The sequence below is a fragment of the Kitasatospora sp. NPDC086009 genome (assembly GCF_044540385.1).
Taxonomy (GTDB): domain Bacteria; phylum Actinomycetota; class Actinomycetes; order Streptomycetales; family Streptomycetaceae; genus Kitasatospora.
On record NZ_JBITSA010000006.1, the window covers coordinates 203,194 to 260,864 of the forward strand.

47 protein-coding genes, 1 tRNA gene and 1 riboswitch (2 of these 49 only partly in view) are annotated in these 57,671 nt (G+C 73.9%); of the genes, 32 read left to right on the plus strand and 16 right to left on the minus strand.

Annotation, left to right across the window (positions count from 1 at the left end):
- Both ACIF6L_RS17465 and ACIF6L_RS17470 read left to right on the plus strand, forming a co-directional pair.
- Positions 1-2,566, plus strand: the 3' portion of a protein-coding gene (locus ACIF6L_RS17465) for a UvrD-helicase domain-containing protein (protein WP_396488363.1). 662 nt of this gene lie to the left of the window's left edge; 2,566 of the gene's 3,228 nt are visible here — the last part of the coding sequence; its start codon lies off the left edge, out of view; its stop codon occupies positions 2,564-2,566.
- Between the two features lie 192 nt (positions 2,567-2,758).
- Positions 2,759-3,949 (plus strand): PP2C family protein-serine/threonine phosphatase, encoded by a 1,191-nt coding sequence (locus tag ACIF6L_RS17470; protein WP_329489497.1) that lies wholly within the window; start codon positions 2,759-2,761, stop codon positions 3,947-3,949.
- A 32-nt stretch (positions 3,950-3,981) separates the two neighbouring features.
- Here ACIF6L_RS17470 and ACIF6L_RS17475 read toward each other — a convergent pair whose 3' ends face one another.
- Positions 3,982-4,953, minus strand: a complete 972-nt coding sequence (locus ACIF6L_RS17475; RefSeq protein ID WP_396488364.1) for an endonuclease/exonuclease/phosphatase family protein — start codon at positions 4,951-4,953, stop codon at positions 3,982-3,984.
- A 76-nt stretch (positions 4,954-5,029) separates the two neighbouring features.
- On the opposite strand from ACIF6L_RS17475, the gene ACIF6L_RS17480 reads away from it, so the two are divergent.
- The 6 genes from ACIF6L_RS17480 (at position 5,030) to ACIF6L_RS17505 (ending at position 13,116) form a co-directional block, all read left to right on the plus strand.
- Entirely contained in the window at positions 5,030-5,668 is a 639-nt protein-coding gene (locus ACIF6L_RS17480; RefSeq protein ID WP_329489499.1) for a PadR family transcriptional regulator, read from the plus strand.
- A 73-nt stretch (positions 5,669-5,741) separates the two neighbouring features.
- Entirely contained in the window at positions 5,742-6,515 is a 774-nt protein-coding gene (locus ACIF6L_RS17485) for an ABC transporter ATP-binding protein (protein WP_329489500.1), read from the plus strand.
- On the plus strand, positions 6,512-9,400 hold the full coding sequence (locus ACIF6L_RS17490; RefSeq protein WP_396488367.1) for an FtsX-like permease family protein: 2,889 nt from the start codon (positions 6,512-6,514) through the stop codon (positions 9,398-9,400). Before ACIF6L_RS17485 ends, ACIF6L_RS17490 begins: the two co-directional genes overlap by 4 nt.
- A gap of 139 nt (positions 9,401-9,539) precedes the next feature.
- A complete protein-coding gene (locus ACIF6L_RS17495) occupies positions 9,540-10,952 on the plus strand; it encodes a dipeptidase (protein ID WP_396488369.1) in 1,413 nt (470 codons plus the stop codon).
- Between the two features lie 81 nt (positions 10,953-11,033).
- Entirely contained in the window at positions 11,034-11,975 is a 942-nt protein-coding gene (gene nudC, locus ACIF6L_RS17500) for an NAD(+) diphosphatase (RefSeq protein WP_329489503.1), read from the plus strand.
- Positions 11,976-12,252: 277 nt separating this feature from the next.
- A complete protein-coding gene (locus ACIF6L_RS17505) occupies positions 12,253-13,116 on the plus strand; it encodes a GntR family transcriptional regulator (protein ID WP_352295763.1) in 864 nt (287 codons plus the stop codon).
- Between the two features lie 35 nt (positions 13,117-13,151).
- On the opposite strand, the gene ACIF6L_RS17510 is transcribed toward ACIF6L_RS17505, so the two are convergent.
- Positions 13,152-13,409 (minus strand): mycoredoxin, encoded by a 258-nt coding sequence (locus ACIF6L_RS17510; protein ID WP_329489505.1) that lies wholly within the window; start codon positions 13,407-13,409, stop codon positions 13,152-13,154.
- Positions 13,410-13,599: 190 nt separating this feature from the next.
- Here ACIF6L_RS17510 and ACIF6L_RS17515 point away from each other — a divergent pair, with 190 nt between their 5' ends.
- The 4 genes from ACIF6L_RS17515 to ACIF6L_RS17530 all read left to right on the plus strand — a co-directional run bounded on the left by ACIF6L_RS17515 (position 13,600) and on the right by ACIF6L_RS17530 (position 17,542).
- Positions 13,600-15,831 (plus strand): ATP-dependent DNA helicase UvrD2, encoded by a 2,232-nt coding sequence (locus ACIF6L_RS17515; RefSeq protein WP_329489506.1) that lies wholly within the window; start codon positions 13,600-13,602, stop codon positions 15,829-15,831.
- Between the two features lie 296 nt (positions 15,832-16,127).
- Complete coding sequence (locus tag ACIF6L_RS17520) at positions 16,128-16,610, plus strand: hypothetical protein (RefSeq protein ID WP_329489507.1); 483 nt, start codon at positions 16,128-16,130, stop codon at positions 16,608-16,610.
- A 168-nt stretch (positions 16,611-16,778) separates the two neighbouring features.
- Positions 16,779-17,147 carry a WhiB family transcriptional regulator gene (locus ACIF6L_RS17525; RefSeq protein WP_380388088.1) on the plus strand — a complete coding sequence of 123 codons (369 nt, stop codon included), beginning with the start codon at positions 16,779-16,781 and terminating at the stop codon, positions 17,145-17,147.
- 149 nt (positions 17,148-17,296) lie between these two features.
- Entirely contained in the window at positions 17,297-17,542 is a 246-nt protein-coding gene (locus ACIF6L_RS17530) for a hypothetical protein (RefSeq protein ID WP_396488556.1), read from the plus strand.
- 90 nt (positions 17,543-17,632) lie between these two features.
- On the opposite strand, the gene ACIF6L_RS17535 is transcribed toward ACIF6L_RS17530, so the two are convergent.
- A complete protein-coding gene (locus tag ACIF6L_RS17535; protein ID WP_396488371.1) occupies positions 17,633-19,024 on the minus strand; it encodes an ABC1 kinase family protein in 1,392 nt (463 codons plus the stop codon).
- A gap of 140 nt (positions 19,025-19,164) precedes the next feature.
- A complete protein-coding gene (locus tag ACIF6L_RS17540) occupies positions 19,165-20,250 on the minus strand; it encodes a ThiF family adenylyltransferase (RefSeq protein ID WP_396488373.1) in 1,086 nt (361 codons plus the stop codon).
- A 414-nt stretch (positions 20,251-20,664) separates the two neighbouring features.
- Here ACIF6L_RS17540 and ACIF6L_RS17545 point away from each other — a divergent pair, with 414 nt between their 5' ends.
- Complete coding sequence (locus ACIF6L_RS17545) at positions 20,665-21,234, plus strand: M48 family metallopeptidase (protein WP_329492238.1); 570 nt, start codon at positions 20,665-20,667, stop codon at positions 21,232-21,234.
- Between the two features lie 135 nt (positions 21,235-21,369).
- On the opposite strand, the gene ACIF6L_RS17550 is transcribed toward ACIF6L_RS17545, so the two are convergent.
- Both ACIF6L_RS17550 and ACIF6L_RS17555 read right to left on the minus strand, forming a co-directional pair.
- Complete coding sequence (locus ACIF6L_RS17550) at positions 21,370-21,957, minus strand: NUDIX hydrolase (protein ID WP_352293057.1); 588 nt, start codon at positions 21,955-21,957, stop codon at positions 21,370-21,372.
- Entirely contained in the window at positions 21,954-23,546 is a 1,593-nt protein-coding gene (locus ACIF6L_RS17555; RefSeq protein WP_396488376.1) for a zinc-dependent metalloprotease, read from the minus strand. The genes ACIF6L_RS17550 and ACIF6L_RS17555 overlap by 4 nt, the downstream gene beginning before the upstream one ends.
- 209 nt (positions 23,547-23,755) lie before the next feature.
- Here ACIF6L_RS17555 and ACIF6L_RS17560 point away from each other — a divergent pair, with 209 nt between their 5' ends.
- The 4 genes from ACIF6L_RS17560 (at position 23,756) to ACIF6L_RS17575 (ending at position 26,989) form a co-directional block, all read left to right on the plus strand.
- The gene (locus ACIF6L_RS17560; RefSeq protein WP_396488378.1) at positions 23,756-24,904 is read left to right on the plus strand and encodes an NAD-dependent epimerase/dehydratase family protein; all 1,149 of its coding nucleotides are present in this window, start codon (positions 23,756-23,758) and stop codon (positions 24,902-24,904) included.
- A 144-nt stretch (positions 24,905-25,048) separates the two neighbouring features.
- On the plus strand, positions 25,049-25,489 hold the full coding sequence (locus ACIF6L_RS17565) for a molybdenum cofactor biosynthesis protein MoaE (RefSeq protein ID WP_329489513.1): 441 nt from the start codon (positions 25,049-25,051) through the stop codon (positions 25,487-25,489).
- A gap of 183 nt (positions 25,490-25,672) precedes the next feature.
- Complete coding sequence (locus ACIF6L_RS17570) at positions 25,673-25,861, plus strand: hypothetical protein (protein ID WP_329489514.1); 189 nt, start codon at positions 25,673-25,675, stop codon at positions 25,859-25,861.
- 42 nt (positions 25,862-25,903) lie between these two features.
- On the plus strand, positions 25,904-26,989 hold the full coding sequence (locus ACIF6L_RS17575) for a PDZ domain-containing protein (protein ID WP_329489515.1): 1,086 nt from the start codon (positions 25,904-25,906) through the stop codon (positions 26,987-26,989).
- Between the two features lie 62 nt (positions 26,990-27,051).
- On the opposite strand, the gene ACIF6L_RS17580 is transcribed toward ACIF6L_RS17575, so the two are convergent.
- Positions 27,052-27,615, minus strand: a complete 564-nt coding sequence (locus ACIF6L_RS17580; RefSeq protein ID WP_329489516.1) for a PPA1309 family protein — start codon at positions 27,613-27,615, stop codon at positions 27,052-27,054.
- A 278-nt stretch (positions 27,616-27,893) separates the two neighbouring features.
- Between ACIF6L_RS17580 and ACIF6L_RS17585 the strand changes: the two genes are divergently transcribed.
- From ACIF6L_RS17585 to ACIF6L_RS17595, 3 genes are all read left to right on the plus strand, one after another.
- On the plus strand, positions 27,894-30,884 hold the full coding sequence (locus ACIF6L_RS17585) for a UPF0182 family protein (protein ID WP_359803242.1): 2,991 nt from the start codon (positions 27,894-27,896) through the stop codon (positions 30,882-30,884).
- A gap of 56 nt (positions 30,885-30,940) precedes the next feature.
- Positions 30,941-31,014 (plus strand) — tRNA-Met (locus tag ACIF6L_RS17590).
- Positions 31,015-31,396: 382 nt separating this feature from the next.
- A complete protein-coding gene (locus tag ACIF6L_RS17595; RefSeq protein ID WP_359834980.1) occupies positions 31,397-33,379 on the plus strand; it encodes a tetratricopeptide repeat protein in 1,983 nt (660 codons plus the stop codon).
- 7 nt (positions 33,380-33,386) lie between these two features.
- Here ACIF6L_RS17595 and ACIF6L_RS17600 read toward each other — a convergent pair whose 3' ends face one another.
- The gene (locus ACIF6L_RS17600; RefSeq protein ID WP_359834982.1) at positions 33,387-33,806 is read right to left on the minus strand and encodes a Fur family transcriptional regulator; all 420 of its coding nucleotides are present in this window, start codon (positions 33,804-33,806) and stop codon (positions 33,387-33,389) included.
- A 107-nt stretch (positions 33,807-33,913) separates the two neighbouring features.
- Between ACIF6L_RS17600 and ACIF6L_RS17605 the strand changes: the two genes are divergently transcribed.
- Positions 33,914-35,392 (plus strand): catalase, encoded by a 1,479-nt coding sequence (locus tag ACIF6L_RS17605; RefSeq protein WP_352293074.1) that lies wholly within the window; start codon positions 33,914-33,916, stop codon positions 35,390-35,392.
- A gap of 73 nt (positions 35,393-35,465) precedes the next feature.
- On the opposite strand, the gene hisN is transcribed toward ACIF6L_RS17605, so the two are convergent.
- The 5 genes from hisN to ACIF6L_RS17630 all read right to left on the minus strand — a co-directional run bounded on the left by hisN (position 35,466) and on the right by ACIF6L_RS17630 (position 40,316).
- On the minus strand, positions 35,466-36,263 hold the full coding sequence (gene hisN / locus ACIF6L_RS17610) for a histidinol-phosphatase (protein ID WP_329489521.1): 798 nt from the start codon (positions 36,261-36,263) through the stop codon (positions 35,466-35,468).
- Between the two features lie 400 nt (positions 36,264-36,663).
- Positions 36,664-36,987 carry a multidrug efflux SMR transporter gene (locus ACIF6L_RS17615; protein WP_329489522.1) on the minus strand — a complete coding sequence of 108 codons (324 nt, stop codon included), beginning with the start codon at positions 36,985-36,987 and terminating at the stop codon, positions 36,664-36,666.
- 118 nt (positions 36,988-37,105) lie between these two features.
- Entirely contained in the window at positions 37,106-38,161 is a 1,056-nt protein-coding gene (gene rsgA / locus ACIF6L_RS17620) for a ribosome small subunit-dependent GTPase A (protein WP_396488381.1), read from the minus strand.
- A gap of 16 nt (positions 38,162-38,177) precedes the next feature.
- Complete coding sequence (gene aroA, locus ACIF6L_RS17625; RefSeq protein ID WP_352293076.1) at positions 38,178-39,509, minus strand: 3-phosphoshikimate 1-carboxyvinyltransferase; 1,332 nt, start codon at positions 39,507-39,509, stop codon at positions 38,178-38,180.
- 90 nt (positions 39,510-39,599) lie between these two features.
- Positions 39,600-40,316 carry a M50 family metallopeptidase gene (locus ACIF6L_RS17630; protein ID WP_352293079.1) on the minus strand — a complete coding sequence of 239 codons (717 nt, stop codon included), beginning with the start codon at positions 40,314-40,316 and terminating at the stop codon, positions 39,600-39,602.
- A gap of 154 nt (positions 40,317-40,470) precedes the next feature.
- On the opposite strand from ACIF6L_RS17630, the gene ACIF6L_RS17635 reads away from it, so the two are divergent.
- The 8 genes from ACIF6L_RS17635 (at position 40,471) to def (ending at position 48,340) form a co-directional block, all read left to right on the plus strand.
- A complete protein-coding gene (locus tag ACIF6L_RS17635; RefSeq protein ID WP_329489526.1) occupies positions 40,471-41,223 on the plus strand; it encodes an SOS response-associated peptidase in 753 nt (250 codons plus the stop codon).
- Between the two features lie 70 nt (positions 41,224-41,293).
- The gene (locus ACIF6L_RS17640; RefSeq protein WP_329489527.1) at positions 41,294-41,929 is read left to right on the plus strand and encodes an alpha/beta family hydrolase; all 636 of its coding nucleotides are present in this window, start codon (positions 41,294-41,296) and stop codon (positions 41,927-41,929) included.
- Between the two features lie 287 nt (positions 41,930-42,216).
- Complete coding sequence (locus ACIF6L_RS17645; protein ID WP_380391665.1) at positions 42,217-42,960, plus strand: sigma-70 family RNA polymerase sigma factor; 744 nt, start codon at positions 42,217-42,219, stop codon at positions 42,958-42,960.
- A complete protein-coding gene (gene rsrA, locus ACIF6L_RS17650) occupies positions 42,957-43,361 on the plus strand; it encodes a mycothiol system anti-sigma-R factor (RefSeq protein WP_329489529.1) in 405 nt (134 codons plus the stop codon). Before ACIF6L_RS17645 ends, rsrA begins: the two co-directional genes overlap by 4 nt.
- 306 nt (positions 43,362-43,667) lie before the next feature.
- Positions 43,668-45,101 carry an HD-GYP domain-containing protein gene (locus ACIF6L_RS17655; RefSeq protein WP_329489530.1) on the plus strand — a complete coding sequence of 478 codons (1,434 nt, stop codon included), beginning with the start codon at positions 43,668-43,670 and terminating at the stop codon, positions 45,099-45,101.
- A complete protein-coding gene (locus ACIF6L_RS17660; protein ID WP_352293086.1) occupies positions 45,098-46,399 on the plus strand; it encodes an HD domain-containing protein in 1,302 nt (433 codons plus the stop codon). Before ACIF6L_RS17655 ends, ACIF6L_RS17660 begins: the two co-directional genes overlap by 4 nt.
- 247 nt (positions 46,400-46,646) lie before the next feature.
- On the plus strand, positions 46,647-47,636 hold the full coding sequence (locus ACIF6L_RS17665; protein ID WP_396488385.1) for a tetratricopeptide repeat protein: 990 nt from the start codon (positions 46,647-46,649) through the stop codon (positions 47,634-47,636).
- 62 nt (positions 47,637-47,698) lie between these two features.
- On the plus strand, positions 47,699-48,340 hold the full coding sequence (def, locus tag ACIF6L_RS17670; protein WP_352293088.1) for a peptide deformylase: 642 nt from the start codon (positions 47,699-47,701) through the stop codon (positions 48,338-48,340).
- A 50-nt stretch (positions 48,341-48,390) separates the two neighbouring features.
- Here the strand turns inward: def and ACIF6L_RS17675 are convergent, their stop codons facing one another.
- The 3 genes from ACIF6L_RS17675 to ACIF6L_RS17685 all read right to left on the minus strand — a co-directional run bounded on the left by ACIF6L_RS17675 (position 48,391) and on the right by ACIF6L_RS17685 (position 53,075).
- A complete protein-coding gene (locus tag ACIF6L_RS17675; protein WP_329489534.1) occupies positions 48,391-49,452 on the minus strand; it encodes a ferritin-like protein in 1,062 nt (353 codons plus the stop codon).
- A gap of 186 nt (positions 49,453-49,638) precedes the next feature.
- Positions 49,639-50,634, minus strand: coding sequence for a ribonucleotide-diphosphate reductase subunit beta (locus tag ACIF6L_RS17680; protein WP_329492241.1), 996 nt, complete (start codon positions 50,632-50,634; stop codon positions 49,639-49,641).
- 35 nt (positions 50,635-50,669) lie between these two features.
- Entirely contained in the window at positions 50,670-53,075 is a 2,406-nt protein-coding gene (locus ACIF6L_RS17685; protein WP_352293134.1) for a ribonucleoside-diphosphate reductase subunit alpha, read from the minus strand.
- 188 nt (positions 53,076-53,263) lie between these two features.
- Positions 53,264-53,404: riboswitch (cobalamin riboswitch) on the minus strand.
- Between the two features lie 370 nt (positions 53,405-53,774).
- Here ACIF6L_RS17685 and ACIF6L_RS17690 point away from each other — a divergent pair.
- From ACIF6L_RS17690 to ACIF6L_RS17700, 3 genes are all read left to right on the plus strand, one after another.
- On the plus strand, positions 53,775-55,058 hold the full coding sequence (locus ACIF6L_RS17690) for a hypothetical protein (RefSeq protein ID WP_396488388.1): 1,284 nt from the start codon (positions 53,775-53,777) through the stop codon (positions 55,056-55,058).
- Positions 55,059-55,227: 169 nt separating this feature from the next.
- On the plus strand, positions 55,228-56,691 hold the full coding sequence (locus ACIF6L_RS17695) for a glycoside hydrolase family 26 protein (RefSeq protein ID WP_396488390.1): 1,464 nt from the start codon (positions 55,228-55,230) through the stop codon (positions 56,689-56,691).
- Between the two features lie 149 nt (positions 56,692-56,840).
- Positions 56,841-57,671, plus strand: partial view of a hypothetical protein gene (locus ACIF6L_RS17700; protein WP_396488392.1) — the 5' portion only. Its footprint extends 24 nt past the window's final position; 831 of the gene's 855 nt are visible here — the first part of the coding sequence; the start codon lies at positions 56,841-56,843; the stop codon falls past the right edge of the window.

Consider the following 57,671-nt stretch of genomic DNA (forward strand, 5'->3'; position numbering starts at 1 on the left):
CGAGGAGTACCGGCGGCGCAAGGCCGCGGCCGGGCTGATGGACTTCGGCGACCAGATAGCCGCCGCCGCCCGGCTCGCGCAGCAGCGCCCCGAGGTCGGCGAGCTGCTCCGGGCCCAGTACCGGGTGGTGCTGCTCGACGAGTACCAGGACACCTCGGTCGCGCAGCGGCTGATGCTGGCCGGCCTGTACGGCGCCGGCCCCGAGGGGCGGGGCACCGGCCACCCCGTCACCGCCGTCGGCGACCCCTGCCAGGCGATCTACGGCTGGCGCGGCGCCTCGGTCGCCAACCTGGACGACTTCCCCCGGCACTTCCCGAAGGCCGACGGCTCCGGGGCGGCCCGGTACTCGCTCAGCGAGAACCGCCGCAGCGGCGGGCGGCTGCTCGCCTTCGCCAACGAGCTGGCCGAACCGCTGCGCGCGATGCACGAGGGCGTCGAGGCGCTGCGCCCGGCTCCCGGCGCCGAGCAGGAGGGCTACGTCCGGGCCGCGCTGCTGCCCACCCACGCGCAGGAGATCGACTGGCTGGCCGACTCGATCGCCCACCTGGTCCGCACCGGTACCGCCCCGGGCCGGATCGCCGTGCTCTGCCGGGGCGGCGCGGCCTTCCCCGACATCCACGCGGCGCTGGTCGCCCGGGAGGTGCCGGTCGAGGTGGTCGGACTCGGCGGCCTGCTGCAACTGCCCGAGGTGGCCGACCTGGTGGCGACCTGCGAGGTGCTGCAGGACCCGACCGCCAACGCGGCGCTGGTCCGGTTGCTGATCGGCCCGCGCTGGCGGATCGGCCCGCGCGACCTCGCCCTGCTCGGCCGGCGCGCCGCCGAGCTGGTGCGCACCGCCCGGCCGGAGGGCGTCGAGGCGCTGGCCGCGGCCGTCGCCGAGGCCGATCCGACCGAGGTGGTCTCGCTGGCCGACGCGCTGGAGACCTTCCTGGACCCGGCGTCCGGCGGGGACGGCGACCGGTCCGACGAGCTGCCGTTCTCCGCGGAGGCCAGGCCGCGCTTCGCCCGGCTCGCCCGGGAGCTGCGCGAGCTGCGCCGCTCGCTCGCCGAGCCGCTGATGGACGTGTTGCACCGGGTGCTCGCGGTCACCGGCCTGGAGGTCGAACTCGCCGCCTCCCCCCAGGCACTGGCCGCCCGCCGCCGGGAGACCCTGCACGCCTTCCTGGACGTCGCGGCCGGCTTCGCGGACCTGGACGGCGACCCGGGCCTGTCGGCCTTCCTCGGCTTCCTGCGCGCCGCCCAGGAGTACGAGCGCGGGCTGGACAGCAGCCTGCCCGGCGGGGAGGACACCGTGAAGGTCCTCACCGCGCACAAGTCCAAGGGCCTGGAGTGGGACGTCGTGGCCGTTCCCGGGCTGGTCAGGGGCGCCTTCCCGTCCTCGACCACGCGTGAGCGCTGGACCAGCGTCAAGCGGGTGCTGCCGCACGCCCTGCGCGGCGACGCGGCCACCCTGCCCGATGTGCGCGGCGGGTGGAACAGCAAGTCCATGGCCGCCTTCAAGGCGGCGCTCGCCGAGCACTCGGGCACCGAGGAGCTGCGCCTCGGCTACGTCGCCTTCACCCGGCCGCGGTCGCTGCTGCTGGCCTCCGGGCACTGGTGGGGCCCCAGCCAGAAGACCGTGCGCGGCCCGTCCGCCTTCCTGGAGCGGCTGCGGACGCACTGCGAGCGGCCCGGCGCCGGCGAGCTCGAACACTGGGCCGAGCAGCCGCCCAAGGGCGCCGAGAACCCGGCGCTGGCCGCGCCCGTCGAGCGGCCCTGGCCGCTGCCGCTGGATCCGGCGGCCCAGCACGCCCGCCGCCGGGTCGCCGCGGTGGTGCACCGCCGCCTCGCCGGCCTGCCCGCCCCCGAACCGGAGCCGATGGCCGCCGAGGACCGCCGCCAGGTCGAGTCCTGGGACCGCGACCTCACCGCGCTGGTCGGCGAGTTGGAGCGGTCCCGGCGCAGCGTCCGGGAGGTGCCGCTGCCCGCCGCGCTGTCGGCCACCCAGCTCCAGCGGCTGGCCGCCGATCCGGACGGCTTCGCGCACGACCTGGCCCGCCCGATGCCCCGGCCGCCGCAGCCGGCCGCCCGCCGGGGCACCCGGTTCCACGCCTGGGTGCAGTCCCGGATCGAGCCGCTGCTGCTGATCGAGCCGGGCGCGCTGCCGGGCGCGGACGACGACGGCATCGAGGACGAGCAGGACCTGGAGCGGCTCAAGGAGGCGTTCCTGCGCACGCCCTACGCGAACCGGACGCCCTACCGGGTCGAGGCGCCGTTCCAGTTGGTGCTGGCGGGCCGGGTGGTGCGCGGCCGGATCGATGCGGTCTACCGGGAAGATGACGGCCGGTCGGAATTCGGCGGCGCGTCACGCTACGAAGTGGTGGACTGGAAGACGCACCGCGAGGAGACCGCCGATCCGCTCCAGCTCGCGGTCTACCGGGTCGCCTGGGCCGAACAGTTGGGAGTTCCGCCGGAGCAGGTCACGGCGTCCTTCCTGTACGTCCGCAGCGGTCGGGTCGAACAACCCGCAGGACTTCCCGACCGAAAAGAGTTGGAACGGCTCCTGATCGGGAACAGTGAAGAATGAGTCACGCAGAGCATTCAAGTCATCACGGCAGCGGGCGAAACCTGTGCGTAGTGCACGTTTCGTGCCTATTGTGGGGTCGGTAACCGGTCAACCCCTGTGCTCCGGCCGCCAGCGAGGCCCGCATTCCCCAACCCTCAGTCATCACCGCGGGTGCCCACGGGGCACCGGCGTCTTCTGCTGGAGAGACCGAAGTTGAGCGCGACCGGATGGATGAGAGAGCGGTTCGCCGGGCCGGCCCCGGGGACCGCTCCGGGCTCGACCGGCACCTGGCCGAGGACGGCGCTCGCGCTGCCGTTCATCGGCATGGCGCTGGTCGTGGCCCTCGACTACGTCAGCAACACCGAGGTGACGGTCGAGCCGGCCCTCACCGCCGTTCCCGCGCTGGCCGCCGTGGTCAGCCGGCGTACCTGGTACCCGCTCGCCATCGGCCTCTGCACCGAGGCCGTGGCCTTCCTGATGGCCGCCAGCAGCGACTCGCTCGGCGAGTCCGTGCACAGCGCCACCGTCTTCGCCGTCGTGCTGGTCGCCGCGATCGGCTGGGTCAGCGCCACCCTGCGGCTGCGCCAGGAGAAGGCGCTGGCCGACGCCCAGCTGGTCGCCTCGATCGCCCGCCGGGTGCTGCTGCGGCCGGTTCCCGAGCGGGTCGGCACCGTCCGGGCCGCCGTCCACTACGAGGCCGCCGCCGCGCACGCCAGGATCGGCGGCGACCTCTACGAGGTGGTCAACACCCGGCACGGGGTCCGGGCCGTGGTCGGCGACGTCCGGGGCAAGGGGCTCGGCGCGGTGGAGACCGCCGCCGCCGTGCTCGGCGCCTTCCGGGAGGCCGCCCACCAGGAGCCCGCGCTGGACCGGGTGGCGGGCTGGCTCGCGGTGAGCCTCGACCGGGCCCTGCACGAGAACGAGCACCCCGGCGTGGAGGAGGAGTTCGTCACCCTGGTGCTGATCGGGGTCCGGCCCGACGGCACCGCCGAGATCGTCAACTGCGGCCACCCGTCGCCGCTGCTGCTGCGGGGCACCGAGCCGGTCCGGCCGCTGGAGCTCGCCGAGACGGTGCCCCCGCTCGGCGTCCTCGACCCGGTCGACGTCCGGCCGCCGGTGCACGAGGTCCCGCTGCGGCAGGGGGACCGCGTCCTGCTGTTCACCGACGGAGTCATCGAGGCCCGGGACCGGGCGGGCGTCTTCTACCCGCTCGCCGAGCGGCTGCCGCACTGCGCGGACGGCCACCCGGTGGACGTCCTGCGACGCCTGCACCAGGACGTGGTCCGCCACGTCGGCCGCCAGCTCGGCGACGACGCGGCGATGCTGCTGCTCCAGTACGACCCGCTCGGGCCGGAGCCGCACCTGCCGCACCAGAACGGGCAGCTGACGCACCCCCGGAGCTGACCGCCCGGCACCGGGCGGCCCGGCCGGACCGCCTAGAGGCCGACCTCCACCACCAGCGGGCGGTGGTCCGACACCACCGTCCGCGGGGCGGCCGCCGGGCCGACCGCGGTGCGCGGCACGCCCACCGCGAGCACGTGGTCGAACTGCACGGTCGGCCGGTGCGAGGGGTAGGTGGGCGTGCGGGCCAGGTCGTACCAGCCCTGGAGTCGCGCCCGGGGCTCGCGCACCCGCCGCCGGCGCGGCTCGACCAGGGCCGGCCGGGCCCGCCGGGCCGCCCGCAGTTCGCGCACCCGTGCCCGGGGCGCCGTCCGGTCCAGCGCGGTGGCCCCGCCCAGCACCGTCCGGGGCACCGCGCCGATCAGGTTGAAGTCCCCCAGGACCAGGTAGGGCTGCGGCAGGTCGGCGATCCAGCGCCGGATCCCCGCCAGCTGCGCCATGTTCCAGCCCGGCACGAACGACAGGTGCGCCGCCACCACGGTGAACGGCCCGTGCTCGCCCTCCAGTACGGCCGCCAGCGCGGCCCGCGGCTCGTCCGGGACGGGCGTGAGCCCGCGCCGGCCGGCCACCCGCAGCGGCAGCCCGAACGGGGCCGGGGCGAACCGCCGGGCCCGCCAGTGCCGCACCGGCAGCCGGGTCAGCAGTGCGGTGCCGTACGACGGCGGCGCGTCGTCGCCGACCTCGTTCGGCCCGTACACCTGGAGTCCGGCGGGGACGGCGGGCTCCGGCACCCAGCCCGCGACCGGCGCCGGGCGCCCGTGCAGCGCGGCGGCGAACCGCCAGTCCGCGGCGCCCATCGCCTTGGCGGCGACGGCGGCCTGGTCGGTGCCGCCGGAGCGGGCCTGGTAGCGGTCCACCTCCTGGAGGGCGAGCACGTCGGCGTCCAGCGCGGCCACCGCCTCCGCCAACGGTCCACCGGCGTCGGCGGGGTAGGGCCGCGGAGCACCGTCCGGGGCGAGCGGCTGACCGTGCAACAGATTGAAGGTGGCGATGCGCAACTGGCTCACACCGCACGACGGTACCCGCTCGCCGGGAGGGGGCGCCGCTTGAGCCCGCCGGGCATACCGGGTATACATACTCGGTATGTCCATCCGTCACGGTCTGCTCGCCCTGCTCGACCAGGGCCCGCGCTACGGCTACCAGCTGCGTACCGAGTTCGAGGCGCGCACCGGTGCCACCTGGCCGCTCAACGTCGGCCAGGTCTACACCACCCTGTCCCGCCTGGAGCGCGACGGCCTGGTCGAGCCCGCGGGGGAGGACGAGGAGGGGCACCAGTTCTACGCGGTCACCGAAGCAGGACGCGCGGAGCTGCGCACCTGGTTCGACACCCCGGTGCCGCGGACCAGCCCGCCGCGCGACGAGCTGGCGATCAAGCTGGCCATGGCGGTCACCGTCCCCGGGGTGGACGTGCCCGCCGTCGTCCAGGGCCAGCGCCGGCACAGCATCAAGGCGCTCCAGGACTACACCCGGCTCAAGGCCCGCGCGCTGACCGGCGAGGCCCGCCCCGGCGGCGCCGGCCCGTCGGCCGCCCCCGGCGCCGACCTCGCCTGGCTGCTCGTCCTCGAACAGCTGATCTTCCAGACCGAGGCCGAGATCCGCTGGCTCGACCACTGCGAGACCCGCCTCGCCCAGCACGCCGAGATCGAACAGGCCCGGGCCGCCGAGGCCCGCGCCGCCGAGCCCGAGGTCGTCCGGCGCGGGCGGCGCCGCACCCGGGCCTGAACCCCGTACGGACTTCACGAACCACGGCCCGGCCGCGATCCGCGACCCCGGGCCCAGAACAGCAGGGGGAAGTGTGATCCACACCGATCCGAGCAGGCTCGGCACCGAACCGGTGCTGCACCTGGACAACGTCACCCGGGTGCACGGCCAGGGCGCGGCCGAGGTGCACGCGCTGCGCGGGGTGGACCTCCGGGTGCACCCCGGCGAGTTCGTCGCCGTGATGGGGCCCTCCGGCTCCGGCAAGTCGACCTTGCTGACGCTCGCCGGGGGGCTGGACACCCCGAGCAGCGGTCGGGTCCTGGTCGAGGGCACCGCCCTGGGCGGCCTCAACCGCAAGAAGCTGGCCGAGGTCCGTCGCCGTTCGGTCGGCTACGTGTTCCAGGACTACAACCTGATCCCGGCCCTCACCGCGGCCGAGAACGTCTCGCTGCCGCGCGAGCTCGACGGTCTCTCCGGCCGCGCCGCCCGCCGCGAGGCGATGACCGCGCTGGAGGAGCTCGGCATCCCCGAGCTCGCCGACCGCTTCCCCGACGACATGTCCGGCGGGCAGCAGCAGCGCGTCGCCATCGCCCGCGCGCTGATCGGCGACCGCCGGCTCGTCCTCGCCGACGAGCCCACCGGCGCCCTCGACTCCACCACCGGCGAGTCGGTCCTCGCCGTGCTGCGCGCCCGCTGCGACGCCGGCGCCGCCGCGATGATGGTCACCCACGAGGCCAGGCACGCCGCCTGGGCCGACCGCGTGGTCTTCCTCCGCGACGGCCGCATGGTCGACGAGAGCATCAGCCAGGACGCCGGCACCCTGCTGGTCTCCGCGGCCACCAACGCGAAGGGCCCGGTGGCGCAGTGAGGTTCAGCGCCTGGCGGGTCGCCCTGCGGATCGCCCGACGGGACGCCCTGCGCGCCAAGGGCCGCAGCGCGCTCGTGGTCGCCATGGTCGCGCTGCCCGTGCTCGGCGTCACCGGCGCCGACGTGTTCTTCCGCAGCGCCGAACTCGACCCCGTCGAGCGGATCGTCCGCACCATGGGCCAGTCCGACGCCGAGATCCACATGGTCGACCGCGGCTCGATCATCCTGCAGGCACCGGACCCGGACCAGCCCTTCGACCTCACCGGCGCCGACGAGGCCAAGGTGGAGAACGGCCGGCCCCAGTACACGCCCGAGCAGCGCCGCAGCCTCGACACCGAGCCGGCCGAACTGGTCAAGCAGCTGGTCCCGGCCGGCACCACGCTCGTCCCGCTGCGCGAGGGCCCGTACGTCCCCACCAGCACCGTGCAGGGCCTGCTCAGCGTGCGGACCGCCGAGGCCGACCTGAACGACCCGGTCTGGAAGGGCCGGATCGACGTGGTCGAGGGCCGCGCCCCGAGCGCCGGCCACGAGGTCGCCGTCACCCGGGACTTCCTCGACCGCTCCGGCCTCAGGATCGGCGACCGCACCTCCCCGCGCGGTCTGGAGGCCACCCCCTTCACCATCACGGCCGTCGCCGAGTACCCCGGCGACCTGCGGGCCACCGGGCTGATCGCCCGCCCCGGCGCGCTGGTCGACCCGCTGATGAAGCTGCCCGGCGCCGACAAGGGCCTCGGCCGCTCCGCGCTGGGGGAGAGCGCCCGCTGGCTGGTCAAGCTCCCGGCCGGGGCCGCGATCGACTGGCCCAAGGTGACCGAGTTCAACAAGTACGGCTTCACCGTCGCCTCCCGCAGCGTGCTGCTCGACCCGCCGGCCCGTTCCGAGGTGCCGCTCTACGCCCAGAAGGGCCAGAGCAGCGGCGGTACCCCCTACCTCGACCGGACCTCCGTCGTCATCCTCGCCACCGTGGTCGGCATGGCGCTGCTGGAGATCGTGCTCCTCGCGGGCCCCGCCTTCGCCGTCGGGGCCAGGCGCTCCCGCCGCCAGCTCGGTCTGCTCGCCGCCGGCGGCGGTAACCGGGCCGACGTCCGCGCGGTCGTCCTCGGCGGCGGGGTCGTGCTCGGAGTCACCGGCGCCGCCCTCGGTCTGGCCGTCGGCGTCGGCCTGGTCGCGGTGCTGCGCACCCAGGCCGAGAACTACGCCGGCGAGCGGTTCGGCCACTTCGACCTCCAGCCGCTCGACCTGCTCGGCGTCCTGGGCATCGGCCTGGTCACCGGTCTGCTCGCGGCCGTCGTCCCGGCCGTCCAGGCCTCCCGGCAGGACGTCGTCGCCGCGCTGACCGGCCGCGACTCGCTCAAGCCGCCGAGCCGCAAGCTCGCGCTGCTCGGCCTGCTGATGGTGGCCGGCGGTGCCGCGCTCGCCCTGCTCGGCGCGACCAGCGGCTTCGGCAACCGCAGTACGGCCGTGCTCGGCGGCTCGATGATCGCCGAACTCGGCATGGTCGCCCTGACGCCCTACCTGGTCGGCCTGTTCGGGCGGATCGGCCGCTGGCTGCCGCTCGGCCCCCGGCTCGCGCTGCGCGACTCGGTCCGCCACCGCGGACGCACCGCCCCCGCCGTCGCGGCGGTGATGGCCGCCGTCGCCGGCTCGGTCGCCGTCGGCATCTACACCGCCAGCAGCCATGAGGAGCACCGCCGGGAGTACGTCGCCGCCGCGCCGGCCGGCGCGGTCACGGTGAGCAGCGGCTGGGGCTCGGCCGCCGACGGGAAGCTGCTGCCCCAGCTGCGCGGCGCCGTCGAGAGCAACATCCCCGACCTCGGCCGGCGCGCCGACGTGCAGGAGGTCGGTCTCAAGGGCGACTGCGACCGGACGCACGGCAACTGCGGCTACGTCACCACCGAGCTGCCGAAGGAGCTGCGCTGCCCGCTGTTCGACAAGGGCAGCGAGGCCATCGCCCCGGCCGAGGCCGAGCGGCTCCGCAAGGAGGACGCGCGCTGCAGGGCGAACCACTCCTACCGGGTCAACCCGTTCAGCATGGTGGCCGCCGGGGACGCCACCCTGCTGCGCAACCTGTTCGGTGTGGACGACCCGGCCGCCGGCCAGGCGCTGGCCGCCGGCAAGGCCGTCGTGTTCGACGCCGACTACGTCAAGGACGGCAAGCTCGTCGTGAGCGTGACGGAGCCGGCCGAGGAGCAGTCGAACAAGCTGAACGCCTCGCCCGTGCACGACACGCCCAGCCATGAGATCGCCGTCGACGCGGTGCTGTTCCGCGCCGTCGTCCCGACCGGTGGCCAGGCGCTGGTGAGCCCGGAGACCGCCGGCCGGCTCGGGCTGGGCACCCATGACGCCGGTTCGGTCTGGCTGCCCGCCAAGGCGCCGTCCGACAGCGCCGAGCAGAAGGCGACGGCGGCGATCGACAAGCTCGCCGACGGCACCCAGTTCGGGGTCGAGCGCGGCTTCCGGTCCAACGACGACCTGGTCAGCCTCGGTCTGACGGGCTTCGCCGCCCTGGTCGCGCTCGGCGCCGCCGGCATCGCCACCGGGCTCGCCGCCGCCGACTCGCAGCGCGACCTGACCACCCTCGCGGCGGTCGGCGCCGCGCCGCGGATCCGCCGCAGCCTCTCCGGCTTCCAGTGCGGGGTGATCGCCGCGATGGGCACCCTGCTCGGCGTGGTCGCCGGGGTGGTGCCGGCGGTGGCCCTGCGCAAGGTGGAGGGCGTCTCCGTCTCCTACCCGGGGATGTCCCCCGAGGAGACGGCCGACCACAGCGTGATCGTCTTCCCGTGGCTCGACATCGGCGCCACCGTGATCGTCCTGCCGCTGCTCGCGGTGGGGCTGGCCACGCTGCTCACCCGCTCGCGGATCTCGCTGCTGCGCCGCTCCGGCTGACCGCGCGTTCCCCGTGTCCCCCGTCACCCCCGGCCGCCGCCCCCGTGCGGCCGGGGGTGACGGACGTTACAGGCCGTCCGGCGCCCGGTGGCCGGACGGCCGGGGCGGGCACCCGCACGGGCGAACTAAAGTCGTCCGTATGACGAGAACCCCGGACAGCGTCGTCCGCTCCTTCATCGACCGGCACCAGGCCGAGTTCCTGGCCGACCTCTCCGACTGGCTGGGCATCCCCTCCGTCTCGGCCGAGCCCGAGCGGGCCGGTGAGGTCCGCCGCTCCGCCGAGTGGCTGGCCGCGAAGCTGGGCGGGACCGGGTTCCCGGTGGTCGAGGTCTGGGAGACGGACGGCCTGCCGGCGGTGTTCGCCGAGTGGCCGTCGGGGGACGCGTCCGCGCCGACCGTCCTGGTCTACGGGCACCACGACGTGCAGCCCGCCGCCAAGGAGGACGGCTGGGCGACGGAGCCCTTCGAGCCGACCGTGGTCGGCCGGCAGCTGTTCGCGCGCGGGGCCGCCGACGACAAGGGGCAGGTGTTCTTCCACACGCTCGGGGTCCGCGCCCACCTGGCCGCCACCGGGCGCACCGCGCCGGCCGTCAACCTCAAGCTGCTGATCGAGGGCGAGGAGGAGTCCGGCTCGCCGCACTTCCCCGCGCTGGTCCGCCGGGAGGCCGGGCGGCTGGCCGCCGATGTGGTGATCATCTCGGACACCGGGATGTGGTCCGAGACCACGCCGACGGTCTGCACCGGCATGCGGGGCCTGGCCGACGCCCAGATCGACCTCTACGGCCCGGACAGCGACATCCACTCCGGTTCCTTCGGCGGCGCCGTCCCCAACCCGGCGGCGGTCGCGGCCGAACTGGCCGCGGCGCTGCACGACGAGGACCGCCGGGTGGCCGTCCCGGGCTTCTACGACGGCGTGGTCGAGCTGACCGCGCGCGAGCGCGAGCTCTTCGCCGAGCTGCCCTTCGACGAGGGGCAGTGGCTCAAGGTCGCCAAGTCGCACGGCACCCTCGGCGAGGCCGGCTACTCCACCCTGGAGCGCGTCTGGGCCCGGCCGACCGCCGAGGTGAACGGCATCTGGGGCGGCTACACCGGCCCCGGCGGCAAGACCATCGTGCCGTCCTCGGCGCACCTCAAGCTCTCCTTCCGGCTGGTGGCCGGCCAGGAGGTGGAGCGGGTCCAGGAGGCCGTCCGGTCCTGGGTGTCGCAGCGGGTGCCCGAGGGCATCCGGTACGCGCTGGAGTTCCCGGGCGCCACCCGGCCCTGCCTGACCCCGCTGGACCACCCGGCCCTGCGGTCCACCGTCCGGGCGATGGAGCGGGCCTTCGGGCAACGGATCCTGTTCACCCGGGAGGGTGGTTCCGGCCCGGCCGCCGAACTCCAGGACGTGCTCGGCGCGCCGGTGCTCTTCCTCGGCATCTCGGTGCCCTCGGACGGCTGGCACTCGGTCGACGAGAAGGTCGAGCTCGACCTGCTGGCCAAGGGCGTGGAGACGACCGCCTACCTCTGGGCCGACCTGGCCGAGAACTGGCGGCCGGGCGGCGAGGCGGCGTGAGGGCCGCGGGGCGCCCTCCGCGGCCCGTCCTGGCGAACAGACCACTCATCCGGATGATTCATCACGTGGGGATGGAACGAAGTGAGCACCGTGCCTGAGACCGAACGCCCGCTGCCCCCGGCACTGGCCCGGGCCGGGGTCGACCGGGCGGCCCAGCACCGGTTCGACGAGCCCTGGCTGGCGGCCGCCTGGAGCCACCCGACCACCAAGGTGCTGCCGATCGCCGGCGGCGAGGCGTTCGTGGTGGACACCGGGCAGGGCACCGAACTGGTGCTGATGCCCTCGTTCGAGGCGCCGCAGACCGGGGACCGCTACTTCCTCGGCACCGACGAGGACGGGGTGTCGTACTTCGCGCTGGCCGGCGAGAGCCTGCCGGGGCGCCTCGACGGCGACGCCCGCCCGGCCGGGCTGCGCGAGGTCGGGGGGATGCTCTCCGACCGGGACGCCGGGCTGCTGGTGCACGCCGTCGCGCTGGAGCACTGGCACCGGCTGCACAGCTTCTGCTCGCGCTGCGGGCACCCGACCGAGAAGGCCGGCGCCGGCCACGTCCGGCGCTGCACCTCCTGCGCGGCCGAGCACTACCCGCGCACCGACGCGGCGGTGATCATGATGATCACCGACGAGCAGGACCGCTGCCTGCTGGGCCGGCAGGCGCTCTGGCCGGAGGGCCGCTGGTCGACCCTGGCCGGGTTCGTCGAGCCGGGCGAGTCGATCGAGCAGGCCGTGGTCCGCGAGGTCTTCGAGGAGGCCGGGGTGCGGGTGGCCGAGGTCGCCTACGTGGCCAGCCAGCCGTGGCCGTTCCCGTCCAGTCTGATGCTGGGCTTCATGGGCAAGGCCGATCCGGACGGGACGGCCATCACCGTGGACGGCGAGGAGCTGGCCGAGGCGCGCTGGTTCTCCCGGGAGGAGCTGCGGGCCGGCATGGCGGCGGGCGAGATCTTGCCGCCGTCCGGGATTTCGATCGCCCGTCACCTGGTCGAACTCTGGTACGGGGAGCGGCTGCCTTCGGCGGCGCGCTGGTAATTCCGACAATCGGGGGCGTGCGGCTTATTGCCGCGCGCCCCCGATTTCGTTTCGTGCCCTCCGTCGCGCCGGTCATCCAGGGGCCCGGCACGGCCGAACGGGTGGTCCGGACGGATTTCGCGCCGGTCGGGCGCGCTGACGTTCGTATCCGGAGGGGCCGCCTCCTGCCGTGTTCCGGCGGGCCAGGGTGCCCACCGCGGGCCCGCCGTCGCCGATCCGGGTCGACATTGTCGGAATCGGCTGAAACCGGGTCACCGCCCTCGCTACATTCACTCGGGTGACAATCCCCCGAGGCACCACCCAATCCCCCAAATACCAGCGCCTCGCCGCCGATCTGCGCCGCCGGATCGCCGAGGGCGAATTCACCGCCCAGGCCGCCCTCCCGGTCGAGAGCGAACTGGAGCGCCAGTACGGGGTCGCCCGCAACACCGTCCGGCTGGCCGTCGACGTCCTGGTCAACGAGGGCCGGCTGGTCCGGCTCCAGGGCAAGGGCACCTACCTCCGGGAGCACCCCGTCCTGGACCACCGCGCCTACGGACCGGCCCCGGCGCCGCCGGGGCCGCGCGACCCGCTCGCCGGGCCGCGGGACTGCCTGGCCGTGCCCACCGCCGTCTACCTCGGCGAGGCCGCCGACGCCGGCCGGGAGCTCACCGTCGACTTCGAGATGATGATCGTCCGGGCCCGGGTCGACATCGCCGAGCGGCTCGGGCTCCGGCCCGGCGAGGCGATCGTGGTCCGCCGCCAGCTCCGGCTGCTGGACCGTGAGCCGTACTCGATCGAGGAGAGCCACTACCGGGCCGGCCTCGCCGCGGGCACCCCGCTGATGGAGCCCGACCAGATCGACGGCGGGGACGAGGCGGTGCTCGCCCTGCTCGGCCGGACCGAGATCGGGGCGGTGGACCACCTGGTGGCCCGGATGCCCGGCCCCGAGGAGGCGCAGTGGTTCCAGGGCGGCCCCGGGGTGCCGCTGATGGTCCAGACCCGGGTGACCTACGACCGGCGCGGCCCCGTCCGGGTCATCGAGACCCGCTACTCCGCCGACCGCAGCCGGCTGGTCTACGGCGTCGGCGACCTCGCCGCCCGGACCCAGCTGCCCGCACCCGCGGCGCCGGTGGACCCGGCCCGGGCCGACGCCCCCTGAGGCGCGCCGGCCCGGGCCCCGCGGGCCGTCGCGGGTCAGGCCGCCAGGGCCTTCTTGACCTGCATCAGGCTCGGGTTGGTCATCACGACCTGCTCGCCGCCGCCCGCCGGCGTCACCAGCACCGTCGGCACGATCTGGTTGCCGCCGTTCACGGACTCGACGAAGGACGCCGAGTTCGGGTCCTCCTCGATGTTGATCTCGGTGTAGCCGATGCCTTCACGGGTCAGCTGGCTCTTGAGTCGGTTGCAGTACCCACACCAGGTCGTGCTGTACATCGTCACGCTGCCGGACATCGAGGGGCTCCTTCGGGAAAGAGGGCGTGCGGTCTCTGGGAGGAACGTCCGTCACGCAACGGTCATTCCGCGTGCGCCCGGCGTGAGATCGACCTCGCACGCCCGAGCGCGCACCGTTCATCCTGCGATCGCACCGGGCCTGTGGACAAGCCCGCCCCGGTTGTCGCACCGGGCTGAGAGGATGGAACGCATGCAGGAAGACCTCTTGAGCGGCAGCCCGTTCGACGACTACCGCGCCGCGTCCGGCCCCGACGCGGTGCTCGCCGGGCTCGACCCCGAGCAGCGGGCCGTCGCCACCGCCCTGCAGGGGCCCGTCTGCGTGCTCGCCGGCGCCGGCACCGGCAAGACGCGCGCCATCACCCACCGGATCGCCTACGGGGTCCGCAGCGGGGTCTACCAGCCCGCCCAGGTGCTCGCCGTCACCTTCACCGCCCGCGCGGCGGGGGAGATGCGCGGGCGGCTGCGCCAGCTCGGCGCCGAGGGCGTCCAGGCCCGCACCTTCCACGCCGCCGCGCTGCGCCAGCTCCAGTACTTCTGGCCGCGCGCCGTGGGCGGCCCGGTGCCGCAGCTGGTGGAGCGCAAGGTCCAGCTGGTCGCGGAGTCCGCCGCGCGCTGCGGGCTGCGCGTCCAGCGCACCGAACTGCGCGACCTCACCGCCGAGATCGAGTGGGCCAAGGTCTCCCAGATCGGCCCGGACGACTATCCGGCCGCGGTGCAGAAGTCGGCCCGCGAGGCCCCGCGCGACCCGGCCGAGATCGCCCAGGTGTACCGGGTGTACGAGGAGACCAAGAGCCGCCGCGGCGTCATCGACTTCGAGGACGTCCTGCTGCTGACCGCCGCGATCCTGGAGGACCGCCCGGACATCGCCGACCAGGTCCGCGCCCAGTACCGGCACTTCACCGTCGACGAGTACCAGGACGTCTCGCCGCTCCAGCAGCGGCTGCTCGACCAGTGGACCGGCCCCGCCGCGGGCAGCCTCTGCGTGGTCGGCGACGCCAGCCAGACCATCTACTCGTTCACCGGCGCCACCCCCGACTACCTGCTGAACTTCCGCACCCGCCACCCCGAGGCGACGGTGGTCAAGCTGGTCCGGGACTACCGCTCCACCCCGCAGGTCGTCCACCTGGCCAACGGGCTGCTCGCGCAGGCCCGCGGTCAGGCGGCCCGGCACCGGCTGGAGCTGGTCTCGCAGCGCGAGGCCGGTCCCGAGCCCGTCTACACCGAGTACGAGGACGAGCCGACCGAGGCCGAGACCACCGCCCGCCGGATCAAGGAGCTGCTGGCGTCCGGGGTGCGGGCCAGCGAGGTCGCCGTGCTGTTCCGCACCAACGGCCAGTCCGAGGTCTACGAGCAGGCACTCGCCGACCTCGGCGTCTCCTACCAGCTCAAGGGCGCCGAGCGGTTCTTCGAGCGCCCCGAGGTGCGGGACGCCGGCGTGCTGCTGCGCGGCGCCGCCCGGGCCGCCTCCGACCCGCTCACCGACGGCACCCCCGGCCTCGCCGCGCAGGTCCGGGCGGTGCTCGCGACCCGGGGCTTCACCGCAGAGCCGCCGGCCGGCTCCGGCGCGGTGCGCGAGCGCTGGGAGTCGCTGGCCGCGCTGGTCCGGCTCGCCGAGGACTTCGAGCGCACCCGCACGGCGGCCGGGGAGCCGGCCGACCTGGCCGCGTACGTCGCCGAGCTGGACGGCCGGGCCGCGGCCCAGCACGCGCCCGCCGTCGAGGGCGTCACGCTGGCCTCGCTGCACGCCGCCAAGGGCCTGGAGTGGGACGCCGTCTTCCTGGTCGGCCTCACCGAGGGCACCATGCCGATCATCTACGCCAAGACGGACGAGCAGGTCGAGGAGGAGCGCCGGCTGCTCTACGTCGGCGTCACCCGGGCCCGCAAGCACCTCTCGCTCTCCTGGTCGCTCTCCCGCTCGCCGGGCGGCCGGGGCAACCGCAAGCCGACCCGCTTCCTGGACGGGCTGCGGCCGAACTCCGGCGCACCGGGCGCGCGCGCCGGGGGCCGGGGCGGGCGCGGTGGCGTCGAGGCCGGCGAGCGCTCCGCCGGGCGCCGGGTGCGCGGCCCGGTCCGCTGCCGGGTCTGCGAGCGGGTGCTCACCGAGGCGGTCGAGCGCAAGCTGCGCCGCTGCGAGAGCTGCCCCTCCACGATGGACGAGGCGCTGTACGAGCGGCTGCGCGAGTGGCGGGCCGGGCAGGCGAAGAAGCAGGGCGCCCCGGCCTACGTGGTGTTCACCGACGCGACGCTGATGGCGATCGCCGAGGACGTCCCGGCGACCACCCAGGAACTGGCGGTGATCTCGGGGGTCGGTGCGATGAAGCTGGACAAGTACGGGGCCGCCGTGCTCTCGTTGTGTGCGGGGGAAGAGCTCACGGAGGATCCGGTCGACGTCGAGGACGGCGATCCGGACGAACCGGCCTGAGCCGGTCCCGGGGAGGTCCCCGGGGCGGGCGGAGCCGATGCCCCGGGCTCCTTCGGAAGCCGCCGAGAAACTCGCCGGAAAAATAGTTTGCGCGCCGTACCGGGAGCGCAATAGCCTGCCGGAGCGGTCAAGGGGACGCGAACGCACGGGGTGACGCCTGTGCCATGTCCTCCTGGGCCCGACAGCTTCTCCGCACCACGCACCACCTGCATCACCTGCACCACCGAGACAGACATCCGAACAGTTCGGAGCCCGGGGAACCAGGCCCCGCGAGACGCCGAGAGGAGGCGAAGACAGTGGAAACCATCATGATCACCAAACTGACTGGCCAGACCGTCGTCGCCGCTGCCTCTCTGCGTGCCGCCCGCCTGCGGGCTCTCGCCGAGCTGGGTGGAACCGGTCTGGGTCTCGAAGCCGTGGGTGCCTCCGTCATTCCCGCTTCCGTCGCCTCCGTTGTCAGTGGTCTTGGACACACTGGCCCCTGCGGCGCGGATATCACGGGCGGTATTGACGGCACCTCTGTCGAGACCGGTCTGTCCCGTGGCTGGGCGGCCGTGAGCACGTCGCGCTCCCTGCGTGACGAGCGACCGACCCAGGCACCGAAGGCAGCCGTAGCCGTCGCCATGCATGGCGGCTATGCGCGGGTCATCGGTGCCGGAAACGCCCAGAAGCAGAACGAGCAGCAGATCAACGAGCAGGCCATGGCCGCCTTTACGGGAGCCACGGCCGTCCGGATGCGGGCCTTCCGCGGGCCTGAACCCTGGAGAGAACGAACCTGAGGAAGCCTCAGGTCGGCACCTCCAGGGCCGCGGAACCCGTCACACCGGGATCCGCGGCCCTTCTGTTTTGTCCGGTACGCAAGACCACCCAGGCCCTCCGGGGCCTCCGGCCCAGCCCCACCAGTCAGCTGAGCCGGACCCACTGAAAAGACGAGGAAGACGCCCACAGTGTCCACGGTCATCACGCCGCCCATCCCGTCCGTACCGCAGACAAGCCAGATCACCCCGGCCGACCAGGCCGACCCTCCGGAGGTTTCCCTGATGCAGATCACCACCATCGAGCAGGCCGAGGCGCTCGGTCTCCCCATCCCGTGCCGCGCCTTCGACCCGGAGGTCTTCTTCGCCGAGACGCCCGCCGACGTCGAGTACGCGAAGTCCCTCTGTGGCACCTGCCCGGTCAAGGACGCGTGTCTGACCGGTGCGCTGGAGCGGCGCGAGCCGTGGGGCGTCTGGGGTGGCGAGCTCTTCGTCCAGGGTGTCGTCGTGGCCCGCAAGCGGCCGCGTGGCCGCCCGCGCAAGACCGAGGTCGCAGCGTGAACCCCGCGCTCGGAGCCAAGGCCGTCCGCCGGGGAGAGCAGCCCCCGCTGGACAGCGCCCTTCGCCGCTCCGTGCGAATCGCCGCCGCCAAGGCCGACGCGGCCCGCACCGTCCACTTCCCTACGTCGCACCACGAGCAGGACCACGACATGACCCCCGCCGCCATTGACCCGACCGTCCGCGCCGAGCAGACCACCGAACTTCAGATCCAGAACAGGACCCTTGAGATGCAACTCCTCCACGAATCCCTGGCCCGTGCCCATATGCAAGAGCGCTTGCAAGAGGCCGAGCACGAACGGCTCGTCTCCCGGGTCGCCCGGGCCCGCCGGCTCAAGCTGAAGGCCGAACGGGCCTCGCTGCGGGCCCGCAAGGCCCTCGCCGTCGCGCTGATGTAGCGCGCCGGGCCGTAAGAGTTCCACCCCCGTCGTGCCGCAGGCCGCCCCCCGAACCGGGGGGCGGCCTGCGGCCGTCGCTGCCCGGACCGGTCAGGGCTTCTTGACAGCCTTGGTGGCCCTGGTGGCGGTGCGCGCCTTCGGCGGGGTGGCGGGGAGCTCCTCGAACTCCGGGAGCCACCGCCGCATCTCCGCCCGGAACGGCGCGTTGGCGCCCAGCTGGCAGAGCACCCCGATCGTGCTCAGCGTGACCCGGTGGATCAGCAGGTACGCCGGGGGCAGGTTGAGCTGCTTGCCCAGGTTGTAGGCGGGCGACCGCGGATCGGCGATCCGCGCGGCCTGGGCCCGCATCCAGGCCCGGGTGAAGTGGAAGGTGTCCACCGCCGCCGGCTCGATGATCGGGACGAGGTAGTCCAGCACCGCGTCCGGGTCCAGCTCGATCGAGGGCTTGACGAAGCCCTCCTCGCGCAGCATCTCCAGCACGCCCGCGGCGTCGCCCGCCAGGGCCATCCGCAGGGAGGCGCCGATCGGGGCGGGCAGCCCGCCCGGCAGCCGGTCGACGGTGCCGAAGTCCAGCACCCCGAGCCGCCAGCCGGCGACCGGGCCGTCGTCCTTGAGCAGCCGGAAGTTGCCCGGATGCGGGTCCGCGTGCAGCAGGCCGGTCCGGGACGGGCCGGCGAACAGGAACCGGGCCAGCAGGTGCCCGGCCCGGTCGCGCTCCTCCTGGGTGCCGCCGGTGATCACCTCGGCCAGCGGGGTGCCGTCCATCCACTCGGTGACCAGCACCTGGTCGGCCTGCGCGACCACACCGGGCACCTGGATGTCCGGGTCGCCCGCGAACTCCTCGGCGTGCCGGCGCTGGGCCTGCGCCTCCAGCTCGTAGTCCAGCTCCTCGGCGACCCGCTCGCGCAACTCGGTGATCAGCGGCTTGATGTCGAGGCCGGGGATGAGCGGGCCGAGCAGCCAGGCCACCCGGCTCAGCTGCGTGAGGTCCGCCAGCAGGGCGTCGCCCGCGCCCGGGTACTGGACCTTGACGGCCACCTCGCGGCCGTCGTGCCAGACGGCCCGGTGCACCTGCCCGATCGAGGCGGCGGCCGCCGGCCGGTCGTCGAACTCCCGGAACAGCTCCCGCCAGCCTTCGCCGAGGCGCTCCGCGAGCGCGGTGTGGACCTTGGCGGCGGGCATCGGCGGGGCGGCGTCCTGCAGTTTGGTCAGGGCCGCCCGGTAGGGCCCGGCGACCTCCTCGGGCAGCGCGGCCTCGAAGACGGACAGCACCTGCCCGAACTTCATCGCCCCGCCCTTGAGCTCGCCCAGGACCTTGAAGAGCTGGTCGGCGGTGGCCTGCTGGAGCTCGGCCGTCACCACCTCGGCGGAGCGCCCGCCGATCCGCTTCCCCAGCCCGAGGGTGGCCCGCCCGGCGATTCCCAGCGGCAGGGCTGCGAGCCGTGCCGTGCGGGTCATTGCCTTGCGCGGAAGATCGCTCACCCGGGCCTCCAATCCACACGCCCCCGGCACCCCACGACCGGGGGCCGACCATCACTACGCCATTGTGCCCGCTCGCCGCCCCGGTCCCGGCCCCCTTTTCCGACCTGTCGTGCGGCGGTCGCCGCGGCGCCCCGCCGCGGTCATCCCGGCGGCTGCGGTTGCCAGAGGCAGCCGCAGTCGGGGTGGCCCTTCAGCCGCAGCCGCCGGGGCATGCCGTCGACGGCCGAGAGTTCGCACCAGCCGTCGAGGCTCGGCGGCCGGCCGCCGTCCAGGTAGACCTGGGCGTGGAGGGCGGCGAGGCCCGCCACGGCCGTCGCCAGGCCGGTGTCGCAGGCGGGGGTGCGGGCCCGGCCGGGGCCCTCGTCGGCGAGCTGGGCCAGGATCCGGGGCCAGGCCGGATCCTCGTCCTCGCGGGCCAGTACCAGGCAGTGGCCGCAGGCCGAGACACCGGGCACGACGAGCGGGCCGACCACGCCGAACTCCTCCACCACCCCGACGTACAGGTGCGGCACCCCGGCCCGCAGCAGCTCCCTGGCCTCGGCCGCGCCGCCGGCGAAGGCACCGCTGCCGTCCCTCGGCGCCAGCACCACCAGGTCGAGGTCCCGCGCCGACGGGCGGCGGGTGCCCGGAGCCGCGCGGCGGGCCGAGGCCCGCCGGACGGCGTCGCGGGCGGCGGTGGACCGCAGCCGCCCGACCTCGCCGGGCGGCAGGCCGGCGGGGGAGCAGTCCGCGGGCCGCACCCGGCCGGTGTCGGTGACGGTGACCGCCCCCGTACCGGCGGCCGCCAGGACGGCGGCGATCGCGGCGCCGACCCGGCCGGCCCCGCGCACCTCCACCCGGTGGTCGGCCCGGCGGCCGAGGACGGCGGGGGCGGCGCCGGGGGCGGAGTGCACCAGGGAGAGCGAAGCGAGGTCCGGGCCGAGCAGCTCCCGGTGCGGCTGCGGGAAGCGGGCCAGCGCACGGCCCGCCGCCTCGGCGTCGTCGAGCAGCCCGGTCCGCTCCAGCTCGTCCAGCAGCGCGCCGGTCGGCTCGCGCCCGAGGCCGGCCCGCTCGCCGGCGGCCAGCAGCGCGGGCCGGTCCCGCGTCCCGTCGAGCAGGCCGAGGAAGTCGCAGCGGGCCCGGTCCGCGCGTTCGACCACCCCGGCGTACTGGCGGACGGTGCCGAACTGCAGGGTCTCGGAGTCCCGCCAGCTGCGGGAGAGGGCGGGCTTCAGCAGGAGGCGCACGGTGGATTTCCTTCCGATCGTTTCCGGACGGCCGGGGCCAGCCTGCCCGATCGGCGCGGATCCGTGCCCGGCGTTGTCCACAGGCACGAGCACATGATCGAATGATCCGTTCGCATGCCCTGTGGATAACCTGCCGGCCGGTACGGGGTCGCATTCCGGACACCCGCCGTCGGCCTTTCGTTCCCGATCACTCCACGAAAGATTTCGGCCATGGCAGCGGACTTCTGTCAGTGGTACCGGGTAACGTCGTGTGCCATGGCAGCCGAACGGGACTCCCATCCCCCGGCGTCGCGTCGGCGTGCCCGTGCAGCCTCCGGGTCCCAGGTCGCGACGCCGAGCACGCGCGGGCGCCCGGACCAACAGCCCGGATCGGCGCCCGCGCAGCCCCCCGCGCCGTCGGAGAAACACGTCGAGCTGCCCTTCGACCGCTCCCGGGTGGAGGTCCGCCGCAGTGCCCGGCGCAGCCGCACCGTCTCGGCCTACCGTGAGGGCGACCGCACGGTCGTGCTGATCCCGGCCCGGATGTCGCACGCCGAGGAACAGCGCTGGGTCGCGCAGATGCTGGAGAAGCTGGCCGCCCAGGAGAGCCGCCGGGTGCTCGGCGACGACGCGCTGGCCGTCCGGGCGCGCGAGCTGTCCGCCGCCTACCTGGGCAACCGCGCCCAGCCGGTCCAGGTCCGCTGGGTCACCAACCAGAACTCGCGTTGGGGTTCCTGCACCCCCAGCGAGCGGACCATCCGGCTCTCGCACCGGCTGCAGGGCATGCCGGAGTACGTCGTCGACTACGTGCTGCTGCACGAGCTCGCCCACCTGCTGGTGCCGGACCACGGCGCCTCGTTCTGGGCCCTGCTGGAGGCGTACCCGCGGACGGAGCGGGCCCGCGGCTATCTGGAGGGCGTCGCCTCGGCGGCCCGGCTGCCGCACATCCCGGGCGCCCGGCACGCGGGTCCGCCGGAGGCCGAGCCGGCCGGATCCTGCGGCTGACCGGAGCGCCGCACCCCGTGGCGGGCGCGGGCGGCGGGCGACGCGGGGCGGACGGGCGCGGGTCAGCGGCGGACGGACGCACGACAGAGGGGGCGCGGGCCCCTGTGGTCCGCGCCCCCTCAGGTCTGTCGCGCCTCAGCCGGTGAGCTGCCGGGCGCGCGCCACCAGGTCGCGCACCGAGTGGTCGGTCAGCTCGGGCAGCTCGTCGAAGCCGAACCAGCGCAGGTCCAGCGACTCCTCGCTGATCAGCGCCTCGGCGCCGGGCGGGGCCACCGCGATGTACTGGACGTCCAGGTGGGTGTTCTCCGGCCGGTCCTTGCCGGTGCAGCGGACCTGGTGCCGGTCGAGCTTGGCCGGTACCGGTACGCCGTCGGCGGCCAGCAGCACGAGGTCCGGGATGCCCGACTCCTCGGTGGCCTCGCGCAGCGCGGCGGAGGCCAGGTCGCGGTCGCCCGGCTCGCAGTGGCCGCCCATCTGCAGCCAGAGGCCGACCTTGGGGTGCAGGGTCAGCAGCACCCGCCCGGCGGCCGGGTCCACCACGGCCGCGCTGGCGGTGATGTGAGCGGGCAGGCAGGAGCGGAACAGGCCCTCGGGCTGCTCGGCCAGGTGGTCCAGGTAGTCGAGGCGCAGCCGCTCCTGGTCCGGGCCGGCCGGACGCCAGCCGCTCAGGGTGCGGACCGCGTCCGCGTGCAGGGCGGACGCGCCCGTCTCGGTGAGCGTCATGCGGTCGGCTCGCCCTTCCCGTCCTCGCCGTCGTCCTTCTTCTTCTCCAGGTCGGGCTTGGCGGACTCCGAAGGCTTCGAGGGCTCCGAGGGCTCCGAGGACTTCGACGACCCGCCCGCGGCGGCCTCGCCGAGCAGCTTGTCGATCGCGTCGAAGTCCAGGCCGCCCTCGGTGTCGCCGGCGGTGTCCCGGTGCACGAAGGCGTCCGGGTCGTCCAGGTCGGCGGCGGTGGGGAGCATGTCGGGGTGCTGCCAGAGGTCGTCGCGGCCCTCGATGCCCCGGGCGTCGGCGAGCAGCGCCCAGAGCCGGGCGGCGTCGCGCAGCCGGCGCGGGCGCAGCTCCAGGCCGACCAGGGTGGCGAAGGTCTGCTCGGCGGGTCCGCCGGCCGCACGGCGGCGGCGGACGGTCTCGCGCAGCGCGCCGGCCTGCGGCAGGTGCGGCTCGGCGGCGGTGTGCACCACGGCGTCGACCCAGCCCTCGACCAGCGCGAGCGCCGTCTCCAGACGGGCGAGCGCGGCCTTCTGCTCGGGGGTGTCCTCGGGCTGGAGCAGTCCGCCGGCCAGGGCCTCCTGGAGCGCCTCGGGGTTGCTCGGGTCGAGCTGGCCGGCGAGCTCCTCCATCCGGGAGGTGTCGACCTTGATGCCGCGCGCATAGGCCTCGACGGCGCCGAACAGGTGGGCGCGCAGCCACGGCACGTGGGCGAAGAGGCGCTGGTGGGCGGCCTCGCGCAGGGCGAGGTAGAGCCGGACCTCGTCGGCGGGCACGTTCAGGCCCTCGCCGAACTCGGCGATGTTCTGCGGCAGCAGCGCGGCCTTCCCGGCGGGGGCCAGCGGCAGACCGACGTCGGTCGAGCCGACCACCTCGGCGGCGAGCGCGCCGAGCGCCTGGCCGATCTGGCTGCCGAACATGGCGCCGCCCATCGAGCGCATCATGCCCATCAGCGGGCCCGCCATGGCCTGCATCTCCTCGGGCAGGACGCCGCCCATGGCCGTGCCCACCCGCTCGGCGACCGGGTCCACGAGGTCCTTCCAGACCGGCAGGGTGGCTTCGATCCACTCGGCCCGGCTCCAGGCGACGGCGGTGCCGGCCCCGGAGGGGAACTCGGTGGCGCCGTCCAGCCAGAGGTCGGCGAGCCGGACGGCCTCGGCGACGGCGGAGCGCTCGGAGGCGCCGACCGACCGGTCCTTGGACTTGCCCTCGACAGGCTCGGCGACGACGGTCTGGCGGGCGATGTCCTTGGCGAGGTCCCAGTTCACCGGGCCGCCCTCGAACGAGAGCATCTGGCCGAGCTGCTGGAAGGCGGCGCCGAGGTCGTTGGGGTTGAGGCCGCCGAACATCGCGGCGAAGGGGTTGTCGCCCCCGCCGGGCCCGCTCGGGGTGCCGGGAGCGCCGGGAGCGCCGGGCATCCCCATGCCGAAGAGCGCGCCGAAGGGGTTCCCGCCGAAGCCGAACGGCTGGGGGCCGCCCTGCTCGCCGCCCTGGTCCTTCTTCTTCTTCTGCTCGTCGCCGGGCTTGCCCTTGCCGTCCTCGGGCTTGCCGTCCTCGGGCTCCTCTGGCGGAACGCCGAATCCGAAGGGAAGGTCGCTCACGGGGTCCTCGATCCGGTCGGCCGTCATGCGGGGTGGTGGCGGAATTTCGGCCCGCCCGGGACGGTCCGCGGAGTGGGGGACTCGCGTTCGGTGGGCGGCTCCCGCACGGCTGGTCCGCGCCGGGTGCACCGCCGGGCCTTCGCCTCGGGCAGGATGGACGTACGTGACACACGCACGTACGCACATAAGCTAACCGTGGAGGATGGCCGGTGAGTTCCCCGCCTTCGGACGTTCGCTCTGGGCTGACCGGAGGAGAGGACGCCCCGGACATCACGGCGTCGCCGCCTCCAGCCTACGGCGGAAGGCCACTGACCGTGGCCGTCACCGGCGCCGCCGGTGTGCTCGGCGAGCGCGTCGCCGCCCGCCTGGTCGCCTCGCCGGGGGTGAGGAAGGTGCTCGCCGTCGACGACCGGCGGGGCGAGGTGCCGGGCGTGCAGTGGCGCGTCCTGGACGTCCGCGACCCGGCGGTGGCCGAGCGGCTGGCCGGTGTGGACGTGGTCGTCCACCTGGCGATGGACCTCGGGATGGAGTCCGATCCGCGCGCCCGCAGCGCCTACAACGTGCGCGGCGCGCAGACCGTGCTGACCGCCGCCGCGGCGGCCGGGGTGCACCGGGTGGTGCTGTGCACCTCCGCGATGGTCTACGGCGCGCTCGCCGACAACGAGGTGCCGCTGGCCGAGGACTCCGAGCTGCGGGCCACCGAGGAGGCCTCGCTGGTCGGCGACCTGCTGGAGATCGAGCGGCTGGCCCGGCGGGCCCCGCGGGCCCACCCGGGGCTGCAGGTGACCGTGCTGCGTCCGGCCGTGGTGGTCGGGCCCGGCGTCGACACCGTGCTGACCCGGCACTTCGAGGCGCCCCGGCTGCTGGTGGTGGCGGGCTCCCGGCCGTGCTGGCAGTTCTGCCACGTGGACGACCTGGCGGCGGCGCTGGAGTACGCGGCGCTCGGGCTGGTCGAGGGCGAGGTCACGGTCGGCTGCGACGGCTGGCTGGAGCAGGAGGACGTGGAGCGGCTGTCGGGCATCCGGCGGATGGAGCTGCCGGCCTCGCTCGCGCTGGGCACCGCGGCCCGGTTGCACCGGCTCGGGCTGACCCCGGCCCCGGCCGGGGACCTCGCCTACACGATGTACCCCTGGGTGGTGTCCGGCAGCCGGCTGCACGAGGCGGGCTGGCGTCCGACCTACACCAACGAGCAGGTGCTGGCGGAGCTGCTGGCGCAGGTCTCCGGGAAGCACGCGGTGGCCGGGCGGCGGCTCGGCGGCAAGGAGGCCGCCACCAGCCTGGGCGCGGCCGGGGCGACGGTTGCGCTGGTCGGTACGGCCGCGCTGGTCCGGCGGGCGCGCAAGCGGCGCCGCTTCTGACCCTTCGACGGCCGCGGCGGGCGGGGCCCGCCGCACGGGTGCCCACCGCGGTCGGCGTGCCTTGATTCTCACGATGCGAAATTTCCCAATCGTGATACGGAACCCCCTTGCCCGAAGCCGCCCGCGATGGGGAATCATGGGGGTATGGCCGACAACCACGACCCCATCCGCCTGCTCGCCGTCCGCGACACCCCCCTCTCGCTCGACGAGGTCTACGAGGCGGTCGGCGACGACGCCGCCGGCGGTACGACCGTCTTCGTCGGCACGGTCCGGGACCACGACGGCGGGAAGTCGGTCGCCGCGCTGGAGTACAGCTGCCACCCCTCGGCCGAGCAGGAGATGCGCCGGATCGCCGAGAAGGTCGTCGCGGAGTTCCCGGTCCGGGCGCTCGCCGCGGTGCACCGGATCGGCCGGCTGGAGATCACCGACAAGGCCGTGATCGTCGCCGTCTCCTGCGCCCACCGGGGCGAGGCGTTCGCCGCCGCCCGCCGGCTGATCGACGACCTCAAGCACGAGGTGCCGATCTGGAAGCACCAGGTGTTCTCCGACGGCGAGGAGGAGTGGGTCGGCGCCGGCGGCTGCTGACCCCCCCCGGACACCGCCGACGCGCAGGCGCGCCGGGCCTTCACTCGAACGGGTCCGGGCCGGCGCCCCGGATACTCCCTGGCAGTGAGCCGATCGGCCGTGCCGTAACCCGGACGGCGCCACCCGCGTTCTCCGGCGGGGTGGTTAGTCTGCTCATAGACACGACGAGCTGGGAGTACTGATATGGCTGCGCTCGCCTGGTTGATCATTCCTGTCATCGCCGCACTGTTCGCCGCCGTGTGGGCGGGCTGGGCCCAGCGGTCCCCCAGAGCCACCGGTGACCCCGCCTCCCTCGCCGAGCACCGGCGCTTCATGGCCGCCATGGAACGCACCACCGCCGCCCCCGGCCCGGGCGAGGACCCCGGCCGGTAGCCCGGCGGGCGTGGCGTCGGGCGCGTCCCGTACTGTCGAGGCATGCCACGCCGCTCTGCGACGATGCTCGCCGCCACCCTGCTGCTCATAGCGCTGCTCTGCGCGTCGGTGATGATGAAGGTGCCGTACACGGAGATGAGCCCGGGGCCGACGTACAACACGCTCGGGGTGCAGGAGAAGACGGGCACGCCGGTGATCACCGTCACCGGCCACGAGTCCTACCCGGTGAGCGGCCACCTCAACATGACCACCGTCCAGGTCACCGGTGCCAAGTACGAGCCCAGCCTGGTCAACGCGGTGGTCGGGTGGCTCCGGGACGACGTGCTGGTGGTACCGCACGACAACGTCTACCCGAAGGGCCAGACGGACGCCGACGCCAAGCGGCAGAACGCCGAGGAGTTCGCGCTCTCCGAGGACCACGCGCGGACGGCGGCGCTGACCCAGCTCGGCATCCCGGTCGGTAACGAGCTGATCGTCCAGTCGGTCACGGCCGGGGCCCCGGCCGAGGGCAAGCTGCACGCCGGGGACCGGATCATCGCGGTCGACGGCGCCCCGGTCACCGACGCGGACAGCGTGGCGAAGGCCGTCACGAAGCACCAGCCCGGCGAGACGGCCGTCTTCACCGTGGTGCCGATGGTCAAGGACGCGAGCAAGGCGGACCCGGCGGCGGCCCGGACCGACATCGCCGTCCCGACCGTGAAGTCCCCCGACACCGGCGCCGCCATGGTCGGCATCCGGCCCGGCGTGCGGCACACCTACCCGTTCCAGATCGACATCGGCCTCCAGGACGTCGGCGGGCCGAGCGCGGGCCTGATGTTCTCGCTGGGCATCATCGACAAGCTGACGCCGGAGGACCTCACCGGCGGCAAGTTCGTCGCGGGGACGGGCACCATCGACGACGCCGGCGGCGTCGGGCCGATCGGCGGGATATCGATGAAGCTGATCGCCGCCCGGGACGCCGGCGCCCAGTACTTCTTCACCCCGGCCGCCAACTGCGCCGAGGCCGGCAAGAACACCCCGTCCGGACTGACCCTGATCAGGACCGAGACGCTGGACGGCGCGCTGAAGTCGCTGGAGCAGGTGCGCAGCGGGCAGACCGCCGCGCTGCCCTCCTGCGCCACCGGCTGACCGGCCGGACACCGTGGGCCCCGGACGATCCCGTCCGGGGCCCGCGGCGTACCGGTCGTGGCCTAGGAGAAGGTGGCGAGCAGCGCCGCGGTCAGGCCGGGGACGAGGTCGGGGCCGGTCAGCACCTCGCGGGCGACGTCCTTGGAGCGCAGCCGCAGGGCGATCTCCCGCTTGCCGTCGCGCAGCACGGCGGCGGTGATCCGCACTTCCTCGCGGTTGGGGTGGTTGGCCACCCAGTCGGCGAGCTGGGCGTCGCTGGCGTTGCGCGGGCGGGACTGCTCGGCGCCCGGCGGCAGCATCAGCCGCTCGACCACCAGGGCGCAGCCGACCACCGCGTCGGGCCAGGCGATGGTGCCCAGGAACTTGTCCAGCTCCATGCCTTCGGGCAGTTCGTCCTGCTCGATCGGGGTGAGGCCGGCCTCCGGGCTGTCGGAGAGGCCGAGCTTCTTGGCGATCCCGGGATCGGCCTTGAGCAGGGCCGCGCTGTCCACCAGGGCGAACAGCCGGGCCGGGAGGTCCCAGCCGAGGGTGGCGGCGTACTCGTCGATCTCCAGCGCGGCCCGGGTCAGCGGGGTCGCGGCCGGGAGCTTGGAGACGTCGTCGGGGGAATTGGAGACATCGGACATGCCTCAATCCTCACACGCCGGGCGGTCCGGGCGGTGCCACAGGTCCGGCGGGGGCGGGCGCGGCGCCTACGGGGCGGGGCCGCGGGGCCGCCCGGGGGTGCCCGGACCGCGGCTGAGCCCGGTGGCGCGTCCGGTGGCCGGACGGCCGGACGGCTGCGGCCGGGGAACGCCGGAGTAACCGTCTGCTAACGGTGGGAACTCGGCTAAAGCCTGGTTAAGTTGCACTGACGACCGCTCGATTCCAGACGACACAGCTGAGGTGCCCCGTGGTATTCCAGATGCCGGAACGCTCAGGGCCGGGATTCCGGCGCAGGGTAGGCCCGCCCTCCCGGCGGGCGCGGGTACTCCTGCTGACCCTGGGCGTACTCGCGGTGCTCTTCCTGCTGTTCGTCATGTTCGCCGGGTTCTGGACGGACTGGCTCTGGTTCAAGTCGGTCCACTACTCCTCGGTGTTCACCACCCAGCTCTGGACGAAGGTCGGCCTGTTCGCCGTCTTCGGCCTGTTGATGGCGCTGGTCGTGGGCGCCAACATCTGGCTGGCGCACCGGCTCCGGCCGCCGCTGTCGGCGATGTCGGTGGAGCAGCAGAGCCTGGACCGCTACCGGGCCGGCCTGGCGCCGTTCAAGCGCTGGGCGCTGATCGGGATCTCGCTGGTGATCGGCCTGGTGGCCGGTGCCGCCGCCTCGGGCCAGTGGCGGACCTGGCTGCTGTGGACCAACGGGACGTCCTTCGGCGTCAAGGACCAGCAGTTCGGCATGGACGTCTCGTTCTACGCCTTCGAGCTGCCGTTCTACGAGTTCCTGCTCGGCTTCGCGTTCAGCGCGGTGATCGTCTCGCTGCTGACCTCGGCGCTGGTGCACTACCTGTACGGGGGCCTGCGGCTGCAGGGCCCGGGCCGCCGGGCCAGTGCCGGCGCGCAGGGCCACCTCGCGGTGCTGCTCGGCGTGTTCGTGCTGCTGAAGGCGGTGGCGTACTGGCTGGACCGGTACGCGCTGGCGGTGAAGACCGGCTCGTACAAGAGCGTCACCGGCTGGACCGGCCTGCGCTACGTGGACGCCAACGCGTTCCTGCCGGCCAAGACCATCCTGTTCTTCGTCGCGATCATCTGCGCGGTGCTGTTCTTCCTGACCCCGATCCGCCGCACCTGGGCACCGGCCCTGATCGGCCTCGGGCTGATGGTGCTCTCGGCGGTGCTGATCGGCGGGGTGTACCCGGCGATCGTGCAGCAGTTCCAGGTCAAGCCGAACGAGCAGGCCAAGGAGACGCCGTACATCCAGAAGAACATCGACGCGACGCGGCAGGCGTACGGGATCGCGGACAGCCAGACCACCCAGTACACCCCGCAGGGTTCGACCACGGCCGAGGCGCTCAAGCCCGACGCGCAGACCATCGCGGACATTCGGCTGCTGGACCCGAACGTGGTCTCGCCGACCTTCCAGTCGATCGAGCAGCAGCGCTCGTACTACGCCTTCCCGTCCACGCTGGACGTGGACCGCTACGGCAAGGGCGAGACCGCCCAGGACACCGTGATCGGCCTGCGTGAGCTGGACCTCAATGGCGTGCAGCGCAACTGGATCAACGACCACTTCAAGTACACCCACGGCTACGGCGCGGTGGTGGCCAAGGGCAACCAGGTCAACGACAAGGGCCAGCCGGTCTTCACCGAGTCGGGCCTGCCGGCCACCGGTTCGCTGGGCGACTACCAGCAGCGGGTCTACTACGGCGAGAAGACCGGCACGTACTCGATCGTCGGCGGTGCCAACCAGGAGATCGACTACACCACCGACTCCGGTGAGAACAAGCAGTACCAGTACACCGGCGGCAGCGGTGTCTCGCTGGACAACCCGATCACCCGGGCCGCGTACGCGGTGAAGTTCGCCGAGCCGCAGATCCTCTACGCGGGGGCGATCACCGACGGCGCGAAGGTCATCTACGACCGGACGCCCAAGGAGCGGGTGGAGAAGGTCGCGCCGTGGCTGTCGATCGACGCCGACCCGTACCCGGTCGTGCAGCCCGGCCCGGACGGCCGGCCCGGGCGGGTGGTCTGGGTGCTGGACGGCTACACCACCTCCGACGGCTACCCGTTCTCCTCCAAGACGACGCTGGGCACGGCCACCAAGGACTCGCTGACCAACCAGCGCGGCGAGCTGCTGACCGCCGCCAACCAGGTCAACTACATCCGCAACTCGGTCAAGGCCACCGTGGACGCGTACACCGGTGAGGTGACGCTCTACCAGTGGGACGAGAACGACCCGGTGCTCAAGACCTGGATGAAGGCGTTCCCGGACACCGTCAAGGCCAAGGCCGACATCCCGGGCACGCTGATGCCGCACCTGCGCTACCCGCAGGACATGTTCAAGGTGCAGCGCGACCTGCTCGGCCAGTACCACGTGACGGACGCCAACTCGTTCTTCAACGGCAGCGACATCTGGCAGATCCCGGTCGACCCGACCAGCGACACCAAGCAGCCGCAGCCGCCGTACTACCTGACGGTGCGGATGCCGGACCCGGCGGTCACCTCCGCCAGCTTCTCGCTGACCAGCACCTTCGTGCCGAGCGGCCGGGAGAACCTGGCGGCCTTCATGGCGGTCAGTGCCGACCCGGGGCCGGACTACGGGAAGATCAGGCTGCTCAAGGTGCCGGGGGACAGCAAGACCCTCGGGCCCAACCTGGTGCAGTCGCAGTTCAACTCCCGCCAGGAAGTGGCCCAGCAGATCACCCTGCTGAAGAGCGGCGGTGACTCCGAGCTGGAGTACGGCAACCTGCTGACCCTGCCGGTCGGCGGCGGCCTGCTCAACGTCGAGCCGGTGTACGTGCGCGGACGCGGTGCCAAGTACCCGACGCTGCAGAAGGTGCTCGCGGTGTACGGCAACGACAACGTGGCGTTCGAGAACACCCTGGAGGAGGCGCTGAAGAAGGTCTTCGCGGGTGCCGCCCCGGCGACCACGCCGACCGCGCCGACCACCCCGGGGACCCCGAGCACCCCGACACCCACCCCGACGGCGCCGGCCACCCCGGGCACCGGCGGGGCCACCACCCCGGAGCTGCAGAAGGCCTGGGCGGACGTCGAGAAGGCGTACAACGACAGCCAGAACGCGTTCAAGAGCGGTGACTGGGCGGCCTACGGCCAGGCCCAGAAGGCGCTCGGCGACGCGATCAAGGCGGCCCAGGCGGCGCAGCAGAAGGCCGGCGGCACCCCCGCCGCCACGCCTTCGGCCACCGCGCCGGCCGGGGCCTCGCCGAGCCCCTCGGCGGGCGCGAGCCCCTGAGCTGGGAGAACCGATTCCTGTTCCACCCCGCGACCGTGCTATGGTTTCACTACCGACGCGGGGTGGAGCAGCTCGGTAGCTCGCTGGGCTCATAACCCAGAGGTCGCAGGTTCAAATCCTGTCCCCGCTACTCAGTAGCCGAGAGGCCCGGAGGATCATCCTCCGGGCCTCTCGCGTTTCCCGCCGAGGGTGGTGTGGGCCCCTCCGGTAGGATCGATCGTCGCCAACGGCGCCGGCATCGGGGTTTGTGGACCCGAGTGTCGGGAAATCGACAAAGCGCCGAAGCAATTTCGTCGGCTTCGGTTCCGCGCCGCCGAATTCGGCCGGGGCAGGTGTACGCGGGTTGCGGGTGATGCGACGATGGGACACATGGGGGACGTTGCGCGGCTGTTGACCGGCCGTCGGCTCCAGCGCGCCCCATGGGGACCCCTTCGGCCGGAGGCCGGCAGCGGGTCCGTCCGGCCGCGGGCCGGGGGAGGATGCCGCGACACTCTGGGGGAGCGGGAGTCGGCATGAGGCTGATCGGCAAGAACGGGCCAGGAGCCAAGTCCGCGGCGACCACCGAGGCGGACACCGAGGGCTGGGCCGATAGCTCCGAGAACTCCGAGGACCGGCCCGGCGCCCTGCCCGCCCAGCGCACCGGCGGACTGACGGACCGCCGGCCGGTCGACGGCTACGGCCCCGACAGCCTGGTGCACGTCTCCGCCAGCCAGTTCACCGCCGCCATCGGCCCCTACGGCGCCGCCACCGAGGACGAGGAGGTCGGCGAGGAGGGGCGCGAGCGGGCCGGATTCGACTCCGCCAGCTTCGAGACCGCACTGGCCGCCCGGGAGCAGGCCGCCCTGGAGGCCCGGCACCGCCAGGCCGCCGACGACGGGGACGCGGACGCCGCCGGCCGGCTCGGCACCCTGCTGCTGCGCCGCGGGGACCTGGAGGACGCCGAGCCGTACCTGCGCGGCGCCGCCGCGGCCGGGCTGCGCTCGGCCGCCAACAACCTCGGCGTGCTGCTGCACCAGCAGGGCCACCGCTCGGAGGCGGCCCAGTGGTGGCGTCAGGCCGCGGTGGCCGGCAGCGCGCCCGCCGCGCACGCGCTCGGGCTCCAACTGCGGGACCAGGGCGAGGAGGAGGCCGCCGAGTACTGGCTGCACTTCGCCGCCGACCACGGGCACCCGCTCGGCGCCTACGCGTTGGGCGACCTGATGGAGCACCGGCGCGACGTGCGCGCCGAGCGCTGGTTCAAGGTCTCCGCCGACGCCGGGCACCGCGAGGCCGCCTACCGGCTGGCCCGGATGCGCGAGGCCGCGGGGGACAAGGAGACCGCCGAGACCTGGTACCGCACCGCCGCCGCCCGCAGTCACGCCCGCGCCGCGCTGCGGCTCGGGGTGCTGCTGGAGGAGCGCTCCCGGGTCGACCACGGCCTGCTGGACGAGGCGGCCCGCTGGTACCGGCAGTCGGCGCAGAACGGCGAGCCGCGGGCGGCCTGCGCGCTGGGCTTCCTGCTGCGCGACTCCGGGGACCTCACCGCCGCCGCCGAGTGGTGGCAGGAGGCGGCCGAGGCGGGCGACGGCAACGCCGCCAACGCCCTGGGCGCGCTGCACGCCTCGCGCGGCGAGGCGGCCGAGGCCGAGCGCTGGTACCGGAGCGCACTGGACGCCGGCGACCAGAACGGCGCCTTCAACCTCGGACTGCTCTGCGCCGGGGCCGGCCGCGACCAGCAGGCCGAGCAGTGGTACCGCCGCGCCGCGTACGCCGGGCACCGCGAGGCGTGCAATGCGCTGGCCGTGGTGCTGCTCCAGCGCGGCGACGTGTCGGGCGCCGAGCCCTGGTTCTCCAAGGCCGCCGAGGCCGGCAGCGTGGACGGCGCCTTCAACCTGGGCGTGCTGCACGCCGGGCGCGGGGACCACCGGCAGGCGCAGGAGTGGTACGCGCGCGCCGCCGCCGAGGGCCACGGCGAGGCGGCCCTCCAGCTGGCGGTGGCCCAGGAGCAGCGCGGCAACCTGGCGGGGGCGCTGGAGCGCTACCGGCAGGCGGCGGCCGGCGGGTCGGCCGAGGGCGCGTTCCGGCTGGCCTCGGTGCTGGACCGGCGCGGCGACGCGGACGACGAGGCCGAGCACTGGTACGCGGTCGCGGCCGACGCCGGCCACCGCCGGGCGCAGGTCCGGATGGGCGTGCGGGCCGCCGAGCGCGGGGCGCTGGAGATCGCCGAGAGCTGGTACCGGCGGGCGGCCGGGGCGGGCAGCCGCAGCGCGGCCTTCAACCTGGGACTGCTGCTGGCCCGGCAGGACTGCGAGGCCGAGGCGATGCTCTGGTACACCCGGGCCGCCGACGCCGGGCACGGCCGGGCGGCGCTGCGGCTGGCCCTGCTGGCGCTGCGCCGCGGCGAGCCGGTGCAGGCGGAGAACTGGTGCCGGCGGGCGGCCGACTACGGCCCCGCCGAGGTCGCCGAGCGGGCCGGCCGGCTGCTCGGCGCGCTGCACGCGGATTTGAGCGCGTAGCGCTCGCTCAGCCGCGGTCCGCGCAGTCCGGACAGAGGCCCCGGTAGGTGATCTCGGCCCCGGAGAGGACGAAGCCGAACCGCTCGCCCTGCGGGAGGCCGGCCAGCGGGTCGCCCTGCGGGTGGACGTCGCGGATGGCGCCGCAGCCCGAGCAGACCAGGTGCTGGTGCGGCCGGTGCGCGTTGGGGTCGTACCGCTTGGCCCGGCCGTCGGTGGCGACCTCCAGCACCTCGCCGAGGCAGACCAGCTCGCCGAGCGTGTTGTAGACCGTCGCGCGGCTGATCTCGGGCAGGCGCTCCACGGCGCGCGAGTGCACCTCGTCGGCCGTGAGGTGGACGTGGTCCCCGTCGAGGACCTCGGCCACGACCCGGCGCTGCGAGGTCAGCCGCCACCCACGTCCGCGAAGTCGTTCCAGCAGGTCGCTCATGCGTACAGGATAGGTGAGCTCTCACTTTGGTTCCAGTATTGACTTGGACAAAGTCCAAGTTAGGATCGAGTTGTTGTCACGACCGGACCACGCGGAGGCACCCCCTTATGAGCACCCAGGACGAGCTGCGCCCCACCCTCACCACGGAGGCGGGTGCCCCCGTCGCCGACAACCAGAACACCGAGACCGCCGGCGTCGGCGGCCCGGCGCTCATCCAGGACCAGCAACTCTTCGAGAAGCTGGCGCACTTCAACCGGGAGCGGATCCCGGAGCGGGTGGTGCACGCCCGCGGCGCGGCGGCCTACGGCACCTTCACGGTGACCGCCGACGTCACCGCGTACACCCGGGCCCGCTTCCTCTCCGAGGTGGGCAAGGAGACCGAGACCTTCCTGCGGTTCTCCACCGTGGCCGGCAACCTCGGCTCCGCCGACGCCGTCCGCGACCCGCGCGGCTTCGCGCTGAAGTTCTACACCGAGGACGGCAACTACGACCTCGTCGGCAACAACACCCCGGTGTTCTTCATCAAGGACGCCACCAAGTTCCCGGACTTCATCCACACCCAGAAGCGGGACCCGTACACCGGCTCGCAGGAGGCGGACAACGTCTGGGACTTCTGGGGGCTGTCGCCCGAGGCGACCCACCAGGTGACCTGGCTCTTCGGCGACCGCGGCATCCCGGCCAGCTACCGCCACCTCGACGGCTTCGGCTCGCACACCTACCAGTGGCAGAACGAGGCCGGCGAGTACTTCTGGGTCAAGTACCACTTCAAGACCGACCAGGGCATCAAGAACCTGACGGCGCAGGAGGCGGCCAGGCTCGCGGGCGAGGACCCGGACAGCCACCAGCGCGACCTGCGCGAGTCCATCGAGCGCGGCGAGTACCCGAGCTGGACGGTCAGCGTCCAGATCATGCCGGCGGCGGACGCGGCCCACTACCGCTTCAACCCCTTCGACCTGACCAAGGTGTGGCCGCACGCCGACTACCCGCTGGTCGAGTTCGGCAAGCTGGAGCTCAACCGCAACCCCGACAACGTCTTCGCCGAGGTCGAGCAGTCGATCTTCTCGCCGTCGCACTTCGTACCCGGCATCGGCCCGTCCCCGGACAAGATGCTCCAGGGCCGGCTCTTCGCCTACGCGGACGCCCACCGCTACCGCGTCGGCATCAACGCCGACCACCTGCCGGTGAACCGCCCGCACGCCACCGAGGCGCGCACCAACAGCCGGGACGGCTACCTCTACGACGGCCGCCACGGCCGCCGCAAGAACTACGAGCCCAACAGCTTCGGAGGCCCCGTGCAGACCGGCCGCCCGCTCTGGGCCGCGACGGCGGTCACCGGCGCGACCGGTACCCACGAGGCGCCCTCGCACGCCGAGGACGACGACTTCGTGCAGGCGGGGAACCTGTACCGGCTGATGGGCGAGGAGGAGAAGCAGCGGCTGATCGCCAACCTGGCCGGCTTCATCGCCAAGGTCTCGGCCGACCGCGAGGACATCGTCGAGCGGGCGGTCGAGAACTTCCGCCAGGCCGACGCCGACTACGGCCGCCGGCTGGAGACGGCGGTCCGGGAGCTGCGCAAGCAGCGGTAGCGGTACCCCGATGAGCCGCGGGCCCGGCGACCGGATGACCGGTCGCCGGGCCCGCACCCATGCGCGTTCCGGGTCAGACGCTCAGGCGGCGCAGGGCCTCCGCGTGCAGCAGGCCGTTGCTGGCCACGGCGTCGGCACCGCCCGGGCCGGGCACGCCGTCCAGACCGGTGAACCGGCCGCCGGCCTCCTCGACGATGACGGCGTTCGCGGCCATGTCCCACAGCGACAGCTCGGGTTCGGCGGCGATGTCGACCGCGCCCTCGGCGACCATCATGTAGGACCAGAAGTCCCCGTAGGCGCGGGTGCGCCAGCAGGCCCGGGTGAGGTCCAGGAAGGGGTCGAGCCGGCCGCGCTCCTCCCAGCCGGAGAGCGAGGAGTAGGAGAACGAGGCGTCCTCCAGACGGGAGACGCCGGAGACGTGGATCCGGGCGGCCTTGGTCAGGCTGCGGCCGGCGAAGGCACCGAGGTCCTTGGCCGCCCACCAGCGGCGGTTCAGCGCGGGGGCGGAGACGATGCCGACCACCGGGCGCTCCACGCCGTCCGGGCCGTCCTCCAGCAGCGCGATCAGGGTGGCCCAGACCGGCACGCCGCGGATGTAGTTCTTGGTGCCGTCGATCGGGTCGATCACCCAGCGGCGGGGACCGGTGCCCTGCAGGCCGAACTCCTCGCCGAGCACCGCGTCGCGCGGGCGGGCGCGCTGGAGCACGCTGCGCACCAGCTCCTCGGCGGCCTTGTCGGCGTCGCTGACCGGGGTGAGGTCGGGCTTGGTCTCGACCTTCAGGTCGAGGGCGCGGAAGCGCTCCAGGGTGACCGAGTCGGCCGAGTCGGCGAGGACGTGGGCGAGTCGGAGATCGTCGTGGTAATCGGCCATGGTCGAAACCCTAGCGAGCCCACCCGGATCGGCCCAGTCGGGCTCGCGGAGCGGACGGCAGCAGCCACCGGTCCCGCCCCGAGCCGGGTGGCCCACCGGTGCCGCCCCCCCGTAGCCCCCGCCACCCACCCGACCCGACCCGCCCCGCCGCCCGAGCCGGGTGGCCCACCGGTGCCGCCCTCCCGTGGCCCTCGCCACCCACCGAACCCGCCCCGCCGCCCGAGCCGGGTGGCCCACTGGCGCCGGCCTTCGGTAGCCCCCGCCACCCACCCGACCCGCCCCGAGCCGAAGGGGCGCGCCGGTGCCGAAAGGGAGAAGCGAGGACGACCGAGGTACGAGGGCGTTGGAGCGCCGACCGTCGGCACCGGATCGAGCGCCCCGGAGGGGAGCGGGCGAAAGCTCAGTGCGCCGTGCCGCTGAGTTGGAGGCCGATCACCCCGGCGATGACCAGGGAGATCGAGACCAGCTTGAGCACCGAGGTGGTCTCGTCCAGGAAGAGCATGCCGTAGATCGCGGTGCCGGCCGCGCCGATGCCGGTCCAGACGGCGTACGCCGGACCGACCGGCAGGCTCTTCAGGGAGAGGGTGAGCAGGCCGAAGCTGCTGAGGGCGAAGACGCAGAAGCTGATGGTGGGCCAGAGCTTGGTGAAGCCTTCGCTGAGCTTGAGGTTGATCGCGAAGCCGGTCTCCAGGAGGCCGGCCAGGATCACCAGGGCCCATGCCATCGCGTGCTCTCCCTGTCGATCGACGGGCCGGGCCGTGATCCGGCCCGACTTTCCTATGATCACCAGGCTGGCCCGCTCCGACACCTCGAACGCGGCGAAAACGGCCGGGGCCGCGCCGTCAGTCGCCCTCGCGGGTCTCCTTGCTCGCCAGCAGACGGCGCAACGAGTACAGCCGGGCCTGCTCCGCGTGGCCGTCCGCGACCCAGGCGTCCAGCGCGCAGTCCGGTTCGTCGTGGCTGCACGCGCGCGGGCAGTCGACGGTGCCGGGCTCCAGGTCGGGGAAGGCGTGGATGACCCGGGACGGGTCGATGTGCGAAAGGCCGAAGGAGCGGAACCCCGGGGTGTCGATCACCCAGCCCGGGTCGAGCGCCTTCTTCGAGCCCGGCTTGGCGCCCGGGGGCGGCGGCAGCCGCAGCGCCAGCGCCGACACGGTGGTGTGCCGGCCGCGACCGGTCACCGCGTTGACCACCCCGGTGGACCGCTGGTGGAGCGGTACCAGGGCGTTGACCAGGGTGGTCTTTCCGACGCCGGAGTGGCCGATGAACACCGTCGAGCGGCCGCGCAGGTGCGCCCGGACGGCCTCGGCGCCCTCGGTGGCCAGCTCGTCCCGCCGGGTGACCACGTAGCTGATGCCGAGCGGGGCGTAGGACTCCAGCAGCGGCTCGGCCGGGGCCAGGTCGGACTTGGTGAGCACCAGCAGCGGCTCCATGCCGGCGTCGTACGCGGCCACCAGGCAGCGGTCGATCAGCCGGGGCCGGGGCTCCGGGTCGGCCAGCGCGGTGACGATGGCCAACTGCTGGGCGTTGGCGACGACGATCCGCTCGAACGGGTCGTCGTCGTCCGCGGTCCGGCGCAGCACCGAGGTGCGCTCCTCGACCCGGACGATCCGGGCCAGGGTGTCGGCGTCCCCCGAGAGGTCGCCGACGATGTTGACGATGTCGCCGACGACGACGCCCTTGCGGCCCAGCTCACGGGCCTTCATGGCGACGATCTCGCGCTCCTGCTTCGTTCCGACGTCCAGCAGGCAGGTCAGCCGGCCGCGGTCGATGGTGAGCACCATCGCCTCGGCCGCGTCGTCGTGCTTGGGCCGGATCCGGGTCCGCGGCCGGGAGCCCCGGCGGGCGGGGCGGTTGCGGATGTCGTCCTCGTCGGCGTCCTTGCCGTAGCGGCGCATGTGCCCAGTCTCCCGCTCAGCCGCCCACCACTGCTCCGCCGAGCAACTCGTCCCACATCCTCGGGAAGTCCGGCAAGGTCTTGGCGGTGGTGGCCACGTTCTCCACCTGGACCCCCTCGACGGCCAGCCCGATCACCGCGGCCGCGGTGGCCAGGCGGTGGTCCTCGTAGGTGTGGAACACGCCGCCGCGCAGCGCGCGCGGGCGGATCCGCAGGCCGTCCTCGGTCTCGGTGACGTCGCCGCCGAGGTCGTTGATCTCCTTGGCCAGCGCGGCCAGCCGGTCCGTCTCGTGCATCCGCAGGTGCGCGATGCCGTACAGGTGGGACTCGGAGTCGGCGAGCGCGGCGACGGCGGCGATCACCGGGGTGAGCTCGCCGACGTCGTGCAGGTCCGCCTCGATGCCGTGGATCCGGCCGGTGCCGGTGAACTGCAGGCCCTCGTCGGTGAACTCGCAGACGCCGCCCATCCGGGTGTAGATGTCGCGCAGCTGGTCGCCGGGCTGGGTGGTGTGCTTCGGCCAGTCGCGGACGGTCACCCGACCGCCGGTGACCAGGGCGGCGGCGAAGAACGGCGCCGCGTTGGAGAGGTCCGGCTCGACCACCATGTCGCGGCCGAGCAGGGCGCCGGGGGTGACCCGCCAGACGTCCTTCTCGCCGCCGTCCTCCGGGGCGTCCACCTGGGCGCCGGCCAGCCGCAGCATCTCGACCGTCATCCGGATGTGCGGCAGCGAGGGGACCGGCCCGCCGACGTGGCGGACCTCGACGCCCTGGTTGTACCGGGCGCCGGAGAGCAGCAGGGCGGAGACGAACTGCGAGGAGGAGGAGGCGTCCAGCTCCACCACGCCGCCGTCCAGCGCGCCGGTGCCGTGCACGGTGAGCGGGAAGGCGCCGCGGCCGCCGTCGTCGATCCGGGCGCCGAGCGCGCGCAGGGCGTTGATCACGCCGTGCTGGGGGCGCTCGTAGCTGCGCGGGTCGCCGTCGAAGTGCACCGGGCCGTCGGCGAGGACGGCGAGCGGGGGGAGGAAGCGCATGACCGTGCCCGCGTTGCCGACGTCCACGGAGGCCGGGCCGCGCAGTGCGGGGGCCGGGATGACCCGCCAGGCCTCCCCGCCGCCGAGGCCGCCGGAGTCGTTGTTGACCTGCTCCTCGATGCCGACCCCGAGCGCCCGCAGGCCGTCGGCCATCAGCTGGGAGTCGCGGCTGCGCAGCGGGCGCCGCACCCAGCCGGGTTCGGTGGAGAGGGCGGCCAGCACCAGAGCCCGGTTGGTGACCGACTTGGAGCCGGGGATGGTGACGGTGGCGTCAACGGGGGTGGTCGCGACGGGGGCGGGCCACAGGGTCTCGGTCATGGGGCAAGTTTAGGGGCCGTACGGGAACTGTCCGCTCCGCGGCCGGATGGCGGGACGGGCCGGTCGGCGGGGCACCGTCGGCCCCGCGGCTCACAGCGGGGACAGCAGCCAGCTCGCGCCGAGACCCAGGCAGGCCAGCGCGGTGACCAGGAAGAGGAACACCCAGGCGAGCCCGGGAACGCCGGTGAGCCGGGCGAGCTGGTCGGCGTCGGAGTCCCCGCCCTGGCCGCGCCGGCGCTGGTGCTGCAGCTCCAGGACCGGGCGGACGGCGCCGAGCAGCAGGAACCAGCTGCCGAGGCAGGCGAAGCCGGCCTGGACGTCGGTGCTGCCGAACCAGGAGACCAGGAAGAAGGCGGCGCCGGCGAGCAGCACGGTGAGGAAGCCGAAGGCGTTGCGGATCCGGACCAGCAGGGCCAGCAGCAGGGCTATCGCGAGCCAGAGCAGCAGGGTGATCCGGTCGGCCGCGAGCAGTGCGGCGCAGCCGAGGCCGAGCAGGGCGGGGGCGCAGTAGCCGGCGGCGGCGGTGAGCACCATGCCCGGCCCGGTGGGGCGGCCGTAGGAGAGGGTGAGGCCGGAGGTGTCCGAGTGCAGCCGGATGCCCGCGAGCTTGCGGCGGGTGGCCAGGGCGGCCAGGCCGTGTCCGCCCTCGTGGGCGATGGTGATCGCGTTGCGGGCGAACCGCCAGAGCGGGCGGGCCGCCACCAGGAGCAGGGCGGCGGCGCCGGTGGCCAGGGTGAGCCAGCCCGGCGGGGCGGGCTGGGTGCCGGTGACGCGGTCCCACACCTCGCCGATGCTCTGTGCGTCCATGCCCGCTCCCGTTCTCGTCCGGCCCGGTCCGGGGCGGCCGCGGTCGGCCGGCCCGGGTGGCAGCCTCCCATGCGGGGACGGCCGGGCGGGAGGCCGCGGTTCGCACTTCGGGATGAGGAAGTGCTGAGAGCGGTGGTCGTGGCAAGCTGACGGCATGTGCGGTCGCTTCGCCTCCAGCCTCCGGCCCGAGGACCTCGTCGAGCTCTTCGGCGTCCAGCAGTGGGACCCGGTCGAGACGCTGGCACCCAGTTGGAACGTCGCGCCGACCGAGCGCGCCTTCGTGGTGCTGGAACGGCAGCGCAGGGGTGAGCCGGCCCCGGTCCGGCAGTTGCGGGTGCTGCGCTGGGGCCTGGTGCCGCAGTGGGCGAAGTCGCCCGAGACCGCGGTGAAGATGATCAACGCCCGCTCGGACACGGTGCACGAGAAGCCCTCGTACCGGCAGGCCCTCGCCTCCCGGCGGTGCATCCTGCCGGTCGACGGCTACTACGAGTGGCAGACCCTGCCGGGCGAGCGCGGCAAGCCCCGGAAGAAGCCGTTCTTCGTCTCCCGGGCCGACGGCGGCCCGCTGGCGCTGGCCGGGCTGTACGAGTTCTGGCGCAACCGGGCGGTGCCCGCGGACCACCCGGAGGCCTGGCTGGTGACCTTCACCGTCGTCACCACCGAGGCGGAGGAGCTGCTGGCCCCGATCCACGAGCGGATGCCGCTCTTCCTGGACCGGGAGTCCTACGACGACTGGCTGGACCCGGGCCTGGTGGACCCGGACGCGATACGCCCGCTGCTGGTCCCGCCGCCGCCCGGCGCGCTGCTGGCCACGCCGGTCTCGCCGGCGGTCGGCAGCATCCGCAACAACGGTCCCGAGCTGACCCGGCCGTGGGTCGAGGCCGAGCACGAGACCACCCTCTTCTGACTTCTTCCGAGCACCGCTTCCCGCCGGCGCGCCTCGTCGGCACCGCTCTCCGAGCACTGGAGTCCACGCCGTGACGCAGGAACTCGTCCCCACCCCCGCCGGGGACGCCCGGATCAGTTACCACCCGGCGGCCGCGCCGAAGGCGCTGCTCGCGCTCGGCCACGGCGCCGGCGGCGGGATCGGCGCGCGCGACCTGGTGGCGCTGGCCGCGGCGCTGCCGCCGCGCGGGATCACGGTGGCACTGGTCGAGCAGCCCTGGCGGGTGGCCGGGAAGCGGCTGGGGCCGGCGCCCAGGACGCTGGACACCGGGTGGACGCCGGTCGCCGAGCGCCTCGCCGGGCAGGGGGTGCCGCTGGTCGTCGGCGGGCGCAGCGCCGGGGCCCGGGTGGCCTGCCGGACGGGCGCCGCCACCGGCGCGGCCGGGGTGGTGGCGCTGGCGTTCCCGCTGCACCCGCCGGGCAAGCCGGAGAAGAGCCGGGCCGGGGAGCTGCTGGAGTCGGGGCTGCCGACGCTGGTGGTGCAGAGCGTGGCGGATCCGTTCGGCGGGCCCGCCGAGTTCCCGGCGCTGCCGGCCGGGCACCGGATGGTGCCGGTGCCCTACGGCAGCCACGGCTTCGAGGTGCCGAAGCGGGCGCCCACCGGGCAGGACGAGGTGCTGGAGCTGATCACCGGGGCGGTCGGCGACTGGGTGCTCGGGCTGCTCTGAGCCGCCCGGGAACGCACGGTCGCGAACCGCTCACCCGTGCGGGTGAAAACCTGCCGGGGGCCGGGAATGCGGGCGCCCTCGGCATGGTTGACACCCTCGTCAGCTTGAGTCCCGGACGGAAGGCAGCACAGATGGGTTCGATCGCGTGCCCCGAGCGGCCGGAGGAGCGCGAGGCCTCCGCGGCCTTCACCCCCTCCTGGTCGGAGTGGATTGCCGCGGGCGAGAAGCCCGTCAGCCCGATATCCTCCATTTCGGGGCGGCCCGCTGTGGGCGGCCATGCCGAGGAGGTGGGTCCGGTCGTCGGGACCGAGCACGAGGCCGAGCCGGGCCGGGGCCCGGAGGAGAGCCTGCCCGCGGGCGAGGCGCTCACCGGTGAGGAGCTGGCCGAGGCGATCGGTGAGGACACCTTCCGGGTGTCCGCGGCGGAGAGCGAGGCGGCCCGGCGGGAGCGCTTCGAGCGCGACGCCCTGGGCTACCTGGATCCGATGTACTCCGCCGCGCTGCGGATGACCCGCAATCCGGCCGATGCGGAGGACCTCCTCCAGGAGGCGTTCGCGAAGGCGTACGCGTCGTTCCACCAGTTCCGCGAGGGCACCAACCTCAAGGCCTGGCTGTACCGCATCCTCACCAACACGTTCATCAACTCGTACCGCAAGAAGCAGCGGGAGCCCCAGCGGACCGCCGCCGAGGAGATCGAGGACTGGCAGCTGGCCCGGGCCGAGTCGCACATGTCGACGGGTCTGCGCTCGGCCGAGACCCAGGCGCTCGACCACCTCCCGGACAGCGATGTGAAGGACGCCCTCCAGGCCATCCCGGAGGAGTTCCGCATCGCCGTCTATCTCGCGGACGTCGAGGGCTTTGCGTACAAGGAGATCGCGGACATCATGGGTACTCCCATCGGTACGGTGATGTCCCGGCTGCACCGCGGCCGCCGTCAGCTGCGCGGCATGCTGGAGGACTACGCCCGTGAGCGCGGGCTGGTCCCGGCCGGCAGCGGGGCAGGGCAGGAAGCGAAGGGCTCGGGCTCATGAGCTGCGGCGATCCGCACGACACCGAGTGTGGCGAGGTCCTCGACCACCTCTACGAATTCCTCGACAACGAGATGGCCGAGGGCGACTACGACAAGTTGCGGGTGCACTTCGAGGAGTGCTCGCCCTGCCTGGAGAAGTACGGCCTGGAGCAGGCCATCAAGGCGCTGATCAAGCGGTGCTGCGGCTGCGACGACACCCCGGCCGACCTGCGGGGCAAGGTGCTGGCCAGGATCGACTCGATCCGGGCCGGGCAGCGCTCCGGCGAGGCGGTGGTGGTCGCCGTGGACGCCGCGGCCGAGGCGCACGGCGACAGCGAGCAGGGCCGGCCGCCCGCGAAGGCCTCCGCCGAGGCGGCGGCCAGGCCCGGTACGCCGGTCGAGGCGGGCGCTCCGGCGGAGTGAGCGCGCCGCCGTCCCACGGCGGGCCGTCCACCCGAGGACCAGGCGACCCCCGGAGCGTGCGCTCCGGGGGTCGCTCCGTCTCTGCTTGCGGGCGCCCTCACTCGTTCGAGTGAGTTGGTGGTGCGCCAACTGCGGCATTCCGCGATCATGCGCCCCGACGCCGGAACAGCGGCCTATCCTCCTGACGGACGCTCACCGCCGGTAGCCCGGTGCGCTGAGCGCGGAGCGGGCCAGGACGGCGGGGAGGTCGAGATCGCTACCGACAGTGGAGGAACGGACCTGCCGACGGGCGCGGTGTGCTACCTCGTGGCCGTCCCGGTGGCGGCGCTCTGCTGCCTGCTGCCCCTGCTGCCGGGGCCCGTCCCGGCCGCCGTGCCACGCTGGCTCGGCGCTCCGGTGGACTGGCCCAAGGTCGGCCTGCTGGCCTTTCTGCACGGCTGCTGGGAATCGCTGGCGCAGGGCCAGCCCACCCCCTGCCGACGGCTGCTCCGGGCCCTGCTGGGCCGGCCGCCGCTGCCCTCCCGGCCACCGGCCCGGCCCCTGGCCAACGCCTTCTTCCCGGTGCTGTTCGCCGGGGTGCTGATGCTCGCCCCGGCCGCCGCCGCCCTGGTCGCGGTGCCGATCGCGCTGTTCGGCGACACCGAGCCGGACTGCCGCCGGCGCCAGGTGTGGAACGGCGCCCAGCTCGCCCTCTCCGCCTTCGCCGCCTCGGCGGTCTTCCACCTGCTCGCCGGACCGCAGCTGCTGCTCGGCTCCCGCTTCCCGGCCGCGCTGCTCCCCGGGGCCGCCGCGCTGGCCGCGTTCTGCCTGGCCAACGGGGTGCTGGTGGGCGGCATGCTGGTGCTGGCCGAGGGCCGGCGGGCGAGTGTCCTGCTGCTCGGCCCGGTCGCCGCGTTCGGGCTGCCGGTGCTGGTGCACGCGGCCGGCGGGCTGATGGTCGCGGTGCTCTGGCAGGGCCCGTACGGGGCCTTCGCGGCGCTGCTGGCCCTGCTGCCGCTCTCCATCTCGGCCTGGGTGTTCGCCCAGGGCCACCGCGAGCGGGACGCCCACCAGGCCACCGTCCAGGCGCTGGTGCAGGCCGTGGAGATCAAGGACTCCTACACCCGGGGGCACAGCGAACGCGTCGGCAAGGCCGCGGTGCTGATCGCCGGTCAGCTGGGCATGGAGGCCGAGCGGCTGCGTACCCTCCGGTTCGCGGGCATCCTGCACGACGTCGGCAAGCTCGGCGTGGCCACCGAGCTGCTGCGCAGGAACGGTCCCCTCGACGAGGCCGAGCGGCGGGCCGTCGAGGTGCACCCGGTGCACGGCTACGAGCTGGTGCGCGGCATCGTCTTCCTCGGCGAGGCGCACGCCGGGATCCTGCACCACCACGAGCGGATGGACGGCCGGGGCTACCCGAGCGGGCTGGCGGGCGAGCAGATCCCCGAGTTCGCCCGGATCATCTCGGTCGCCGACGCCTTCGACTCGATGACCTCCACCCGGTCCTACCGGCGCGGCCGGCCGGTCACCGAGGCGGTGGCCGAGCTGGAGCGCTGCTCGGGCAGCCAGTTCGACCCGGTGATGGTGCGGGCGCTGGTCGACGCGCTCGCCGTGCACGACTGGCAGCCGGTGCTGCCCCCCGACGACGACTGCATCCGGGCGGTGCCCGACATCCCGCTGGGCGTGCCCGAACCGGTGCGGCCGGGCCCGGGCCGGGTGCCCGCCCAGGGCGGCACCGTGCCGACGGCCGGACCGTCGTGAGCGCCCGCCCGCCGGCCGGCGGGGTGGCCGCGGTGCACGCCGCGGCCGTCGTGCTGCTGGCGTTCTCGTTCGGCGCGGTGGCGGTGCGCGGGATGGCCGAGCCCGGGGTGGCGCTGGCGTTCACCGTGCTGATCGCGCTCGGCGAGTGCGTCCGGATCACTCTTCCGGGCGATCGCGAGCAGGCACCGATCGGTGCCGCCGGTGCGCTGGCGTACGCCCTGCTGGGGCCGCTGCGCGGGCTGCCCACCGCGCACGGCGTGCTCCAGGCGGTCGCGGTGACCGGCGCGGGGCTGCTGCTGGCACTGCTCCCGGCGGTGGCGCTGCCCCGCGGGGCCCGGCGGCCGCGGCGGGCGCCGTGGCGGGACCGGGCCCGGCTCGACGGCGCCGCCCGGCGGCTGCTCGGGGCCGGGTTCGCGGCCGCGATCTTCCAGCCGCTCTACAACAGCGGAGTGGTCGACCGGTTCTCGGCGGACGGCCCCGCCTACGGGGTGTTCCTCACGGTGGTGGCGGCGCTGGCCGCGCTCTGCGACGCCACCCTGGCGGCGGTGCTGCGGCGGGCCCGGAGCGGGCTGCGGTTCCCGGCGGCGCTGGAGGACGAGCTGCGGTCGCTGTTCGGGATCGGCTCGGCGATCGCCGCCACCGGGATGCTGGTCAGCCTGGCGGCGGGCGAGGTCGGGCTCTGGGCGCTTCCGCTGTTCTGCGCGCCCCTGCTGCTGGCGCAGGTGTCGTTCCGGCGGGCCGCCGCCGTCCGGGCCACCACCGGGCAGACCATCGCCAGCCTGGCCAAGGCCACCGAGGTGGCCGGCTACACCCCGTACGGCCACGCCCGCCGGGTCGCCGACACGGCGTGCGCGGTCGGCCGCGAGCTGGGGCTGAGCACCCGCGAGCTCGCCCTGCTGGAGTACGCGGCGCTGATGCACGACATCGGGCAGCTGTCGCTGGTCGAGCCGGTGCCGGACGGGGCGACGGCGCTGCTCCCGGAGGAGGAGCAGCAGCGGATCGCCCGGCTGGGCAGCGAGGTGATCCGGCGGACGGGGGTGCCGCGGCAGGTCGCCGAGCAGGTCGCCCGGCTGGCCGATCCCTGGCCCGGGCGGCCCGACCCGGACGAGCGGGCGGTGCCGCTGGCGGCCCGGATCATCCGGGTGGCGAACGCGCACGACGACCTGCTGACGGCGGCGCGCGGGCGCGGGGTGGAGGAGGTGGTGGGGCGGCTGGAGGTGCTGGAGGTGCTGCGGCTGGGGCGGGGCCGGATCTACGACGGACGGGTCGTGGACGCGCTGGTGAGGGTGCGGGGGTAGGGGAGGGGCGCGCGGCGGGTGGGGGCGGCGGGCGCTGTTCAGGGGTTGGGGTTGAGGCGGGGCGTCGGGGCGGGCAGGCTGGGTAGGGGTGGGGCCGGGAGCGGCCGGAACCCCGGCTGCGGGGAGCGCGGGCGACGGCGGGCGTGGTTGGATGCGGTCGTAGCGTGGAACACCGACCCGGGGCACCGGGCCCGTGGCAGCGGGAGCGGACACGGGACTTGAGCGGACGACGACGGCAGGGACGAACGTGAGGATCTTCCACCGGGCACGGCACCGGCCGTCCGCCACCTGGCGGCAGACGACCGATCGGGCTTTCACGCTGATCGGCGACGGCCGCTACGAGGACGCGGGCGCCCTGCTGGTGATGGCGGCCGATCTGGAGCCGTGGCTGTCGGACTCCTGGTTCAACCTCGCGCTGCTGCACAAGTTCCGGCGGGACTGGGAGCAGGCGCGGGCGGCCGGGCTGCGGGCGGTGGCGCTGCTGGACCGCGAGCAGGGCGCCCCCGACTGGTGGAACCTGGGGATCACGGCGACGGCGCTGCAGGACTGGCCGCTGGCGCGGCGGGCCTGGCAGGCGTACGGGCTGCGGCTGCCGGGCGGGGCCGGGGCCCACCCGGACGGCCCGGTCAGCCTGGACCTGGGGACGACGCCGGTGCGGCTGTCGCCGGACGGCGAGTCCGAGGTGGTCTGGGGGCGCCGGCTGGATCCGGCGCGCATCGAGGTGCTGTCCATCCCGCTGCCCTCGTCGGGCCGCCGCTGGGGCGAGGTGGTGCTGCACGACGGCGCCCCGCACGGCGAGCGGGTGACCGACGGGGTGGCGTACCCGGTGTTCGACGAGATCGAGCTGTGGGCGCCCTCCCCGGTGCCCACCTACGTGGTGCTGCTGCAGGCCGCCACCGCGGTGGACCGGGACGCCCTGGAGCGGCTGGTCGCGGACGCGGGGTACGCGGCGGAGGACTGGACGTCGTCGGTGCGGCTGCTCTGCCGGGCGTGTTCGGAGAGCCGGATGGCCTCCGACGACGGGCACACCGCGCACCACGACCCGCACGACGACGGGGACGCGGCCCACCCGGGGCACCTGAGCCATCTGAGCCAGGGCGCCGGCGGGATGTCCTGGCTGGTGGAGCGGGAGTGCGGGATCGCGGCTCCGGCGCTGCTGGTGCGTACGCTGCTGGACCGCTGGGTGGCGGCGGCCCCCGGTACCCGCGCGTACCGGGATCTCGAAGAGGTCTGCTGAGTGGTCCGCTTACCCTTGGTCGGTACGGCCAGACGATCCAGGGAAGCGGAAGACACACAGCGATGGCGGAGCAGCACGACCACCAGCACGACCACGACCACGAGCCCGCGCAGGGTGAGGCCCAGCCGGTGAAGGTGGTCGGCGAGGAGCCGGACCTCTCGAAGGGCACCGCGCGTCCGATCACCGTCTACGGCAACCCGGTGCTGCACCGGGAGGTCAAGACCGTCACGGCCTTCGACGGCGAGCTGTCGGGGCTGATCGACGACATGTTCCAGTCGATGTACGCGGCCGAGGGCGTGGGCCTGGCGGCCAACCAGATCGGCGTGGACCTCAAGGTGTTCGTCTACGACTGCCCGGACGACGAGGGTGTGCGCCACATCGGCCACGTCATCAACCCCGTCCTGGAGGAGCTGCCGGCCGGCAGCAAGCGGGTGCTGGACGACGGCAACGAGGGCTGCCTGTCAGTGCCGACCGCGTACGCCGAGCTGCCCCGGCCGGACTACGCCGCGGTGACCGGCCAGGACAAGGACGGCAACCCGATCCGGGTCGAGGGCACCGGCTTCTTCGCCCGCTGCCTGCAGCACGAGACCGACCACCTGTACGGGTTCCTCTACATCGACAAGCTGTCGAAGCGGGACCGCAAGGACGCGCTGCGGCAGATGGCCGAGGGCACGCCGCGGTACGCGACGGTGTCGAACGGCTGACGTGTCACGGAAGGGCCGGTGCACGCGCACCGGCCCTTTCGCGCGGGTGCCTACCGCGGCACGAACAGCCACTCCGGGCCGTAGGTGAAGCGGGGGGCGGCGGGCAGCTTGACGCCGTTGATCTGCTGGGCGGTCCGGCGCATCTGGCCCATCTGCCCGATCGCCGGGCCGATCGAGTCGGGGCCGGCGTCGCCCCAGGCGCCTTCGAGGGCGTACAGCATGTCGCTGTAGTGCTGGTTGAAGGTCGCCAGGAGGGTGGCGGTGGGCTGGTCGGGCTCGTTGCCGGGGCTGTTGGCCCAGCCGCCCAGGGGGACCCGGGCGACCGGGGAGGTGTCCGGCAGCGGGACCTCCGGGCCGGTGAACCCGTACTTCTTCGTCCCCTCGTCGAGGACGAGCTTGCGGCCTTCGGCGATCTCCTTGAAGGCGTAGTAGTGGGCGAGTTCGCCCGGGGCACCGGGGAAGGGGTTCTCCGGCGAGGCGTCCGTGCCCTCGCCCTGCGACTGGATGACGTGGATGGCGGCCAGCACGTCGTCGATGGTGTTCATCGGGACGATGTCGTTGCCGGCGCCGTGGCTCGACCCGAGCGGGAAGCTCACCTGCCGCTGCCCGGTGAGCAGGTGGGCGAAGGTGGGGAAGACGTTCGCGATCCGCTGGTAGAAGGCGCCGATGGTGTTGCCGTCGGCGGCGAAGGCGAGCGGGTGCTCGGGCTTCTCGATGTCGGCGAACAGGCCCGCCGAATCGCGGGTCAGCCCGCTCAGGTAGACCTCCAGGCCGGGGTTGACGCCGCCGGGGAGCTCACCGGGGTACTTCGGGACGGTGAGCGGGTCGGTGAGGACGACCGTGCCGCCGATGCTGGTGAGCATGTTGCAGACCAGGCCGAAGTGCGACATCTCGTCGAAGACGATCTCGCGGATGGTGTGGCGCACCGGCTTGGAGTTGTCGGGGTCGGTGATCGACCAGAGCGCGGTGGCGTAGGGCGGGATCGTGGACAGCTCCAGCATGATCGCCCGCTGGAGCGCGTCCTTGAGTTCCTGCTCCGTCCAGTCCTCCTCCGCCATGCTCATGAGCTGGACGATGGCGTCGCTCCGGTAGTCGAGGATTCCGGTCGGCACGGTGGGCCCCTTTCGTTCGGCTGTGGCCGGACCGTAGCGGGGGACGGCACCGTCCGTATGCGTGCCGTTCCGGTGGGGCCCGGCGGTTTCATTCGGACGAGCGAACGACGCCGCCCCGCCCGGTGCGAACACCGGGCGGGGCGGCGGCTGTTGGTCGGCCCCCCGGAGGAGCGGGACCGGGCGGGCCTAGAAGTCGTCGTCGAAGGAGACCGAGCCCTCGACGGCGACCTGGTACGCGGAGACCCGGCGCTCGAAGAAGTTGGTCAGCTCCTGGACGTTCTGCAGCTCCATGAACCCGAAGGGGTTGGTGGAGCCGTAGCGGATCGGCAGGCCGAGGCGGGCGAGCCGCTGGTCGGCCACTGCCTGCAGGTACTCGCGCATGGACTCGGTGTTCATGCCCGGCAGGCCCTCGCCGCAGAGGTCACGGGCGAACTGGAGCTCGGCCTCGACGGCCTCCTCCAGCATCTCGGTGACCTGCTGGGCCATCTTCTCGTCGAAGAGGTCGGGCTCCTCCTCGCGGACGGTGTCCACCACCGACATCGCGAAGTCCATGTGCATGGACTCGTCCCGGAACACCCAGTTGGTGCCGGTGGCGAGGCCGTGCAGCAGGCCGCGGCTGCGGAACCAGTACACGTACGCGAAGGCGCCGTAGAAGAACAGGCCCTCGACGCAGGCCGCGAAGCAGATCAGGTTGAGGAGGAACGCGCGGCGGTCGTCCTTGCTCCGCAGCGAGTCGATGTGGTCGACCGCGTTCATGTACTTGAAGCAGAACTGGGCCTTCTGGTGGATGGAGGGGATGTTCTCCACCGCGGCGAAGGCCGCGTTGCGGTCCTCGGGATCGGGCAGGTAGGTGTCGAGCAGCGTCAGGTAGAACTGGACGTGCACGGCCTCCTCGAACAGCTGCCGGGACAGGTAGAGCCGGGCCTCGGGGGAGTTGATGTGCTTGTAGAGGCTCAGCACCACGTTGTTGGAGACGATCGAGTCACCGGTGGCGAAGAAGGCGACCAGCCGGCCGATCATGTGCCGCTCGCCGTCGCTCAGCTTGGCGAGGTCGGCGACGTCGGAGTGCAGGTCCACCTCCTCGACGGTCCAGGTGTTCTTGATCGCGTCCCGGTAGCGGTCGTAGAACGACGGGTACCGCATCGGCCGCAGGGTCAGCTCGAAGCCGGGGTCGAGCAGCATCTTCTCGCGGTCGGGACGGGCTTCGGGGGTGGTGCTCACTGGCAGGCCTCGCAGGACTCGGGGTTCTCCAGGGAGCAGGCCAGCGCGGCCTCCTCCTCCGGGCTGAGGGTCGGGGACGCCACCGGCACCGGCGCGGCGGCGCGGGCGGTGCCCGAGGCGGCCTGGGCGATCCGGGTGGCGGGCCGCGACCGCAGGTAGTAGGTGGTCTTCAGACCGACCTTCCACGCGTACGCGTACATCGAGCTCAGCTTGCCGATGGTGGGCGCCGCCATGAAGAGGTTCAGCGACTGGCTCTGGTCGATGTACGGCATCCGGGCGGCGGCCAGGTCGATCAGCGCGCGCTGGGGCAGCTCCCAGGCCGTGCGGTACAGCGAACGGACCTCGGCGGGCAGCCAGTTGAGGTCCTGGACGGAGCCGTTGGCGTCGCGCAGCGCGTCCCGGGTCTGCTGGTCCCAGACGCCGAGCTCCTTCAGCTCGCGCACCAGGTACGGGTTGACCTGGAGGAACTCGCCGGAGAGGGTCTCGCGCTTGAACAGGTTGGAGACCTGCGGCTCGATGCACTCGTACACACCGGCGATCGAGGCGATCGTGGCGGTGGGGGCGATGGCGAGCAGCAGCGAGTTGCGCAGACCGGTCTCGGCGATCCGGGCGCGCAGCGCCTCCCAGCGGCCGGCCCAGTGCGGCGCGGCCGAACCGAAGTGGTCGATGTGCAGCTCGCCGCGGGCGGCGCGGGTCTCGCCGTAGGCCTCGTGGCGGCCCAGCTGCTCGGCCAGGTCGGCGGAACGCTCGTACGCGGTGAGCATGATGCGCTCGGCGATGAGGGTGGAGAGGGCCTTCGCCTCGGCGGAGTCGAAGTCCAGGCGGAGCTGGAAGAAGACGTCCTGGAGGCCCATCACGCCGAGGCCGACCGGGCGCCAGCGCGAGTTGGACGCGCCGGCCTCGGGGGTCGGGTAGAAGTTGATGTCCACCACGCGGTCGAGGAAGGTGACGGCGGTGCGGACGGTGGCGTCCAGGCGGTCCCAGTCCATCGCGTTCAGCAGGTCGGCGGCGGTGGCACCGGGGGCGACGTGGGCGCCGAGGTTGACCGAGCCGAGGTTGCAGACGGCGGTCTCGGAGTCGTCCGTGACCTCCAGGATCTCGGTGCAGAGGTTGGAGCTGTGCACCGTGCGGCCCGGCAGCGCGGTCTGGTTGGCGGCGCGGTTGGAGGCGTCCTTGAAGGTCATCCAGCCGTTGCCGGTCTGCGCCAGGGTGCGCATCATCCGGGAGTAGAGGGTCTGCGCCGGGATGGTGCGGACGGCCTTGCCGGCCTGCTCGGCCTTCAGGTACGCCTCGTCGAACTCGGCGCCCCAGAGGTCGACCAGCTCGGGCACGTCGGCGGGGGAGAACAGCGACCAGTCGGCGTTCGCGTTGACGCGGCGCATGAACTCGTCCGGGATCCAGTGCGCCAGGTTGAGGTTGTGGGTGCGGCGCGCCTCCTCACCGGTGTTGTCGCGCAGCTCCAGGAACTCCTCGATGTCCGCGTGCCAGGTCTCCAGGTAGACGCAGGCCGCGCCCTTGCGGCGGCCGCCCTGGTTGACCGCGGCGACCGAGGAGTCGAGGGTGCGCAGGAACGGGACGATGCCGTTGGACTTGCCGTTGGTGCCCCGGATCAGGCTGCCGCGCGAGCGGATCCGCGAGTAGGACAGGCCGATGCCGCCGGCGTGCTTGGAGAGGCGGGCGATCTGGGCATACCGGGAGTAGATCGAGTCCAGGTTGTCCAGCGGCGAGTCCAGCAGGTAGCAGCTCGACATCTGCGGGTGCTTGGTGCCGGAGTTGAAGAGCGTCGGCGAGGAGGTCAGGTACTCCAGCCGGCTCATCAGGCCGTACAGCTCGGAGACCTCGCGCACCGACTGCTCGTTGTCGCCGACCGCCAGACCACAGGCGACGCGGAGCAGGAACTGCTGCGGGGTCTCGACGACCTTGCGGGTGATCGGGTGGCGCAGCAGGTACCGGGACTGCACGGTGCGCAGGCCGAAGTACTCGAAGCGGCCGTCGCCCTCGGGGTCGATCAGCGCGTTCAGGGCGGTGGCGTGCTTGGCGACGAAGTCGGCGGTGGAGTCGCCGATCAGGCCCTCGGCGTGGCCGACCGCGATCGAGTCCGAGAAGGTGACCGAACCCTGGCTCACCGCCTCGTCGACGATCTCCAGCGCGAGCAGTCGCGCGGCGAGCTTCGAGTACTGCGGGTCCTCGGCGATCATCGACGCTGCGGCGTCCACGGCCAGCCCGCGCAGCTCGGCGAAGTCCGAGCCGGCGTGGCGGCCGCGCAGCGCGGCGGCGGCGACATGGCCGGGGTCCACCTGGGGGAGGTCGGCGCTGCGGTCGGTCAGCAGCCGGAGCAGTGCGCCACCGGGGTCGGACACCGTCGGGTCGACGGGGGCGGAGCTGGAACCCTGGGCGGGCAGGGTGACTGAGGCAGCGGTGGTCAAGGCGCTCTCTCCTGGCGGCGATCGGCGTCGGCGGTGGCTCGGGCCGGACCGTTCGGGGCAGGGGAGCACGGCGCGCCGGCCCGGAGGCGGCGCGCGACGGTGGCATCCCCGGCCCGCCCGCGAGGCCCGGAAGTGGTGCTGGTGCGAAAGGCCTCTGCGGGGAGGCCAGGCGGCACGCCGTCGGCAGGTATTCGGACTCGCGGGCTCTGTCGGAGCCGCCCGCACACCGCTGCGGGGCAGTCCCGGACTCGCACCGGGTTCCCCTGCGTCGACAGCAGGGATGAGCATACATCTAGTGGTGTCCGCTCGATGCGACCCCACATGTTGTGCGGCGTCGCGTGTCGACGTGATCGCAGGTGGTACCGGCAAGAGGCCTTTCCCGGGCTGTTCCGGGGCCGTTCCGGGGCTGCGGCCGGCCCCCGGCCGCCCGCCGCGGGGGCCGGCGCCGGGGGCCGCCGCAGGGTCGTTCCAGGGCCTTCGCGGACCGCGGCGCAGGGCGTCGCCGGGACTGCCCGGGGCCCGGCCGGTGTTCGGATTCGGAAACGGATCGGCCACCGGGCAGGCCCGCCGTCAGGGGCATGCCCTACGATCTCGGCTCATGAGGGAGCGGAGCCAGCGGGTCGTCGACACCGACGTGATTCGCGGAGCGGCCGCCGAAGGCAGTGAGGGGGGCGCATGAGCGACGGAACGGGCACGCCCGGGGAGTGGAGCGGCCGACCCGGCTCGCCGGGGCAGCAGCCGCCCCCTCCCGCCGGGCCGGGTGGCGCGCAGAACCAGCAGCCGGGCACGCCCGGACAGCCGCCGCAGGGCCCGCCGCCCGCGCCGTACCCCGGCGCGCCGCAGCCGGTGCCGCCGGCCCCGGGCGGGTTCGGTCCGCCGCCCGCCTCGTACGGGCCGCCGGTGCCCGCGCCGCAGCCGGTCCAGCCGCCGGTGCCGTCCGTGCCGCAGCCGCCGCAGCAGGTCCAGCCGCCCGTGCCGCAGCCGGTCCCGCAGCCGGTCCCGCAGCAGCCGGCGCCGGTGCAGCCGCAGCCCCAGCCCCCGGTGCAGCCGCAGCATGTCCAGCCGCAGCCGCAGCCGCAGCCGCAGCAGCACCAGTGGCAGCCGCAGCCCCAGCAGCCCCAGCACCCGCACCCCCAGCCCCTGCCGCAGCACGCCGAGCCGGACTGGGCCGCCCTCGCGGACCGGAACGAGGCGGAGGCCAAGCGCAAGGGCCGGACGCGGATCATCGGCGGCGTGGTCGCCCTCCTGGTGGTCGGCGGCCTGGTCGCCGGCGGCCTGCTGTTCCTGAACAAGGGCGACGACAAGAAGCCGGTCGCGGATCCCACCGGCGCCGCCACGGCGGCCACCCAGCCGCCGGCGCCCACGGCGTCCGGCAAGGCGTCCCCGACGGCCACCCCGAGCGCCACGCCCGAGGACCCGTCGAAGCCGCTCTGGGAGGCGACCACCGACCCGGCTCCGCAGGACGCGGCGGCGCTCTTCTCGGCGCTCACCGTGACGGTCAACGGCGCCACCTGGAACCGCACCGTGGTTTCGCTCGACTCGCCCTGCTGGGACGGCAACTCCACGGTCGGCGGCCTCGGCAAGGTCCTCGGTGACCAGGGCTGCCGCCAGGTGCTCCGGGCCACCTACGTCTCCGGCGACAGCGCGGTGACGGTCGGCGTCGCGGTCTTCGACCACAAGCAGCAGGCCGAGACCGCGGTGAAGAACTACGTCGGCCACCTCAAGGGCGCCGCGGCCCCCGGCTCGCCGGCGTTCTGCACCACCCCCGGCTGCACCAACACCAAGGGCACCCTGGGCCGGTACGGCTTCTTCACCGTCGAGGGCTCCGCCAAGGGCGGCAACACCGCGGACGCCGCCGCGACCGCGGCCGCCGCGGGCTTCGACGAGCACGTGAAGAACCAGCTCCTCCAGCGCACCAAGGTGGCGGGCGGCGCACCGGCCGCCACCCCGGCGGGCTGACGGTCCGCCCGGTTCGGCCCGGTTCCGGCCGGGCCCGCCCCGGTTCGCGCCCGGCGGGTCCGCTCGCCCCGGCCCCGGGGGATGTGGCAGGCTCACCGCCTGTCAGTCGTACACGTGTTCCGGTTGTGACGGCGCAGGCCGGTGCCGGTGAGCATCCGGAGGAGTGTCCGTGGCCCTGCCCCGCGCGCTGCGTGCCAAACCGGCCGTGCTGGCCGCGGCCGGCGCGCTGCTCGCCGCCGGCGCGGTGGTGCTGGCCGGCCAGGACGGCCGGGCCGACGGCGACCGCCGGGACGCGCCCGCCCGCAGCACGCTCACCCTGGGCGGCGCCGGGCGCACCCTGGCGCCGGAGGTCGGCCGCGAGCTGCTGGCCCGCGACCCGCAGGCCTCGCCCAACGCGCGGGCCGTCCAGCAGCTCCTCGCCGACCTGGAGAGCGCGGCCCGCGCCGGCCGCTCCGGCGGGACGGTGATCGGCCAGCACGTCGAGGCGCACAACGAGCTCTACAACCCCGAGTACGGGGACTACCGGGGGACCAAGCCGGTCGGCTACTACTACAAGAAGGCCGCCGACATCACCGGCCGGCTGCCCGGCTTCGTCGAGACCGACCTCGGCCCCGGCTACGGCCAGAACGGCTGGGGCGTCGGCAACCCGCGCTCCTACTCGGCGGGCCGCTGGCCGGCCTGCGCGGTCGGCTGGCAGTACACCGACGACGCCGTCGACCTGATGACCGCCGTCTGGTCCGGCCACCCGCGCCCGGACGACGGCACCTACGGGGCGTCGGGCACCCAGAAGAACTGCGACGGCACCAGCACCGAGCTGCCCGACAACGGCGGCGGCCCGGCCGGACTGGTCGGGATGTCCTTCCACGAGCCGTACCCGGGCTCGGACGTGAAGTCCTTCGACCGGGTGCTCTGCTCGGCCTCGCCCGGCGCGAAGGACCCGGGCTGGTTCGGCCGGGTCGTCGACAGCGCCGGCGACACCCCCGAGTACCGCGCGCTGCTGACGGACCTCTCCTTCCTGGCGGACCACCTGGAGTACCTGGCGGCCCACGACGTGCCGGTGCTGCTGCGGCCGTACCACGAGATGAACGCGGCCGACTGCGCCCGCGGCTTCTGGTGGTCGGGCCGCAAACCCGCCGACTACCAGGCGCTCTGGCGGATCACCTACCACTACCTGGTGGAGACCAGGGGCCTGCACAACCTGCTGTTCGCCTGGACGCCGGTCTCCTGGGACGGCGCCCCGGGCGTCGATCCGTGGGACTACTACCCGGGTGCGCGGTACGTCGACGTGGTCGGGGTGGACGACTACAGCGGCAGCCCGGCGCACCCGATCGGCACCGGCGAGGTGTGGACCAAGCGCTACTACGACGGCCTGGCCGGCTACGGCAAGCCGCGGATCCTGGCCGAGTCCTTCGCCGTGCCGGTCAACTCCCGCCAGCCGGACACCCTGTGGCGGACCCCGTGGACGATCTGGACGGTCTGGGGGCAGTCGCTGACGGCGGACAACCTGACCCCGGACCAGCCCCGCAACTCCAACGCCGACGTCAAGGCCACCTACGGCAATGGCCTGGCGCTCACCGGCGGCTCCGGCCCGTTCGGCGCGGACGTCGACTGGAGCGGTCTGCACGTCCGGTGAACCGGCCGGCCTCGTCCGTGAGATCGACAACACGTCCGCACCCTGCTGAACCGGGGGAATTCCTGGTCCGTTCGCGCGTGTGGCATCCTGTGGCCCGGAATCGAACGGGTTGAAGCCGGGTGCGCCCGGCAGGGGCGGGGGTACGGGAGATGACACAGGCGCGTCCTGACCGTCCGGCCGGTGGCCTCGCGGTGGCCTGGGGGGCGGTGATGCTCGGCTGGGCGGTCTACAACTGCTTCTGGCAGGTCGGCTTCGCCACCTTCGCCAAGGGCGTCTTCTACTACGGCGGCTCCTCGGTGGGCGCCGAGACCGGCAGCCTCAACTTCGCGGTGCTGTACCTGACCTCCGGCATCCTGCTGCTGCGCGGGCGGGACTGGGCGCGCGGCGTGGTGGTCGGCGTGGCGCTGGTCGAGGGCTACAACCGGGTGCGCAGCCTGACCGGCGCGCTGCTGGACGCCCCGCAGCGCCGGTGGTTCACCGGCACCACCGAGGGCTGGCTGAAGCTGGCGACCTTCGGGCTCGGGGTGGCCGTCACCGCGACGCTGGCGGTGCTGCTGGTCGTCTCGCTGCGCCGGACCGGATCCCGCTGGGCGCCGGCGCCGGGCCCGTGGGCGGCCGCCGGGCAGCCCTCGCCGTTCCAGCCGCTGCCCGCCCAGCAGTCGGGGCAGCAGCCCGGCCAACTGCACTGGTCGCTGCTGCAGACCCTGCCGCAGGACCAGGCTCCCGGCCACCCGCCGACCCAGCCCCAGCAGCCCGCGCAGGCCTGGCCGCAGCCCCAGCAGCCCCAGCAGGTTCCGCAGCCCCAGCAGGTTCCGCAGCCCCAGCAGGCTCCCCAGCCCCAGCAGGCTCCGCACCCCCCGCACGACCGGACGCAGCCCGGCTGGACCCCGCCGCCGGCCGCCGTCCCGCCGCAGCCCCCGCAGCCCCAGCACTCGTGGCCGGCCCCGCCGGTGACGCCCGGGCCGGTTCCGCCGGCCCCG

Excerpts from the sequence above, each read along its gene's own strand:
- ACIF6L_RS17600 (WP_359834982.1), bottom strand. The coding sequence starts at position 33,806 with ATGAGCGACCTGCTGGAACGACTTCGCGGACGTGGGTGGCGGCTGACC.
- ACIF6L_RS17680 (WP_329492241.1), bottom strand. The coding sequence starts at position 50,634 with ATGCTGCTCGACCCCGGCTTCGAGCTGACCCTGCGGCCGATGCGGTAC.
- ACIF6L_RS17510 (WP_329489505.1), bottom strand. The coding sequence starts at position 13,409 with ATGTCCGGCAGCGTGACGATGTACAGCACGACCTGGTGTGGGTACTGC.
- ACIF6L_RS17495 (WP_396488369.1), top strand. The coding sequence starts at position 9,540 with ATGACGAGAACCCCGGACAGCGTCGTCCGCTCCTTCATCGACCGGCAC.
- ACIF6L_RS17595 (WP_359834980.1), top strand. The coding sequence starts at position 31,397 with ATGAGGCTGATCGGCAAGAACGGGCCAGGAGCCAAGTCCGCGGCGACC.
- ACIF6L_RS17615 (WP_329489522.1), bottom strand. The coding sequence starts at position 36,987 with ATGGCATGGGCCCTGGTGATCCTGGCCGGCCTCCTGGAGACCGGCTTC.
- ACIF6L_RS17690 (WP_396488388.1), top strand. The coding sequence starts at position 53,775 with ATGAGCGACGGAACGGGCACGCCCGGGGAGTGGAGCGGCCGACCCGGC.
- ACIF6L_RS17550 (WP_352293057.1), bottom strand. The coding sequence starts at position 21,957 with ATGACGCTCACCGAGACGGGCGCGTCCGCCCTGCACGCGGACGCGGTC.
- ACIF6L_RS17635 (WP_329489526.1), top strand. The coding sequence starts at position 40,471 with ATGTGCGGTCGCTTCGCCTCCAGCCTCCGGCCCGAGGACCTCGTCGAG.
- ACIF6L_RS17585 (WP_359803242.1), top strand. The coding sequence starts at position 27,894 with ATGCCGGAACGCTCAGGGCCGGGATTCCGGCGCAGGGTAGGCCCGCCC.
- ACIF6L_RS17530 (WP_396488556.1), top strand. The coding sequence starts at position 17,297 with ATGACCCCCGCCGCCATTGACCCGACCGTCCGCGCCGAGCAGACCACC.
- ACIF6L_RS17515 (WP_329489506.1), top strand. The coding sequence starts at position 13,600 with ATGCAGGAAGACCTCTTGAGCGGCAGCCCGTTCGACGACTACCGCGCC.
- ACIF6L_RS17575 (WP_329489515.1), top strand. The coding sequence starts at position 25,904 with ATGCCACGCCGCTCTGCGACGATGCTCGCCGCCACCCTGCTGCTCATA.
- ACIF6L_RS17480 (WP_329489499.1), top strand. The coding sequence starts at position 5,030 with ATGTCCATCCGTCACGGTCTGCTCGCCCTGCTCGACCAGGGCCCGCGC.
- aroA (WP_352293076.1), bottom strand. The coding sequence starts at position 39,509 with ATGACCGAGACCCTGTGGCCCGCCCCCGTCGCGACCACCCCCGTTGAC.
- def (WP_352293088.1), top strand. The coding sequence starts at position 47,699 with ATGGCGGAGCAGCACGACCACCAGCACGACCACGACCACGAGCCCGCG.
- ACIF6L_RS17580 (WP_329489516.1), bottom strand. The coding sequence starts at position 27,615 with ATGTCCGATGTCTCCAATTCCCCCGACGACGTCTCCAAGCTCCCGGCC.
- ACIF6L_RS17565 (WP_329489513.1), top strand. The coding sequence starts at position 25,049 with ATGGCCGACAACCACGACCCCATCCGCCTGCTCGCCGTCCGCGACACC.
- ACIF6L_RS17605 (WP_352293074.1), top strand. The coding sequence starts at position 33,914 with ATGAGCACCCAGGACGAGCTGCGCCCCACCCTCACCACGGAGGCGGGT.
- rsgA (WP_396488381.1), bottom strand. The coding sequence starts at position 38,161 with ATGCGCCGCTACGGCAAGGACGCCGACGAGGACGACATCCGCAACCGC.
- rsrA (WP_329489529.1), top strand. The coding sequence starts at position 42,957 with ATGAGCTGCGGCGATCCGCACGACACCGAGTGTGGCGAGGTCCTCGAC.
- ACIF6L_RS17630 (WP_352293079.1), bottom strand. The coding sequence starts at position 40,316 with ATGGACGCACAGAGCATCGGCGAGGTGTGGGACCGCGTCACCGGCACC.
- ACIF6L_RS17570 (WP_329489514.1), top strand. The coding sequence starts at position 25,673 with ATGGCTGCGCTCGCCTGGTTGATCATTCCTGTCATCGCCGCACTGTTC.
- hisN (WP_329489521.1), bottom strand. The coding sequence starts at position 36,263 with ATGGCCGATTACCACGACGATCTCCGACTCGCCCACGTCCTCGCCGAC.